Here is a 57,671-nt window from a genome sequence, read left to right on the forward strand (position 1 = left end):
CTTGTTGCCGTCGAGACGGACGACCAGCGGCTTGTTCGCCTCGGCGCCGAGGATCTCCAGCGCCTTGACGATGCCGTTGGCGACCGCGTCACAGGCGGTGATGCCACCGAAGACGTTCACGAACACGCTCTTGACCTGCGAGTCGCCCAGGATGACGTCGAGGCCGGCGGCCATCACCTCGGCCGAGGCGCCACCGCCGATGTCGAGGAAGTTGGCCGGCTTGACGCCGTTGTGGTTCTCGCCCGCGTAGGCGACCACGTCCAGGGTCGACATGACCAGACCGGCGCCGTTGCCGATGATGCCGACCTCACCGTCGAGCTTGACGTAGTTGAGGTCGTTCTCCTTGGCCTTGAGCTCCAGCGGATCGGTCGCGTCCTTGTCCGCGAAGGCCTCGTGATCCGGGTGCCGGAACTCGGCGTTCTCGTCCAGGGTGACCTTGCCGTCGAGGGCGAGGATCTCGTCCTGCGGGGTGCGCACCAGCGGGTTGACCTCCACCAGGGTGGCGTCCTCCTTGACGAACACCTCCCACAGCTTCTGGATGGTCACGGCCGCGGCGTCGAGCACGTCGGCGGGGAGGTGGCCCTGCTCGGCGATCGAGCGGGCGAACGCGAGATCGACACCCTTGACCGCGTCCACGGCGACCTTGGCCAGGCGCTCCGGCTTGGTCGCGGCGACCTCTTCGATCTCCATGCCGCCTTCGACCGAGCACATGGCCAGGTAGGTGCGGTTGGACCGGTCGAGCAGGAAGGAGATGTAGTACTCCTCCGCGATGTCCTTGGCTTCGGCGACAAGGATCTTCTTGGTGATGTGGCCCTTGATATCCAGGCCGAGGATGTTCTGCGCGTGCGTGAACGCGTCGTCCGGGGTGGCGGCGTACTTGACGCCACCGGCCTTGCCGCGGCCACCGGCCTTGACCTGAGCCTTGACCATCACCGGCTTGCCGATTTCCTCCGCGATGGCGCGGGCGTCCTCGGCCGTGTCCGTGACGCGGCCCTCGGACGAAGGCACTCCGTGCTTAACGAAGAGCTCCTTCGCCTGATATTCGAAGAGATCCATGTACTCACCGTCTCGTCTGCGTTGTGATGACAACGTCTTTGTTGGCGGCCCGACGTCGGAAGCGGGTCGGGTCGGACTCTAATCAGTCACATGGACGGCCAATCGGCCACGTTCATCCTAAGTGGCGCAGGTCACGGGCCGATACGCGCGGGGGCAAAACCGCTGGCCAACGCTACTCATCAGTAGGTTGTCGACGCCTCACCAGGTAGGGCCTCAGAACCCACGAACACGGCCAGATCTACTACGAGGCGTCGTGGATCCGCCCGCCTCGCTTGCCCAATGCACAGATAGATATTCCGTGGTGTTACCGTGATCAATCTCACATGTTCGGACAGATGGGCCGCAGCGCTTGCGGACCCTGCAATCGTTTCGTTACCGTCATTGCGGTCGATGTCACAGCACGGTCACGACTAGGAGGACGGCAAGCTTGACGCAGCACAGCACTCCGCAGATGGAGAGCCGTTCCGCAGACGACTCGTCGACGCCGCTGATCAGCTGGCCGTTCGGCTCCGCGAACACCTTCCGCTTCACGATGTGGCACCGCCGATGAACTATCGCTCCGCCCTTGTTCCCGAACATCGCGCTCAGTCCGGACATCGTTATCGCAACGATGACGACGCGTTCGGCGCGCAGGCTTCGCACGGCCGGTCGGCCGGTCCCTCGGTGGACCGGCAACGGAACTCGCTGTACAACGCCGCGCCCGCCCGGCCGCAGGACGACTACAGCGCCGCGCCGCACGCCGATTACGGCACCCCCGCGCCGCAGGACGACTACAACTTCCACGCCGGTTCCGGCTACGGCGACTCCTGGTCGGCGCAGGACTCGTGGGCCGCCCCGCAGGACTCCTGGTCCGACGGCGGCGCCTGGAACGCCGGTGAGGCCTGGAACGAGCCCGAATATCAGGCGCAGAACACCTATCAGGCGCAGGACACCGGCTGCTGGGCACCGGAAGAGTCCTGGGCGCCCGACATCGAGGCGGAACGCCCGGCCACCCCCACCGTCATTCCCGGCCGGCGCACCGCTAAACGCGGTGGCGCACACCGGCTTCCCGCCCCGCCGGCCGCCCTCAAGGGCCGCGCCGCGGTCGCCGCGGTCGCCGCCGGTGCGGTGGTCGCCGCCGGACAGGCCGCGTTCGCCTCGCCCGAGCAGCCGTCGCAGGCCGTCGACTACGAGGCCGCCGGGCAGATCCACGAGATCGCCGCGCAGTCCGTCAGCGTGGCCGATCCGAGCGCCTCGTCGGAATCGCCGCAGGTGCTCAACGTTTCGGGCGCGCTCAACCCCGGCGCCTTCAACGACATCCTGCAAAAAGGCCAGAAGTACGCCGAAGACTTGGCCGCTCAAGAAGCCGCGAAGCTGCGCCCGCTGTTCACCAAGTTCGCCGCGGGCACCTTCACCTCCGGCTACGGCGCCCGCTGGGGCGTGCAGCACCTCGGCGTCGACATCGCGGGCCCCATCGGCACCCCGATCGTCGCGGTCGCCGACGGCACCGTGATCGAGGCCGGCCCCGCCGCGGGCTTCGGTATGTGGGTCCGGCTGCTGCACGACGACGGCACCGTCACCATCTACGGCCACATCGACACCGCCACGGTGTCGCAGGGCCAGCGGGTCATGGCCGGCGACCAGATCGCCACGATCGGCAACCGCGGCTTCTCCACCGGGCCGCACTGCCACTTCGAGGTCTGGCTGAACGGCACAGACAAGATCGACCCCCTGCCCTGGCTCGCCACCCGTGGCATCAGCCTCGGCTCGCAGCGCGACTGAGTTCGTCTGCAGCCTTCCTGCGGGGAAGTTAGGCGGAATGACCTCCTGCGGCTTGTGCGCAGACGGGGTCGGGGCATCACACAAGGCAGTCGGGCTGCTGTCGGGCGTGCGGGCTTGGCTTCGCAGATCTGGTTGCTTCTTCACAGAGGAATCGGGTTGCTGCCGGGTGTGTGGCAGGTCAAGGGGCTGTGTGAACAAGCACGCCTGTAAGCGGGCACCTCGTGGCAATGTGAAGCGGCAGGCCTGATCGCAGCTCGCAGATCTGGTTGGCCTAGCGTCATCAGGGGGTGACGATGCGCACGTGTTACTCGGGGCTGGTCGGGGCTAGCGTTTGGGTTATGGCACGTACAACGATGTACACCCAGTTCATTGCGCTTCCAGCGGAACTCGTGTGGGGGGTGCTGGGGGATCCGACACGGTGGCCGGAATGGAATCCGGGCGTCACCTCGGTACAGCTGCACGGTCCGGTCGCGGTGGGCACAACGGGTGACTACCTGCCTAGGGGGCGGGTCTACGAGACAGCGCACGGACGCACGGCGCCGCCGTTCGTCATCAGCACGCTGATACCCGGGCGGGAACTGAGCATCGAACAACCGGAACCGGCCGGGCGGATGCGGCTGACCTGGACGTTGACACCGCGTGACGGCGGTACCGAGATCACCCAGACGCTCACCTTCAGCGGGCCGTCGGCAGCGATCGCCAGGATGGTGGTCGGGTCGCTACTGGAGCACGAGACACGCGTCTGCTTCGCCCGGCTGGCGAAGCTTGCCGGTATCGAACCGGCGAAGACCGCACTCACCGTCGTAATCGCCGGTGGGACAGGCGCATTGGGCAGGCACATTGCCGCCGATCTGACCTGCCGCGGTCATCGGGTGCGCATCCTCACCCGGCGGCGCGATCCCGGACTGCCATTCGACCAGGTCGAATGGGACGGCAGATCGGTAGGCAATTGGGTTGCCGCACTGCACAATCCGGGACCTACGGCGATCGTCAACCTGGCCGGGAAACTGGTCGACTGCCGCCCCAGCAAACGCAATGTCGACCAATTGCGCAGCAGCCGAGTCGATTCCACTCGCGCACTGGTCGACGCTGCCGCCGCTCTCGACCACCCCATCGACTACTGGGTGCAGGCCAGCACCACGGCGATCTGGTCGGATGCAGGCGAAACCCGCTGCACGGAAACAACTCCGCTACCGGTGGGCCTGCCCCAGATGACCGGCGTGGCCGAGCCGTGGGAGCGGGCGTTCGACGGCGCCAACGCCGCCCACTCGACCATACTGCGCACCTCGATCGTGCTGGATCCGCAGGCCCCCGCACTGAAACGCCTGAGCCAGTTGACCAAAGCGGGTCTCGGCGGCCGCGTCGGCCCCGGCGACCAATGGTTCAGCTGGATTCACGTCGAAGACTGGCTGGCCATCGTCCGCGCCGCCCTCGGCCTCGACCCACAGGTCACGCTACCGAACGGAATCCTGGTGGCCGCCACCGACTTCCCGGTCCGCAACCGGGAACTGATGGCCGCGCTGCGCAGGCACCTGCACCGCCCGGCAGCCCCGCCGACCCCGACGGCGATTCTGAAGATCGGCGCCGTCTTCCTCCGCACCGACCCGGCCCTCGGCCTCACCGGCCGCCACGCCACCTCGACGGTGTTGCGGGAGAGCAACTTCACCTTCCGCTACCCCACCCTGGACGAGGCCCTGACCAACCTCCTGCCCCGCTGAACACCAAATCTGCACCCTCTCAGCTCCGCGACGAGACCCATGCCCAGAGCAGTGCGAACCCCCGAGAGACAGTGCGGATCTCGAGCCAGACGGGCTGGCGAAGTCACTGACCAAACAGTTCCACCACCGTCCGCCCTGCGAAGTCTTGACGAAACCCGCCGCCCCGCAGACCAAGCGACAGATAGGGTCGACCTCGCCCACCTGCTTCACCCTTCACATACCCCTCAACCCAACAACAGGTATGCGAAGGACGAAGCAGATGTGTGAAGAACCTCGACAACCCCACCCCAGCAGATGGATACGTTGGAACCCGAGGTCGCGCACCTTTCGTTGCGGAGGTAAGCCGGGAACGGCAGACAACGCACCCAGCACTACCCAGGCAAAACCCTTGGAGGCCTTCAGCTTTCGATCACCAGGTCAGCCCTTCAAAGAATTTCGTGACGCAACCACAGCCAGATGACCACGCTGGAACCCGGGGCCGCGCATCCTGACATGCGCCTAAAGCCGGGTACGGCAGGCGACGTGCTCAGCACTACTCCGGTGAAAACCTGTGTAGGTCTTCAGCTTCACTGGAGAAGTGCACAGGGGACGAGCCGGGAGGTCCTCACGGTGTAGGTGCACACCCTTCGGGGTTTGGACGGTGTCCCCGTTTCGGTGCGTGCACTGAGAGACGTCCCGGGTAACCGGTCTGCGGGTTTGTGGCCTGGCTGATGGGATGCCCGGATAGTGCTGAGCACGTCAGGTGGAGTCCCCGACCTGCTCTCCCGCGGCTTGAGTCGGCGGAGGCGAGGGTTGTCGGCGTGGGGACTGGCTGTGGTGCTGTTCTCGAGACTTTCTTCATCGAGCCGAGTCAAAAGGTTGTTGGCCTGGTTGAGTCGAGTCAAAAGGTCGCTTTGGAAGATCATCTCGCGACCATTTGACTCGACTCGATGGGGAGTGCCCGGGCTACTTCGGGCGCTTACAGCTTCACCAATGTTCTGCTGTATTGCGGGATCAGGCGGATCTTGCCTGCGCTGCCGAAATCGATGGTGACCGTGGCCAGGGGGCCGAATCCCTCGGCGGCGACTACCTTGCCGAGGCCGTATTTGTCGTCGCTCACCCGATCGCCTACGGCGAGAACGAGATTGGCGTTGTTCCGGGCGGGGGCGCTACCGGGCGCCGGGCGACGCCCGCGCTCGCTGCGAATGCCCGGCCGCTGCTCGGACCACCCGTCACCGCGGGTCCAATCACGTTCCATCCGGTCGTCGTCACCGCGCCGGCGAATGCCGCGGGTCGCCGCGGAACCGGCCGGCTCCAGTCGCCGCCAGTCGATCAGGTGATCCGGAATCTCTTGCAGGAAGCGGGATTCCGGATTCGACACCGGCTGCCCCCAGCCGGATCGCACCACCGCGCGGGTCAGGTACAGCCGCTTCCTGGCCCGGGTGATGCCGACGTAGGCGAGCCGGCGTTCCTCGGCCAGCTCGGTCGGATCGCCGAGCGCGCGCATGTGCGGGAACTGTCCGTCCTCCCAGCCGGTGACGAACACGACCGGGAACTCCAGCCCCTTGGCGGTGTGCAGGGTCATCATGGTCACCACACCGGTGCCCTCGTCCGGGATCTGATCGGTGTCGGCCACCAGCGAGACCCGCTCCAGGAACGCGGCGAGCGAGCCGGGGTCCGGCTCGCCCTCGGCCGCCTCCGGCACCAGGCCCTCTTCCCTGGCCGCCTCCGCGTTGTTGTGCGCCTCGGAACTGAATTCCCTTGCGACGCTGACCAGTTCGTTCAGGTTGTCCAGGCGCGCGCCGTCCTGCGGGTCGTCGGACGCCTCCAGCTCGGCCCGGTATCCGGTGCGCTCCAGCACCGCGTCGACCACATTGCCGACGTCCGGGAAGTCCAGGTTCTCCTGCACGCCCGCCGCCCTGATCTCGTCCAGCAGGTCGAGGAAGCCGGCGATCTGCCGCTGCGCCCGGGTATTCAGCAGCGCGACCTTGCCGTCGGCCGCGTCCCGCAGCGCCGCGGCGAAACCGATCCCCCGCTGCTCGGCGTGCACCGCCACACACGCCTCGGCGCGGTCGCCGATGCCGCGGCGCGGCGTGTTCAGGATCCGGCGCACGCTGACCGCGTCCTCGGGGTTCTCCAGCACCCGCAGGTAGGCGACGATGTCGCGCACCTCCTTGCGCTCGTAGAACCGGACGCCGCCGACCACCTTGTACGGCAGCCCCATCCGGATGAAGATCTCTTCCAGCGCGCGCGAGTTGTTGTTGGTCCGGTAGAACACCGCGACGTCGCCGTAGTTGGCCTCGCCCTGATCGACCAGCTTGTCGATCTCGCGTGCCACGAACGCGGCCTCGTCGTGCTCGTTGTCGGCGACGTAGCCGGTGATCAGATCGCCCTCGCCGGAATCGGTCCACAGCTTCTTGTCCCGCCGGTTCTCGTTGCGCGAGATCACCGCGTTGGCGGCGGACAGGATGTGCTGGGTGGAGCGGTAGTTCTGTTCCAGCAGAATGGTTTCCGCGTCCGGGAAGTCGCGCTCGAACTCCTCGATATTGCGGATGGTCGCGCCACGGAAGGCGTAGATGGACTGATCCGCGTCACCGACCACGCACAGCTCGCTCGGCGGCGCCTGATCCTCGGTCTGCTCTTCCCGATGATGACCGACCAGCTCACGCACCAGCACGTACTGCGCGTGGTTGGTGTCCTGGTATTCGTCGACCAGCACGTGCCGGAACCGGCGCCGGTAGTACTCGGCGACCTGCGGATGATGTTGCAGCAGCGCCACCGTCTCGCCGATCAGATCGTCGAAGTCCAGCGCGTTCGCCGCGCGCAACCGCCGCTGATATTCGGTGTAGACGCGAGCCACCAGGCCCGGCAGTTCGGTGTCATCGGACTCGGCATCCGCGACCGCCTGTTGCGGCCCGATCAGCTCGTTCTTCAGATTCGAGATCGCGGTCGAGAGGAGCCGCGCGGTGTATTTCTTCGTGTCGATGTCCAGGTCGCGACTGATCATCGTGAGCAGTCGCCGCGAATCATCGGCATCGTAGATGGAGAAATTCGAATTCAGGCCCGGCAACAGCGCGGCTTGCATGCGCAGGATGCGCACACAACTGGAGTGGAACGTGGATACCCACATGTTGTTCGCCCGCGGACCGACCAGTCCGCTCACCCGCTCCCGCATCTCCGCAGCAGCCTTGTTGGTGAAGGTGATCGCGAGAATCTGGCCCGGGGTCACCCCGCGCGCGGCGAGCAGGTAGGCGATACGGCGGGTGAGCACCGCGGTCTTGCCGGAACCCGCGCCGGCCACGATGAGCAGCGGTGCGCCACTGTGCACAACGGCGGCGCGCTGCTGCGGGTTCAGGCCGTCGAGTAGTTGCTCGGCTTCCGCGGCACGCCGACGCTCCCGTTCGACACGCCGTTGCTCGAGCTCGGTGGCGGACGGTGGCGGCTCGGGGACAGCGGCCCGCCGGGGTTCCCGCACCGTACGCACCTCCTCCACAGGCTGACCCGCTGCATCGGCGTTACCACCGGTGACCTGCGGTTTTTGCGTCGAATCCGGCTGCAGGGCGCGACCGGCCTGCGTCTTGGGAGCCACCGTGATGTCCATCGCCCATCCACGCTACCGGCGCGCACCGACAGAGTTGAAGCCCCGGGTAGTCTGCATGACAGATCGGCACCGCTCCGGTGAACGCGGGGCGAACTCGCCCAAGTGGGCGCCGCGCGGAAACCGGGTCCGCCTTCTCAGCAGATTCACAAAACGAAATGTTTTGCATACCTACTGACCCGTGGCAGACTGGCGACATGATGAGTGCCCGCGCGATACATCCGTTTCGGTTAACGACCGGATATCGTGATCGCGGCCCCTCTATCTGAGCGCACCATCCTGGGGGACAATTCGATGGCCCTACCAGGTCTGTTTCACGGTGAAAGAACCGATCGGTAACGAGCCGGGCTCACCCGCCGATCCATGTTCTGACACGAGGAGATGAATGATGAGCACCCCCGCCACGACGACCGGGTCCGATTCGGCGTTGCCGCAGAGCGACGCGGAGATCGACAAGCTCCGTAAGGAGATCGACCGCCTCGATGCCGAGATCCTCGCCGCCATCAAGCGCCGCACGGAGATCTCCCGGATCATCGGTCGTACCCGAATGGCCTCTGGCGGGCCCCGCCTCGTGCACAACCGCGAGATGAAGGTGCTGGAGCGATTCAGCGAACTGGGTCAGGAAGGCCACACGCTCGCGATGCTCCTGCTGCGCCTCGGCCGCGGCCGCCTCGGTCACTGACCGCCCCCTCTCCTGCCGGCCGCTCGACGCGGCCCTAGACCCATGCGGCACAGAGAACGACAACCGCATCCCCAAGGCCGCCCCGGGTGTTCATCACCCCGGGGCGGTCGTTTCGTCTGCGCGCCCGCTCAGCTGAGCGCGATGTACTTGGTGGAGAGGTATTCCTCGATGCCCTCGGTGCCGCCCTCCCGGCCGAAGCCGGAGGCCTTGACGCCGCCGAAAGGCGCTGCGGGGTCGGAGATTACGCCGCGGTTGACGCCGACCATGCCGGATTCCAGTCCCTCGGCGACGCGCAGCGCGCGGTCCAGGTCACGGGTGTAGACATAGCTGACCAGACCGAATTCGGTGTCATTCGCCGCGGCGATGCCCTCCTCCTCGGTGGCGAAGCCGACGATCGGCGCGACCGGGCCGAAGACCTCCTCACGCAGGATCCTGGCCTGCGCGGGTACCTCGCTGAGGATGGTGGCGGGGTAGAACCAGCCGGGTCCACCGGGAGCCTTACCGCCGAGGCGGACCTTGGCGCCCACCGAGACGGCGTCCTCGACCAGCTCGCTGACGATAGTGAGCTGCTCCTCGCTGATCAGTGGGCCGAGTGTGGTGCCGGCATCGGTGCCGGGGCCGAGGACCACGCTGTTCGACATCGCCTCGACGAACTTGCCGGTGAACTCTTCCAGCACCCCGTTCTGCACGTGGAAGCGGTTGGCCGCGGTGCATGCCTCGCCGCCGTTGCGCAGTTTGGCCAGCATCGCGCCCTGCACGGCCGCGTCGATGTCCGCGTCGTCGAACACCACGAACGGCGCGTTCCCGCCGAGTTCCATCGATGTGCGCAGCAGCCCGTTGGCCGATTTCTCCACCAGTTTCTTGCCGACCTCGGTGGAGCCGGTGAAGGTCAGCTTGCGCAGCCGCGGATCGTCGAGCAGCGGCTGGGTCACCGCCCCGGAATGGCTCGAGGTGATCACCGAGAGCACCCCGTCGGGCAGTCCGGCCTCGCCGCACAGCTTGGCCAGCAGCAGCATGGTCAGCGGGGTCGCCGAGGCGGGCTTGACGATCATGGTGCAGCCGGCCGCCAGCGCGGGACCGATCTTGCGGGTGCCCATCGCCAGCGGGAAGTTCCAGGGGGTGATCGCCAGGCACGGCCCGACCGGCTGCTTGTGCACCATGATCCGGCCGGTGCCGGACGGGGCGTGCAGGTAGCGCCCGTGCACCCGGACCGCCTCCTCGCTGAACCACCGGAAGAACTCCGCGCCGTACTTCACCTCGTTGCGGCTCTCCGGCAGCGCCTTGCCCATTTCCAGGGTCATCAGCAGCGCGAATTCCTCGGCCCGCGCGGTGATCTGCTCGAAGACGGCGCGCAGGATCTCGCCGCGTTCACGCGACGGGCGCGCGGCCCAGTCGGCCTGCACCGCGACGGCCGCGTCCAGCGCGCGCACCGCGTCTTCGGGGGTCGCGTCGGCGACCTCGGTCAGCACCTCCCCGGTGGCCGGGTTGTGCACCGGGAAGGTGCCACCACCGGTGGCGGCCACCGGCCCACCGATCCATAGCTGCGTCGGGACGGATTCGAGAACTTCGCGTTCGGACACCATGAGTGCCAGCGTAGGCCGCGTCGCGCCGGTTCTCACCGAGTCCGCGGGGGTGTTTGCCGTGCGCGGCGCTCCAGCGGTGAGTAACCTCGGCGAGCGTGAGCAGCGACATCACCGCGACGGCGGCCTGGCGGAAACTGCACGAGCACTTCGACGCGATCGCGGGGCGGCACCTGCGCGAGTTGTTCGCCGACGATCCGTCGCGAGGCCGTGCGCTGACCCTCGACGTGGCGGATCTGCACATCGATTTCAGCAAGCACCGCGTCACCCGGGAAACCCTGGATCTGCTCGTCGAATTGGCGCGCGAGGCGAAGGTCGCCGAGCGCAGGGACGCGATGTACCGGGGCGAGCACATCAACACCTCGGAGGACCGCGCGGTCGCGCACATCGCGTTGCGGGCGCCGGCGGGCGAGCCGGTGCTGGTGGACGGCGTCGACGCGAGCGCGCAGGTGCACGAGGTGCTGGCGCGGATGGGTGAGTTCACCGACGCGCTGCGCTCCGGCGCATGGCGCGGGGCCACCGGCGAACGCATCAGCACCGTGGTCAACATCGGCATCGGCGGCTCCGATCTCGGGCCGGTGATGGTCTACCAGGCGCTGCGCCACTACGTCGACGCGGGCATCAGCGCCCGGTTCGTCTCCAATGTCGACCCGGCCGACCTGGTCGCCAAGCTCGACGGACTCGACCCTGCCACAACACTTTTCATCGTCGCCTCGAAGACCTTCTCCACCCTGGAAACCCTGACCAACGCGACCGCCGCCCGGCGCTGGCTGGTCGGCGCGCTCGGCGAGGACGCGGTGGCCAAGCACTTCGTCGCCGTCTCGACCAACGCCGAGAAGGTGGCCGAGTTCGGCATCGACACCGCCAACATGTTCGGTTTCTGGGACTGGGTCGGCGGTCGCTACTCGGTGGACTCCGCGATCGGCCTCTCGGTGATGGCCACCATCGGCCGGGAACGCTTCGCCGAGTTCCTGGCCGGAATGCACGCCGTGGACGAGCATTTCGCGAACGCGCCGCTCGAGGCGAACGCGCCGGTGCTGCTCGGCCTGCTCGGCGTCTGGTACTCGAACTTCTTCGGCGCGGAATCCCGTGCGGTACTGCCCTATTCGAACGACCTGGCGCGCTTCCCGGCCTACCTGCAGCAGTTGACGATGGAGTCGAACGGCAAGTCGGTGCGCGCCGACGGCAGCCCGGTCACCACCTCCACCGGCGAGATCTTCTGGGGCGAGCCGGGAACCAACGGCCAACACGCCTTCTACCAACTGCTGCACCAGGGCACCCGGCTCATCCCGGCGGACTTCATCGGCTTCGCCCGCCCCACCGACGATCTGCCCACCCGCGACGGCACCGGCAGCATGCACGACCTGCTGATGAGCAACCTGTTCGCGCAGACCAAGGTGCTCGCGTTCGGCAAGACCGCCGAGGAGATCGCCGCCGAGGGCACCGACCCGAAAGTGGTGCCGCACAAGGTGATGCCGGGCAATCGGCCCAGCACCACCATCCTCGCGCCGCTGCTCACGCCGTCGGTCGTCGGCCAGTTGATCGCGCTCTATGAGCACCAGGTGTTCGTCGAGGGCACCATCTGGGGCATCGACAGCTTCGATCAGTGGGGTGTGGAACTCGGCAAGCAGCAGGCGCTGGCCCTGGCCCCGCTGCTGACCTCCCCGGAAGAGCCTGAGCCACAAGGCGATTCGTCCACCGACGCGCTCATCCGCTGGTATCGCGCGAAGAAGTAGGCGCTCAGCGCCGCACCTCGTACCGCCGGCCGCGCTGACGCAGCACCAGATCGGCGCGCGCCTTGGTGGTGTCGATCAGGTCGGCGTTGCGCAGATCGCTCTCGTGCACCTTCGTCCGGGCGGCCGCCGGAGTGCGACCGCCGCGAATGTGACGGCGCAGCAAACGGTGCTCCAGGAGTTCCCGTGCCGCGTCGAGGTACCAGCATTCGTCCAATAGCTTGCGCACCGCCGACCATTCGCGATCACCGACATCGTCGAGCAGCAGGTAATTCCCCTCGGTGAGCACGATCGTCTGCCGCTCGAAGACCAGCCCCGCGGGGATCGGATCGTGCACGGCGCGGTCGAAGACCGGCCACGGCACCGGCTCGCCGATCGGGGTGTCCCGGAGCCTGCGCAGGTTGGCGAGGAAGGCCGCGGTGTCGAAGGTATCCGGTTCCCCTTTGCGCGCAAGGCTTCCCGCGGCGTCCAACTGCGCGTTGGTGAGGTGATAGCCGTCCATCGGCGCGATCTCGGCGATCGGCGACTGGACGTTGAGCGCGTTGCGCAACCGCACGGACAGGGTGGACTTGCCCGCCCCCGGCGGTCCGACGATGCCGAGCAGATAGCGGCCGTCGCGGCCGGCCGCGTGCTCGCGCACCCGCCGGGCCAGCGCGCTCAACGATGTTTCGGCGTACGCCCCGTCCACCGAAGTCACTGTACTGCCGGGCCGCGCGGCGGGGATCGGCACGCCGGAACCATGCGAATCGCGCACACCGCGTATGCCGGATCCTCGCTTGTCGCGCCGCTCGGTCGCTCATAGCGTCGACCGGGTGAGTGCGATCGAGAACAAGAAACTGCTGGAGCACATCTTCGAGCAGATGGCCGCGGGCAACACCGCCGCGTTGAGCGAGGCGATGGCGGACGAGTTCCGCTGGGTGTTTCCCGGCGACTGGTCGTGGAGTGGCGTCTGGGAGTCGAAAACCGTTGTGCGGAACGGGCTCCTGCGACCGCTGATGGCGCAGTTCGCCGAATACCGGGTCGCCGCGGACTTTGTCGTCGCGGCGGCGGATCGGGTTGTCGTCCAAGCCCGCGGGCACGGCGTGACCACGCGCGGCGAGCGTTACGACCAAACCTACTGCTTCATATTCACGGTAACCGACGGGCAATTGACCGAGGTGATCGAACATTGCGACACCGCGCTCGTCGAACGGGTGCTGGACCGAATCGCGGCTTGACCCCGAAATGGCGTCTCACCGGGCTCGTATACGAGCCCGGTGAGACGTCCGGTTTCTACCGATAGTGATGGTTAGTCGCGAGTAGCCAGTTGCGGCAGCTTGGTCGCCTTGGTGGCATTGGCCACCTGGACGCAGTCAGCGGCCGTGGTGCCCGCGGTGTTGTTCCGGACATTGGTGTTGCACGCGTTCTTCAGCGCGCTGGACAGTGCGCCGTAGTTGGAGTTGGACGTCAGCAGGGTCTGCGTGGTCCAGTACAGCGCGGCGGTCTTCGTGATGCCGAGCCCGGTGACGGTCACGCCGTTGAGGGTGCCACCGTCGGTGATGAGCGACGCGGTGCGGTTGCCCACTCCGCTGTTGGTGTGCACGCCGCCACTGTCGCCGCTACCGGAGTACCAGTAGGTGCCACGGTAGGTGTCGGGATCCTGGTATGCGTTCGGGTTCTTCATGTCCCGGATCACGCCGATCGAGCTGCACACGCCGAGCTTCCACCGGTTGGCGGGGGTGTTGCAGGTGTTGGCGGTGTCCACCAGGAAGGTGAGCTCGCCGAACACATCGGACATGGACTCGTTGATCGCGCCCGGCTCGTTGCGGTAGACCAGACCGTTGGTGTTCTGGGTCACGCCGTGGGTGAGCTCGTGTGCGGTGATGTCCTCGGTGGTCAGACCCGAACCGTAGGCCATGTAGCTGCCGGACCAGAAGGCGTTCTGGTACGGGCACTCGGTGGTGGTGCAGAGCCGGACGGTGGCGCGCAGCGCCTTACCCTTGCCGTCTCCGGTGTCGGAACCGATCAGGTTCGTCAGGTTCGCCACCTTGGTGTACTGGGCATAGAACTTCTCGGTGTTGCCCAGGTAGTCGTAGATCTTGTCGACATCCGCGATCCCGCTGGCCGGCTGCCCTTCCGACCTGGTGGAGCGGATGCTGCCGGTGCCGCAGCCGGCCCGGTTGGGGTCGATGCGCCGGTTCGCGTTGTCACACACGACCCGGTTGAGGTGCTTGGTCTCGCTCCAGCTGTCGAGCACCTTGCCGGTGTTGTTCGCGTCGACGAAGACGACCCAGGTGGCGGGCTCGCCCTTCTTGTCGGCGCTCAGACCGGTGATGTCGACCTTGAAGGACGGAACCGCGACGCTCTGCGCCTCGTCCTTGGCGGCCAGCTTCGAGTCGTACCAGTAGGCCTTCGTCTCGGTGACGGAGAGCTGATCCGGCGCGGCCTTGCTCTGCTCGGCGACCTTCTTCAGCGCGGTCGCCTGCACCGCGGCCGACGGGGCCGTGGTGGAGAACTTGCCCTGCGACTTCTTCGCCAGCGAACCGGTCACCGAGATGAGCGAGCCGTCCGCGGACAGCGACTGGGCCGCCGAGGCGCCGAACACCGGCACCTTGTCGATCTCCTGGCGCAACCGGACCGTGGATCCCTCACCGACCTGGAACACAGACTCCACGACCAGGTTGCCCGCGGTATCGCCATTGCCGCCGAGCGCCTTCTGCACACCGTTCGCGTGCGCCTGCGCCGCGGCCGGTGCTTCGGCGGCCGTTCCCGCCGGAGTCTTGATCGGCTCCTTCGGGACCACCTGCTGAACGGAACCCTGCTGATCCGTCGTGACTTCTTTCGGGACGGAGGAAAGGTCGGAACCCGAGGGTGCGGATGGACTGGTCGGCGGCGCTCCGCTGGCCCCTGGGCCGGACGCGAAGATCATTGCCCCGACAGCAATTATCGCAAAGGCGGTATTTCGACCCGCCCGTTTATGTGTGGGTTTCATGACCAAGTAGAACCACATACGAGCGGCCAACTCGACTGGAGACGAGACTGGGGAAAGGCTGTGAATAGCCCAGGAATCTCTTGGCTATCGGTGCAATGTGCTCTTATGATGTTATGCGCGAATATCTTTCGAATTCACCGATGAAAGGCAAATCCGGAAGTTACCCGGGCTTCCAATTGCATTGATCCGCCACGAAAGCGGCTATGCACACGCCTAACACCCTAAGAGAGAACACATTTCGACGCCGTATGATGCTCCCGCCCACAGCTTCATGATCGCTGACGAGGTCGGCAATATGGGCGGCTATTCCTCCAGAACTCCTGTAACCCAACCTATTCCGGGCGACAAAGCTCAGACCAATGCCCGCTCCAGGATGGCTCCGGTGTCCACCCCGGTCGGTAGGGTGCCGAACGCGATGCCCCAGTCATCGCCGAGCCTGGTCGCGCAGAACGCGTCCGCTACGGCCGAGTGGCCGTGCCGAACCAGTTGCGCCCCTTGCAATACCAGGGCCATGAGCTCGACGATCCGGCGCGCACGGAACTCGATGTCGCTGAGATCGGACAGTTCCTTGCCCACCCGGGCGATGGCGTCGTCCAGCCGCGGGTTCGCGCCCCGGGCCAGGGAGACCTCGTTGAAGTACGCCTCGACCGTCTCCGGCTGACGACCCATGGCGCGCAACGCATCCAGCGCCGCGACATTGCCGGAACCTTCCCAGATCGACATCAGCGGGGCCTCACGGTAGAGCCGCGGCATGCCCGACTCCTCGGCATAACCGTTGCCGCCGAAGCACTCCAGCGCCTCTGCCGCGTGCGACGGCGCCCGCTTGCACACCCAATACTTGGTGACCGCCAACGCGATTCGCCGCAGCGCCGCCTCGGCGGGATCCTGGCTCGCGCGGTCGGTGGCGCCGGCCAGGCGCATCATCACGGTGGTCGCGGCGTCGGACTCGATCACCAAGTCCGCCAGCACGTTACGCATAGCGGGTTGGTCGATCAGCTTGGCGCCGAACGCTTCTCGATGCCGCGCGTGGTGCGCGGCGAACACCACACCGGTGCGCATGCCGGTGGCCGAGCCGATCACGCAGTCCAGCCTGGTCATGTTCACCATCTCGATGATGGTCTTGACCCCGGAGCCCTCCGCGCCGACCAGCCAGCCGGTGGCGTTCTCGTACTCGATCTCCGAGGAGGCGTTGGACTTGTTGCCCAGCTTGTCCTTGAGCCGTTGGATGCGGATGGGATTGCGGGTGCCGTCCGGCAGCACCCTGGTCAGCAGGAAGCAGGACAGTCCGCCGGGCGCCTGGGCCAGCGTGAGGAACATGTCCGACATCGGCGCCGAGGTGAACCACTTGTGCCCGACGATGCGGTAGGAACCGTCGGGTTGCGGTGTCGCCATGGTGGTATTGGCGCGGACGTCGGAGCCGCCCTGCTTCTCGGTCATCGACATGCCCGCGATCAGCCCGGCCTTCGAGGAGGGCGCACGCAGGCCGAAGTCGTAGACCCGGGAGCCGAGCAACGGCTCGTACATCGCCGAGAGTTCCGCGTTGTGCCGCAACGCGGGCACCACGGCGTAGGTCATCGAGATCGGACACATGTGGCCGGCTTCGACGGCGCCCCAGGTGAAGAACTTCGCCGCGCGGGCGACGTGCGCGCCCGGCCGGTCGTCCAGCCAGGGGGAGCCGTGCAGGCCATGGGACACAGCGACATTCATCAAGTCGTGCCAGTGCGGGTGGAACTCGACCTCGTCGATGCGATGGCCGTAGCGGTCGTGTGTGCGCAGCACCGGCGGATACTCGTTGGCGATCCGCCCCCACTCCTGAGCCGCGGAACCGCCTGCGAGCACGCCGAGTTCGCGCACCTCGACCTCGGCCCAGCCCGCACCCTCCCGGTGCAGCCCCTCGATCAGCGCCGGATTGCGCGAGACATCGAACGGCGCGATGTCGGGGACCTGGTTGAAGACTTCATGCGTCTGCATCGGACACTCCTGATTCCGGACGAGCGGTCACGCTCGACTGCACGCGCACGCCGAGTGCGCGTAAGGCGAAGGTAATGAGTTCGGGGACAACGGATTCCCCGTGCGGTGCCGAGGCCAGCGGGCCGACCAGCACCTCCCCGATCGCGCCGACCAGCGCGGCCGCGCTCATGCGGGCGTCCTGCGCGGGCAGTTCGCCCCGCGAAACGCCCTCCGCGACCGCCGATTCGAACGCCTCGGCGAAGGCGCGGCGAAAGTGCAGCCGTTCCGCGTCGACCACGGTGTCCACCGGCTCGACGAGCAGCACGTAGGCGAGTTTCGGATTCTTCAGCGCACGTCCGGCGAAGGTCTCGACCGCGGCGGTCACCCGTTCGATCGCGGTCCCCTCCGCGCTCGCGGCGGCCACCGCGGCAACCTCCCAGGCAACCACCTTGCGGAACACCGCAGTGATCAGCTCCGTCTTGCCCGCGAAGTTCTTGTAGACGGTTCCGGTGGCCACGCCCGCCTCCGCGGCGACGGCCGCCATGGACAACCCGGCATAGCCGGCGCTGGACAGCACCGTGGTCGCGGCCTGCACGATCAGCCCCGCCTGCGCATCCAGGCGGGCCTGCACTGCGGGGGTTCTGCGGTAGGCCACCCAAGAAGTGAATCATGAATTCATTTCTTGCCACAAGGGGGGTTTTACGGCGTATGGTCGGGGTCGTGATCGAGCGAAGCTGTGAGGGGTTGTCATGAGTGTGCGAATCGAGCGCAGCGGACCGGTGACCACCGTCATCCTGCATCGTCCCGAGGCACGCAACGCGGTCGACGGACCGACCGCCGCGGCCCTGGCCGACGCCTTCCGCGAGTTCGACGCCGATCCCGACGCCGCGGTGGCGGTCCTCTGGGGCGACGGCGGCACCTTCTGCGCGGGCGCCGACCTCAAGGCACTGGGCACCGAGCGGTCCAATCAGGTCACCGAGGACGGCGACGGCCCGATGGGGCCGACCAGGATGCGGCTGTCCAAGCCGGTGATCGCCGCCGTCTCCGGGTACGCGGTCGCCGGCGGGCTCGAGTTGGCGCTGTGGTGCGATCTGCGGGTTGCCGAGCAGGACAGCGTCTTCGGCGTGTTCTGCCGCCGCTGGGGTGTGCCGCTGATCGACGGCGGCACGTTGCGCCTGCCGCGGCTCATCGGCACCAGCCGCGCCATGGACCTGGTGCTCACCGGCCGTCCCGTCGACGCCGCCGAGGCCTTGCAGATCGGCCTGGCGAACCGGGTCGTCCCGACCGGCGAATCCCGCAGTGCCGCAGAGCAACTCGCCGCCGAGCTGGCCGCGCTGCCGCAGGCCTGCCTGCGCTCGGATCGGATGTCGCTGCTGGAGCAGGACGGCATGGACGAGGAGACCGCGCTGCGCAACGAGCTGAAGCACGGCATCACCGCGCTCACCAACGGCGCCCTGGAGGGAGCGCAACGCTTCGCCGCGGGCGCGGGCAGGCATGGCGCGCGGGCATGAGCCGGCGTAGCGAAACAAGCACGGAGGCAAGGGAATCGAACGTGGTCGAGAGCGAGGTGTAGGCGTGCGCCCGATGGGCCGGTTGAGTGTGGTCGACGAGATCTTCCTGCGTACTCATCGCGGCCTCGGCACCCCCATCGCGCTGCAAGGCTTGTGGCGCACCGCCGACCGCATCGATCCGGCGCTGCTGCACGCGGTGCACGCGGCATTACGGACCGGGCCGTTGGGACGACGGGTGATTCGGCCGCAGGTGCCGGGCGCCCGGCGATCCTGGCAGCGGACTACCCGGGCCTATCCGCTCGCGCTCACCGATCGGCCGATCCACACCACCGCGCTCATGGAGTGGGCCGACGCACAGGGCGCCGGCCTCGACCCCGAATTCGGTCCCGGCTGGCGACTGTCCGCCGTGGCGCTGGACGATGGCGGTTCCCTTGTTTCCCTTACCTGTTCGCACGCGCTTGCCGACGGCCGAGGACTCGTGCTCGCGGTGGACGACGCGCTCGGTGGCACGTCCCTGACCGCAGGCGCGCCCACCGCGCCGGCAGCCCACTCCGCCGGCGCAACGCATCGCGACTCGCCGGGCCGGCCCGGCGGGGCGGGGACCGGCGCGCCGGCAACGGGCTCGGAGTGGGCCGATGCGCGAAGACAGTGGTCGATCGTCTTGCGCGGGACCGCCAACGCGCTGCGCCGCGGGATTCCCGACCGGCCTCCCCGAGCAACCAGCCGTGACCACACCGACGCCCCGGTGCGGACGCATAGCGCCGTACTCCGATGCCCCGTCGCCGATTGGGACAACGCCGCCATCGCCCAGGACGGCACCGCCAACAGCCTGTTCATCGCGTTGGTCGCGAACATGCTGTGGGCCAGCGGGTTCCGGCCCGACACGATCGACGCCAGCCTTCCGGTCGACACCCGCGACGAACCCCGGGTCGACAACGATCTGTCGATGACCGACATCGCCATCGACCGCGCCGACACCCCCTCGACTATCCGGGAGAAGGCCCGCGCCGCCTACGAGCGCCGCATGTCCAGCCCCGGCGGCCTGCCCGAGGAACTGCTACAGGTGATACCGGACCGCTGGGCCTACGCGTTGTCCAAGGGCGCAGGTGAGCGAGACATCTTGTGCTCCAACATCGGAACCCTGCCCGCCACCCTGCGCACACTGGGTCCGCACCGATGCCTCGGCGTCGCCGCGCGGGCGATTCATCCGGGCCTCACCACCACCCAGCTCCCGCGAACCCGGCTGTCCGGCTATCTCTGCCGCATCGGCGACGACTATCTCCTGTCGCTGGTCGGTCTCGACCCGGCAGGTATCGAATCCTCCGCAGCACTAACGGATTTGGCGCAGCAGACGCTGCTGGAATCCGGCCTTCCCGCGCATCCCTGGTGACCGGGCGTCACTCCATCTCGTCGATATCACTCGCGGTGAGCGCGGCGGCGAAGAGCTGAGCGTGATCCGGCCGGTTGGGGTCGTAACCGGTAACCGTCGCGATCCGGTTGAGCCGATAGTTGAGCGTGTTCCGGTGCACGACCAGCGCGGCCGCGGCCTGCTGCCGGTTGTAGTCGTTGTCGATGAGCGCGCGCAGCGCTTCCATCAGGTGCGGCTGGTCACGGAGCGGGTCGAGCAGGGTGAGCAGCCAGGTCCGCGCGGGCCCTGGTCGCGCGAGTTGATACTGCAACGCCAGGTCCGCCATCCGGTACACCGCGGTCGGCCGCCGGAGTTGGTAAGCGAGCCTGGCGATTTCACCGGCCTCCGCCGCGGCGGCGGGCACGTCGTCCACGCCGGCCGCGGTGGCGAAGCCGGCGACCGTGCGCGCTCCGGTCCCCTGTGCCACGCGGGTGACGAAAGCGTCCAGGGCCGTGGCGAGTTCGCCCTGCGCGCCCGGCACCAGCACCACCCCCCCGCCGCGCTCGACGGAACCGAGCACCCGGCTGGACACCGCGTCGATCTCGGTCTGCACGATGCGCAGCACCGGGCGGCCAGCCCCCGACGATTCCGGCTCGGCCACCCGGAACACCAGCACATCGAACCCGCCGTCCAGGGCGATGCCGAACCGCTCGGCCAGCAGGTCGACGGGATTGCCGCGCACCAGCGCCTGCGCCACCGCGCGTTTGGCCTCCCGCTGCTCCCAGTGCAAATCCTGCCGCTCGCGCAGGTACGCGCCCGCGACCCCCGGCGTCACCGCGCCGAGGTATCCGAGCATGTAAGGCACTGCGGCCAACAGCTGTTCGCGCTGCTCCGGCGTGGTGGCCAAGGCGGCCACCGAGTTCCACGCGGCCACCGCGCCCAGGTGATACACCGAGAGCACGGTGTCGAGCGGGATCCCGGCCCTGGCCCGCCGCACCGCGATGTCGATCAGCTCGGTCAGCTCGTCCGGGCGCGGCGTACGCCCCTCGCCCAGCGACCGCAGGAACAGCCGCAGGTTGGCCTCGGCGGCGAGCGGCAGGTCGCGGCCGCTCTGGTCGGCGGGCAGCTCTCGATACGACGGCACCTCGCCGAGCACCGCCGTGAGCAGATCACGAGCAACATCGGGCAACGCCGCCCGCACAAAGTCGGAGAACTCGGCCAGCGCGGCAGGATCAGAGGGTGCAGTCACCCGCACATTGTTTACATACACAAACCACTCTCGACAATAGGCACTTTCTGCCAGCGTCAAGTAGTGCACGCAACCAACCTGCGGTTCCCGTCCGATGCACAAACACCGGGCCGATTCTTTGTCGCACGAACGGTGACCCACGACACATTGTCCTGCCCAGGTACGTCGCGCCGACGTGGTGTCATCACCACCGCACCCGCGCTCGGCCCAGTGCTGTCGCTATCCACTCCCCTCCTTGCGCCGGCCGAGCCAGCGCACGAACAGCTCGACGAGGCCCATCCGATGGGCACCGCGGTCCGCAGGCCGCCTGAGCAGGCACCGGAGGGTGGACGCGAACTGCCGTCGTACCGGGCCGGCCGAACGGCGTTCCCGCACAACGGGTTAGCGCGATCAGCAACCCGCGCACTCGCGTGACCGCAGTGTCGGTGTCACCGCGCCGGAACGAGACCGGGCTCCGCGCGCTCGAGCACGTCACTCGGCACCGCCAGCCCCGGCTGGAGGTCGGCCGAATCGATCGGCTCGCCCCAGACCTGGCGTACCGGCAGCACACCCGCCCACACCCCACCGTTGTCGATATCCGCCGGGTCGTCGCTGGGGCCACCGCTGCGGACTTTCACCGAGGCCTCGGTGAGATCGAGCGCCAGCACCATGGTCGCGGCCAGTTCCTTCTTGTTCGGCAACCGCACCCGCGACCAGGCGCCCGGCGCGGCGTGTTCGGTGATCACCTCGAGCGCGCGCATCCGCGCCCCGGCGTCGGTGACCTCGGTCGCGCGGCCGTGCACCACCGCCGAGCGGAAGTTCATCGAGAAGTGGAACGCCGAGCGGGCGTAGACGACGCCGTCGACCAGCGTGACCGCGACCGAGACATCCCCGGCCAAGGCCGCGCGCAAATTGCCCGCGCCGGTCGAACCGTGCAGGTAGAGGGTGTCGCCGTCGCGCCCGTAAATGGTGGGCAGCACCACCGGCGCACCACCGAGCAGCACGCCGAGGTGGCAGACCAGGCCCGCGTCGAGGACGGCGTCGAGGTCCGCGCGCTCGCTGCGCGCGCGTTCCTTGGATCGGGTCAGCGTGCTGCGCGGGGTCGGCGACAGCGGGGTCCGGGGATCGGCCGATTGCGTCATGAGACCAGCATCCAGTCCGGAGTGGCACTATGAAAGTGCCAATTCAAGCGAATTCTTACAGTCCATTTGTGAGGTGACCGGTGCTCGACGATCTCCCCCTCGACCTCGACCGCGCGCTGCCGGAGCCGCTGTCGGTGCAGGTCGCCGACGGCCTGCGCGCCGCGGCGAGTAATGGGCTGCTGCGCGGCGGCGACCGGTTGCCGTCGTCGCGCTCGCTGGCCGAGCGGCTCGGCGTCAGCCGCACCGTCGTGGCCGCCGCCTTCGATCAACTGCACGCCGAGGGCTGGATCAGCGGCAAGCGCGGTTCCGGCACCTACCTGACCACCGCACCGCCCGCCGCACCGCTGCGCGCACTCACGCCGGACGGTGTGGACGACGGTCCGGCACTGCTCGACCTGCAGCCCGGCGCACCGTGCGCCGATGCCATCGATCGACCCGCGTGGCGGCGGGCTTGGCGAGCCGCGGCCGACCTGTCGCCATTGGTGCGCAAGGACCGGGCGGGTGAGCCGGATTTCCGCGCGGCGATCGTCGACCATCTGCTGCGCCATCGCGGACTCGGTGCGGGCAGCGAAACGGTGGTGCTGGCGACGGCCGGAACCAGTTCCGCCGTAGGCGAACTCGCGGCGGCACTGCTGTCCCCCGGCGACGCCATCGCCATGGAGGACCCCGGATATCAGCGCGCCGCAGGGGCTTTCGCGGCGGCGGGGATCCAGGTCCGCCCGGTTCCGATCGATACCAATGGCCTCCGCGTCGATCTGCTGCCACCGGACATCAAAGCCGTGTATTGCACACCCGCCCACCAATTCCCGCTCGGCGCCCGGCTGCCCGCCGCGCGCCGGGTCGAACTCGTCGAGCACGCCCGCAGGCAGGGACTGCTCATCATCGAGGACGACTACGACGGCGAATTGCGCTACGACTCCGCGCCGCTGCCCCTGCTGGCCGCGATGGCGCCGGATGTGGTCGTGCATCTCGGCACCACCAGCAAGATCCTCTCGCCGAGCCTCGGCGTCGGCTGGCTGGTCGCCGGGCCGGCGATCGCCGATGCCGTTGTAGCGCATCGGAATAGGACCGGGACCAGTCCGAGCCCGGCGGGCCAGCAGGTGTTCGTCGCGCTCGCCGCGCACGGCGACCTGGCCAGGCACCTGCGCCGGCTGCGCCGCGAGTTGCCACCCCGGCGCGCCCTCATGGTGAGCGAGCTGCGCCGTCAGGGGCTCGAGGTCCTCGGCGACGACGCGGGCACGCACGTGGTGGTACCGCTCGCCTCGGCCGAGGCGGAGGAACGCGGCGTCGCCGCGGCCGCCGCCGAGGGCGTCGCGCTCGACCCGCTCGCCCGCTACCACCACAGCGCACGGCGGCACCACTTCGGCGTCACGCTCGGTTACACCGCGCTCTCCTGGCCCGACCTGGCCAGGGCGGTGCCGATCGCCGCCGCGTGCCTGGCGCGGCCGTAGCATAGTCCGCATGACCGAACAGGACGTTTTGGCCCGGATCAAGGCACTCGTCGACCAGGAGCACGAGCTCCGCGCCCAGGCCGCCAAGGGCGACCTGGACCCCAAGGACGAACGCAGGCAACTCGCCGAGCTCGAGGTGCTGCTGGACCAGGCGTGGGATCTGCTGCGGCACCGCCGGGCCCGGATCGACCAGGGCGAATCGCCGGACGACGCCGAACCGAGCTCTGCCGCTCAGGTCGAGGGCTACCTGCAATAACCGCCATGTCCAGTACACCTACCGAGTACGACGTCATCGTGATCGGTGGCGGTCCGGCAGGCGAGAACGCCGCCGATTACGCCATCGCCGGAAGCGACCGGACCGCCGCGATCGTGGAACGCGAACTCGTCGGCGGCGAATGCTCCTACTGGGCCTGCATTCCGAGCAAGGCCCTGCTGCGGCCCGGCCACGTGCTGGGCGCCGCCCGGGCGATGGACGGGATCTCAGCCACCGGCCTCGACGTGGAGGCGGTGCTGCGGCGGCGCGATTCCTTCGTCAGCGACCACGACGACACCTCGCAGGTGAAGTGGGCCGGTGACCATCGCATCGAGGTCGTCCGCGGCACCGGCAAGCTCGTCGGGGAGCGACTGGTCGAGGTAGACGGACGGGTGCTGCGCGCCCGGCACGCGGTGGTGCTGGCCACCGGCACCACCGCGAGCGTCCCGGACGTGCCGGGCCTGCGCGACGCGCTGCCGTGGATCTCGCGCGACGCCACCAACCTGCACGAGGTCCCAGGGCGCGTGGTGATCATCGGCGGCGGCGTCGTGGCGTGCGAGGCGGCGACCTGGCTGAACGCGCTCGGCGCGCAGGTCAGCATGGTCGTGCGCGGCGGTGCGGTGCTCGCGTCCGCCGAACCGTTCGCGGGTGAGCGCGTGGTCGCGGCGCTGACAGAGCGGGGTGTGCGGGTGCTGCTCGATACCTCTCCGACGAGCGTGCACCGGCCCGACGCCAAGGACACCGGCGAAGGCCGGATCCACGGCGGGCCGGTCACCGTGCGGGTACACGGCGCCCAGGGCGATACCGAACTCGAGGCCGACGAGATCATCGTGGCCGCCGGACGCGCGCCCGCCACCGGCGGTCTCGGCCTGGACTCAGTCGGGCTGAAGGAAGGCTATGTCCCGGTCGACGATCGGCTGACCGTGCGCGATGTAGACGGCGACTGGCTGTACTGCGTCGGCGATCTGAACCATCGTGCCGCGCTGACCCATATGGGTAAGTACCAGGCCAGGGTGTGCGGCGACGTGATCGCGGCCCGCGCGGAGGGCAGGCCGCTCGACGATCCCCGGTTCACCGCGAGCGCCGACCACGGGCAGGTTCCCCAGGTCGTGTACACGGCACCCGAGGTCGCCTCCGTCGGCCTGACCGAGGCCGCGGCCAGGGACGCGGGCCATGCGGTCGAGACCGTGGAACTCGACATCTCGGTGGCCGGTTCCGCGTTGGCGCGCAACGACTTCGCCGGCCACGCCAAGCTGGTCATCGATACCGCCACCGACACGCTGCTAGGCGCGACCTTCGTCGGCCCGGAGGCGGGCGAGCAGCTGCACGCGGCCACGATCGCGGTGGTCGGCAAGGTGCCGTTGGCAACCTTGTGGCACGCGGTGCCCGCGTTTCCCGCGGTGAGCGAGTTCTGGTTACGCCTGTTGGAGACACGGCGCGCGTAAGTACCATTGGCGAATGGTGGCATCGACAGATATCCAGACCGCCGACGGAGTCGTCCGGGGTCGTCGCGGCCGCCGCGTGTTGCGCTGGCGGTCCCTGCCCTACGCGGCCGCGCCGGTGGGCGACTTGCGTTTTCGGGCTCCGCGTCCGGTCACGCCGTGGACCGGGGTGCGGGAGAGCACCGAGTACGGGTTCGCCGCGATGCAGCATCGGGCCGGCGCGCGAATCGGGCCGCGCCGGTACCAGCCGACCAACGAGGACTCGCTGACACTCAATGTCACCGTGCCGGTGACACCGTCGGACCGGCCGCGGCCGGTGCTGGTGTTCATCCACGGCGGCGGCTATCTCACCGGCACGTCGGCGCTCGCGCTGTACTCCGGCGGGCGGCTCGCGGTGCGCGGGGATGCCGTGCTGGTATCGCTGAACTATCGGCTGGGCGCGTTCGGCTATGTCGATTTCGGTGAGTTCTCCACGCCGGGACACACTTTCGAGTCGAACCTCGGCCTGCGCGATCAGGTGGCCGCGCTGGAGTGGGTACGCACCAATATCGCCGCGTTCGGCGGCGATCCCGGCAACGTCACCATCTTCGGCGAATCCGCAGGCGCCCACGCGGTACTCAGCCTGCTCGCCACACCGTCCGCGAAAGGCCTGTTCCACCAGGCTATTTCGCAGAGCCCACCGGCCGACTGGGCCATGACCGCCGACGACGCACGCGTATTCGCCCGGCGCTGTGTCGAAACGCTCGGCGCGACCCCGGATCAGGCGGCCACCGCATTGCTCACCGCGAACGCCAACGACATCCGGCGCGCGGTCGACCGCACCAGCAATCGAGTCCTGCGCGAACGCCGCGGCCTGTTCCCGATTTCCCCGGTGGTCGACGGTGCCCTGCTACCGCAGGCGCCGATCGACGCGATCGTCGACGGCAATGCGCATCGGGTCCCGCTCATCATCGGCACGAACCGCGACGAAGGCACCCTGTTCGCCAAGTTCGCGGACTCACTGCCCACCACCCCCGAACGGCTGCGCGCCGCCATCGCCGACGAAGCCGCCGAATCCCGAATCGCCGCGGCCTATCCCGGCTATCCGGCGGCCAAGGCGGCCGTGCGCGCCGGTGGCGACTTCGTCTTCTGGCGCCCGTCGGTCACCGTCATGGCCGGCCACAGCAGGCACGCCCCCACCTACGCCTACCGCTACGACTTCGCCCCGCGCTCGATGCACCTCGCGGGTCTCGGCGCCACCCACGCCTCGGACCTGATTCCCGTCTTCGGCGGCGGCGACGCGGCATTCGGCCGCGCCCTCACTGCCGCCGGCGGCCGGCGCGGCCTGCACTCCGTCACCGCCCAATTCCAGGACAATTGGCTCGCGTTCGCGCGCACCGGCGCCCCGCTGCCCTCCTGGCCCGCCTACACCGAATCCCGCCGCACCACCCTGATCATCGATACCCCCACCCGTCTGGAACACGACCCGGACAAGGCCAAACGCCTTGCCTGGCAAGGCATCCGGGTGCCCACCCTGACCTGATCGCTACTTGAGCAGCCGGGACATCCGCCGGTCGGCGAGGATCTTGCCGCCGGTCTGACAGGTCGGGCAGTACTGGAAGGAACGCTCGGCGTAGGACACCTCGCGCACGGTGTCGCCGCACACCGGGCACGGCTGGCCGGTGCGAGCGTGAACCTGCATGCCGGAACGCTTTTCGCCCTTGAGACGGGCGGCGGCCTGGCCTGACGAACGCCGCACGGCATCGGTGAGCACCGCGCGCATGGCCGCGTACAGCTCGGGCCCATGGTTCGCCGCAAGGGTTTTCGTGTTGGCGAACGGGGAGACCTTGGCGGCGTGCAGGATCTCGTCGGAGTAGGCGTTGCCGATGCCGGCCAGCAGGGTCTGGTCGACTATCGCCGTCTTGATCCGCTGCGAGGTGCCGCGCAGGATCTCGATGAACTCGTCCTCGCTCACCTCGAGCGCGTCCGGGCCGAGCCGGGCGATGCCGGGCACCAGCTTCGGATCGTCGACGATGTAGACCGCGAGCCGCTTCTTGGTGCCGGCCTCGGTGAGATCGAAGGCGGGCGTCGCACCCTCCGGGGTGAAGAAGTGCACGCGCAGCGCCAGCGGACTCTTGCCGCCCGGCTTCGGCGGCGTCTGGCTCGGCTCGTCGATCCAGCGCAGCCAGCCACCCCGGGACAGGTGCGTGATCAGCCACAATCCGCCGCAGTCCAGGCCGAGAAACTTTCCCCAGCGTCCGGCCCCGGTCACATCCCGGCCGGACAGCGCGGTCACCGGCGGCTCGAACGTCTTCACCGCGCTGAGCGCCGCCACATCCACGCGCCCGACCACCGCGCCGACCGCGTGTTCCCGCAGGAACTGCGCCAGCGCCTCCACCTCAGGTAGTTCGGGCACAAGGTCAGGTTACCGGCGATCACCGACAAGAACAGGACAGTCAGCCCCGACTGAGCAGATAGATGTCCATGATCCAGCCCTTTTCGGCGCGCAGCCGGGCGCGGCGCTCGACGATCTCTTGTTCCACCTCGCGCAGCGGGCCTTCGATCAGCGTCTCATCCGGCATGCCGAGGTAGGCGCCCCACCAGATGTGCACGTCCGCGCCCGGCACCTCGGTGAACGAGCAGTCACCGTCCAGCATCACCACCGCGGAGCCCGCCAGCCCCTCCTCGCGCAGCCGCCTGCCGGTGGTGATGTGCACCGGCTCGCCGATCCGGTGCAGCACCATGCGATGGCGCGCGGCCAGCGCCTGCACGCTGGTGACGCCCGGAATCACCGCGTACTCGAAGTGCGTGGTGCCGCGCGCGAGCACCCGTTCGATCATCCGCAACGTGCTGTCGTACAGCGCCGGATCACCCCACACCAGAATCCCGCCGACCCCATCCACCTGCGCGAACGCGTCTTCCAGCAGTGCGGAGCGCCGCTCGTGCCAGTCCTCGACAACGCCCTGATAATCCGCGGGCGTCCGATCGCGCGGCGGGTCGGCGATCTCCACGATCCGATACGGCCGATCCACGTGCTCGGCCAGGATCGCGGTCCGCACCTCGATCAGCTCGCGCTTCTCGGCGCCCTTGCCGATGACGAAGAACACCTCGACCTGCCGCATCGCCTTGATCGCCTGCACCGTCACCTGGTCGGGGTCACCCGCGCCGATGCCGATCACATAGAGCTTGCGCATGCGCCGAGTTTGGCAGGCGCCGCGCCGACTAGAGTTGGCAGGCGTGACCGATACCCAGTACGAGGATCTGCTCCGGCTGGTGCTGGAGTCCGGCACGACGAAGGCGGACCGCACCGGCACCGGCACCCGCAGCATCTTCGGACATCAGCTGCGCTACGACCTTTCGGCGGGCTTCCCGCTGATCACCACCAAAAAGGTGCATCTGAAATCGATCGTCTACGAGTTGCTCTGGTTCCTGCGCGGCGACTCCAACGCGAAGTGGCTGCAGGAGCACGGCGTCTCGATCTGGGACGAATGGGCCGACGCGGACGGCGAGCTCGGCCCGGTCTACGGCGTGCAGTGGCGGTCCTGGCCGACGCCGGACGGCCTGCACATCGACCAGATCTCCGAGGTGCTGCACACCCTGCGCACCAACCCGGACTCGCGGCGCATGCTCGTGTCCGCCTGGAACGTCGCCGAGCTGGACAAGATGGCGCTCGCGCCGTGCCACGCGTTCTTCCAGTTCTATGTGGCCGACGGCAAGCTGTCCTGCCAGCTGTACCAGCGCAGCGCCGACCTGTTCCTCGGCGTGCCGTTCAATATCGCCAGCTACGCGCTGCTCACCCAGATGGTCGCGCAGCAGACCGAACTGGGGCTCGGCGAATTCATCTGGACCGGCGGCGACTGCCACATCTACGACAACCACGTCGAGCAGGTCACCGAACAGCTCACCCGCGACCCGTTCCCGTTCCCGACGCTGAAGCTGCGCCCGGCGACGTCATTGTTCGACTACGTCTACGAGGACGTGGAAGTCGTTGACTACCAACATCATCCGGCGATAAAGGCCCCGGTGGCGGTGTGAGCGAGCGCACCGGGCCGCGCGGAAGGGCGCAGCCGTGACGCGCACGATCGGACTGATCTGGGCGCAGACACCCGACGGCGTGATCGGCGCCGGCAACACGATCCCGTGGCGGGTGCCCGAGGACATGGCGAACTTCAAGTCGGCCACCATGGGACATCCGGTGGTAATGGGCCGACGCACATGGGATTCGCTGCCGCCGAGGTTTCGTCCGCTGGCCGGACGCCGCAACATCGTGGTGACCAGACAGCCGGACTGGGCGGCCGAGGGCGCCGAACGCGCCGGGTCGCTGACCGAGGCACTGGCACTGAGCGACCCGGAGACCGTGTGGATCGCCGGTGGCGGTGAAATCTACCGCGCCGCGCTGGATTTCGCCACCGACCTGCTCGTCACCGAGGTCGACACCGACGTCGCGGGCGACGCGTACGCTCCCCTCATCGGACCCGAGTGGGCAGCCGACGAGAGCGCGCGATGGCAGGAATCGACCACCGGTCTGCGGTATCGGATCCGGCGCTACACCCGCCGCTAATCCGACTAGTCGGCAAACTCCCCGCATCGATCATCGCGGCGGCACAACACCGTTCGATCACAGAACGCCACGGCCACGCAAACCCGACTCGAGACCGAGCACGGTCGGGCATACTCCTGGATAAGTGGGGCCGGGCCTGCGTCCGTCCGGACTCCCGAGCCGGTGCGACCAGCCCTCGTACCGGCTGTTGTCATTTGCGAAAGGCGGTCCATGGACAAGAAATCGCTGACTGCGGTTGCTCGACAACAGCTCAAGATCGCGAGCACCGCCACCAGCGGGCGGAGCTCGCAAACCATCTACGGTGGGCACGCGAATTCACTGCGGCAGACCGTGGTCGGGCTCAGCGCGGGCCAGAGCCTGGCCGAGCACGACAACGCGGGCGAGGCCACGCTGCTGGTGCTCAGCGGCACGCTCACCCTGATCAGCGGCAGTAACGAATGGAAGGGTTCGACGGGCGATCTGCTCGTGGTGCCCAAGGCGCGGCACAGCGTGATGGCCGTGGACGATGTGGCCTTCCTGCTGACGGTCGCCAAGTAGTAGCCGCGGTGCCCGTGCCGCCTGGCCGGGGTGTCGGTGCCGGGCACTAGGCTGAAGATCATGAGTGAGCCGCAGCCGATTCTCGATCCGCTCACCCCGGCCGCGATCTTCCTTGTCGCCACCATCGACGAGGGCGGCGAGGCGGTTGTCCGGGACACCCTCGCCGACGTGCAGGGCCTGCGCCGCTCGGTCGGCTTCCGGATTCCCGGCGCCGGCCTCAACTGCGTCACCTCGATCGGCTCCGCGGCCTGGGACCGGCTCTTCGCCGGACCACGGCCGGCCGAACTGCACGACTTCCCCGGCTTCGTCGGCAAACACCACCGGGCCCCGGCGACGCCGGGCGATCTGCTGTTCCACATCCGGGCGGAAAACCAGGACGCGTGCTTCGAGCTGGCCATGACCCTCGGCGACCGGCTGGCCGGCGCGGCCACGATCATCGACGAGACTGTCGGGTTCCGCTACTTCGAACAGCGCGACCTGCTCGGCTTCGTCGACGGCACGGAGAATCCGGAGGGTCAGGGCGCCTACGCCGCCGCACTCGTCGGCGACGAGGACCCGGACTTCCGCGGCGGCAGCTACGTCATCGTGCAGAAGTACCTGCATCCGATGGCGGAGTGGCGCGCGCTCTCGGTCGAGGAGCAGGAGAAGGTGATCGGACGCACCAAGCTCGACGATTTCGAGCTGTCCGACGCCGACAAGCCTGCCGACTCGCATGTCGCGGTGAACACCATCGTCGACGCCGACGGCACCGAACGCGAGATCCTGCGCGCCAATATGCCGTTCGGCAGCGTCAAGGACGGCGAATTCGGCACGTACTACGTCGCTTACGCGGCGACCCCGAGCGTCACCGAACTGATGCTCACCCGCATGTTCGTCGGCACCGAAGAGGCCGCCTACGACCGCATCCTGGACTTCTCCATCGCGGTCACCGGCACCTCGTTCTTCGCGCCGTCGCTCGACTTCTTCGATGAACTTCCCCCGCCGCCGGACGAGGCCATAGCGGCAGCAGACGTGCAGCCCAACGACATCGGGTCGGGCTCACTCGGTATCGGCACGTTGAAAAGGAGCACGCAGGCATGAACAACCTCTATCGCGAACTCGCGCCGATCACCGCCGAGGCATGGTCGGCCATCGAGGAAGAGGCGACGCGCACCTTCAAGCGGCACATCGCCGGGCGCCGCGTCGTCGACCTGTCCGGCCCGCACGGCCTGGACTACTCCGCGGTCGGCACCGGGCACACCACCCCGATCGCCGCGCCCGACGAGGGCGTGCAGGCCCGGCAGCGGGTGGTCGCGCCGCTGGTCGAGCTGCGGGTGCCGTTCCGGCTCTCGCGCGAGGAGCTGGACAACGTCGAACGCGGCGCGATGGACCCCGACCTGGACGCGGTGAAGGACGCCGCGAAGAAGATCGCGTTCGCCGAGGACCGGGCCATCTTCGAGGGCTACCCGGCCGCGAACATCACCGGCATCCGGGCGAGTTCGACCAATCAGGCGATCGCGTTGCCGAGCGATCCGCGGCTGGTGCCGGAGTCGGTCACCCAGGCGCTCACCGCGCTGCGCCTGGCCGGCGTCGACGGGCCGTACTCGGTGCTGCTCAGCGCGGAGCTGTTCACGGCGGTCAGCGAGACCTCCGATCACGGGCACCCGATCCGCACGCACATCGAACGGCTCATCCCGGACGGCGAGATCATCTGGGCGCCCGCCATCGACGGCGCGTTCGTGCTGACCTGCCGTGGCGGCGACTACGACCTGCGGATCGGTCAGGACCTGTCGATCGGCTACCTGTCGCACGACGCCGAGTCGGTCGAGCTGTATTTCCAGCAGAGCCTGACGTTCCTGGTCTACACCGCCGAGGCCGCGGTAGCCCTGGAGGCCTGATCTGCGGGGCGGGCGGACGGTAGTGTGTGCCGCACAGTGAGTAGGTGAGATGACGATGGTGCGGGCGGGTGTGGTACCGACTCGGCGGGCGGCGCTGTACAGCTCCCTCGGGATCCTGGTGACCGTGGCGCTGTGCGCGGGAGTCGTCGCGTTGTTCGGCGTGAACCGGGTGTTCACCGGTTTGTTGGCCGGCGCGGTCGCCGGCGTCGCCGTCGTCGCGGCACTGTTCGCCAGGGATGCCGTCGTGCTCACCGAGCGGACTATCTACCGGCGCACGCCGTGGACCGAATCCAGCGTGGACTGGGACCGGGTGGTCGCCGGCCGATTCACCCTGGACGAACGATCCCGCTGGTCGCTGGCGCTGGATCTATCCGGCGGGGACGAGGAACACGGTGAGTTGGTGCTGCTGTCCATCCCGCCCGTGCTCCGCCCGGTCTCCGGCGCCTACGACCTGCGTAAACGGGAACAGGTCACCGAGATCCGGGCGCTGTTGCGGCGCAAGCGGATTCCGGTCACCGTGCTTCCCGAGATCGCCGGCGCCTTGCAGCAGCACTGGGAGATCGCGCCGCCTACCCGCTGACCAGGTACCCAATCGGCGGGTTTGGCGATACGTTGGCAAGTGTGTCGATGACGAAGGGCGCCAACATCGCGGTGCCGCAGTCCGCCGTCCGGATCGAGCTGGGCTGGCAGAGCGGGCCCGGGGTGCCCGACGCCGACGCCTCGGCGCTGCTCTTGGTGGCGGGCAAGGTGCGCGGCGACAACGACTTCGTCTTCTACAACCAGCCCGTGCATCCGTCCGGCGCGGTCCGCCACGAGGGTAAGCAGCAGGGCCCGACCGTGCTCGACGTGCTGTCGGCGAACCTGAGCCAGGTCGAACCGCAGATCGAGACCATCGTGATCGCGGCCTCCGCGGACGGCGGCACCTTCGGTCAATTCCATGGGCTCTACGTGCGTCTGGTGGATCCCGGCACCGGCGCCGAGGTGGCCCGGTTCGACAGCGCCGGCGCGACCACCGAGACCGCGTTCGTGCTCGGCGAACTCTATCGCCGCCAGGGCGGGTGGAAGTTCCGCGCGATCGGGCAGGGCTACGCCTCCGGATTGGCCGGTCTGGCCACCGATTACGGCATCTCGGTCGACGACGCACCGGCACCGGCCGCGCCGCCGCACCAGTTCACCCCGCCACCGCCGCCCGTCGCGCCGCCGCATCAGTTCACCGCGCCGCCGCCACCGGTCGCGCCGATGCCCGAATACGCCCCGCCGCAACCACAATTCCCACCGCCGCGGCAGCCGCCTGCCGGATACCCGCCGCCGCCCGGCACTTACGGTGCACCGCCGCCGAACATGGCTCCCCCGCAGCAGTTTTCACCGCCGCCGGGGGCACCGGTCAACCTGGCCAAGATCTCACTGACCAAAGCGGCCCCCTCCATCTCGCTGACCAAGCAGGGTGCGACCGGCGGCATCATGCGGATCAACCTGAACTGGACCGGCACCGCCGCGCCCGCCCCACGCAAGTTCGGCAAGCGCAAGGGCGCGGGCGGTCTCGATCTGGACCTGTGCTGCTTCTGGGAGATGACCGACGGGACGAAGGGCTCGATCGGCCCGCTCGACAGCTTCGGCTCGCTGCGCAAGGCGCCGTTCATCCAGCTCGATCAGGACGACCGGACCGGCGCCGTCGCCGCGGGTGAGAACCTCGACATCAACCTCGATCACACCGCGAAGTTCCGCCGCATCCTGGTGTTCGCCTCGCTGTACGCGGGCGCGGACGACTTTCGCGGCGTGCACGCGACGGCCACGCTGTATCCGATCGGCTCGCCGCCGATCGAGATGCTGGTCGACGGATGCACCGACAACTCGCGCGAGATGGTGCTCGCGTTGATCGAGAACATCAACGGGGAGTTCGTCGTTCATCGTCAAGGCATCTTCATCCGGCCGCCGGCCGGTCGGCCGCTGTGGGGCAAGAAGGAAGTCGACCAGGCGTACGGGTGGGGCCTCAAGTGGGGACGCAGCGCCGGAAAGTAAGGCTTACGCCGGGTCGAGTTGATCGAGCACGCGCTGCGCGTCGTCGCGCAGCGCGTTCAGGTCTCCCGGCCAGCCGAGCACACGCAGCGCGGCCTCGGGGATCGTCCGCTCCGCGTCCGCGGGCGCGTTGCCCTCGTCCGAGCGCATGCTGATCACCATCTCCACCAGCCGGAACGGCAACGCCTCGGCCCCGACGATGCCCGCGCCGCCGGCCTCGGAAAGCACCGCCGCGGCCGAACTCTCGTAGTGTTCGCGCAATTGGTCACGCCGCAGCCGGAACGTGGCGAACCGCTCGGTGCGCAGCTCCGGAAGCAGGTACAGCGCGCCGAGATTCCAGCGCGCGGCACAGAGTTGCCGGACGTCGAACAGCGCCAGTGCGTAAAGACGGGTTGGCGCAGGCACCGGCACGTTCCCCAGTCGCTCGGCGAGTTCCAGTGGGGCAGCTATGGTTTCGGCAAGCAGCGCATCGAGGATGTCATCCTTGGCGGCGAAGTGGTGATAGAGCGATGCCTGACGGATGCCGACCGCGTCGGCTACCACACGGGTGGAGGTGTTCGCGTAGCCATTGGTGGTGAACAGCTCCCCCGCGGCGTCCAAGATCTCGGCGCGCGGCGTCTGGCCGCGACGGCGTCGCTGCTCCACACGAGGACGGCCGGGGCCGAGGTTTGCCACAGGTTCATTCTGGCAGGTCTGCACCGGACCGACCCGAGACGCCCGGTCGCCCGGTAGCTGGTGAGAGGTTTCTGTCACCCGATAGAAATCTCGGCAACGCAGAAGTTACCGGAGTTACCGCAAGCGATACACACGGGTCACCGAAAGCGCGATCGCCGACGCAAAACTGTCATCTGATAGGTATTGGCCGCTCGCCGAAGGACCCTCATGGCCACAACATTCGCCCCCGCCCCTCCGCCCGACACCAGCCGCGACGGCGCCGACCTGGCCCGATTCGGCTACGAACCGGTGCTGCATCGCAAACTCGGCCGCTACGCCTCGTTCGCCGCCGGCTTCTCGTTCGTCTCCATCCTCACCACGATCTTCCAGTTCTTCGGCTTCGGCTATTCGTTCGGCGGCGCCGCGTTCTTCTGGACCTGGCCGATCGTGTTCGCCGGGCAGTTCCTCGTCGCATTGAATTTCGCCGAACTGGCGGCGCGCTACCCGATCTCGGGCTGCATCTACCAGTGGTCGCGCCGGCTCGGCGGCGAGCTCATCGGCTGGTTCGCGGGGTGGATGATGGTCATCGCGCAGATCGTCACCGCCGCGGCGGCTGCGATCGCGTTGCAGGTGGTGCTGCCGTCGATCTGGAGCGGCTTCCAGATCGTCGGCGACGACACCGCGCTCACCTCGTCCTCCGGCGCGACCAACGCGGTGCTGCTGGGCAGCATCCTGCTGGCGGTCACCACGGTGATCAACGTGATCGGCATCGACCTGATGTCGCGGATCAACTCGATCGGCGTCACCGTGGAGATCGTCGGCGTGCTCGCGATCATCGGCCTGTTCTTCACCCACACCGAGCGCGGGCCCGGCGTGGTGGTGCAGACCGATCAGGCCGTGCCCGGTTCGTATTGGGCCGCGTTCCTGGTGTCGGGCTTGATGGCCGCCTATGTCATGGTCGGATTCGATTCCGCCGGTGAGCTTTCCGAGGAGACGAAGAATCCGCGCCGGGTCGCCCCGCGCACCATCCTGACCGCACTCGCGGTGTCCGCGCTCGGCGGCGGGCTGCTGCTGATCGGCGCGCTGATGGCCGCGCCGAGCCTGTCCGACGGCTCGCTGGCCACCGAGGGCCTGGCCTACGTGCTCACCTCGAAGCTGGACAGCCCGGCGGGCACCGTGCTGCTCAGCTGTGTCGCCATCGCGATCACGGTGTGCACCTTGGCCATCCAGACGGCCGGCTCGCGGCTCATGTTCTCCATGGCGCGCGACGGCAAGTTGCCGTTCGCCCGGCGGCTCGCCGCCGTGCACCCGCGCTTCGGCACCCCGGTGCTGCCCGCGGTCATCATCGGCGTGCTCGGTATCGGCCTGCTCGTGCTGAATCTCGGCAATGCCGCGATCTTCGCGACCCTGGCCAGCGTCTGCATCGTGACGCTGTACCTGGCGTATCTGCTGGTCACCGTCCCGCTGCTGGTGCGGCGGATCAAAGGCATGCCCGCGGACGAAGGCGCCGAGACCGGGCTGTTCAGCCTGGGGCGCTTGGGCATTCCGGTGAACACGCTAGCCGTGCTGTGGGGCATCGCGATGGCGGTGAACCTGGCCTGGCCGCGCGCCGAGGTCTACACGCCGAACGGCGGCGGCTGGTGGATGCTCTGGGCCGCACCGCTGTTCGTGCTGCTCGTCGTCGGTGTGGGGGTCGTGGTGCACCGGCTCGTCCAGCACTCGCCGAAAACAGAGTCCGCCTGACCGGTGGCGCGGTGGTGGTGCCGGTCACCACCGCGCCCGGTTCGAATCCGGCCGGCCGCTCGGCGAACGCCGGTCCCCGGCCGCACCAAGTGCAAGGAGGCAACAATGACCAGCAGCACCGCATCCACCGAGAGCGCGCGAGCACACGCGCGATCCCAGGCCGCCACGGCGACCATCGAGGGACCCGAACTGCCTCAGGGCGTCGAGCCGGCGAGAATCACTTTCGCCCAGCGCGTTCCGCCGAACGGATACGCGAATGTCGTGCTCGGCCGCGGAACTCGGATCCGGTTGTCCGACCCGGCCGGCGCCGCCTGTGCACATCTGCTGCTGGTGCGCCCCGAGGCACCGTGGGAACGCCTGAATGTCGCTGACACGGTCAAGGTTCCGTGGCAGGCCTATCTCGGCGACGGCCATCCGCTGCTGTCCGATCAGGGCCGCGTTCTCGCCACCGTCCTCGCCGACACCTCGGGCAGCCACGACACCCTGTGCGGCCCGACCGCCGAGGCACGGCAGCTGCTGTGCCTGGCGGGTGCCAAACATGGTCTGCAGCCGCGGGATATCGGACCGACGGTGTCGTTCTTCCGCGGTGTCCGCGTGGAATCCGACGGCGCACTGACCGCCACCGGCAGCGCCGCGCCCGGGTCGTCGGTCGACCTGCTGGTGCACCTCCCGGTCGTGCTGCTCGTCGCCGACGCCGCGCACCCGCTCGACGACCGCGCCGCAACGGATCTCGACGTCGTCGCCTGGGCCGCGCCGGAGGATCTCGCCGTCGAACACAGCACCGACCCGGAATACCAACGGGCCGTAGAGAACACCGAACGGGCCTGGACGGCCGCACTGACCCTGGAGGTAAGGCCGTGAACACCACCGCACGCACCATCGTGCTCGACGAGACCGTCCCCGCCCGCGCCCCGTGGTCCGCGGTCGTCAAGGCGGGCGAGCAGTTGGAGATCATCGACCTGCACGGCAACCAGGCCGTGGACTGCCTGCTCTATTCGGCGGCCGACCACACCGACCGCTACAGCGCGCAGGCCACCGTCGCCGCGCAGCGCAACATCTTCCTCACCACCGGCAGCGTGCTGCTGACCGACGCGGGCACCGCGCTGATGACCGTCGTCGCTGACGAGGTCGGCAATCACGACACCATCGCGGGCGCCTGCTCCCAGGAGTCGAACACGCTGCGCTACGGACACCACACCCGGCACCAGCACGCCTGCGTGGAGAACTTCCTCACCGCGGCACTGCGCTGGGGTCTCGGCAAGCGCGACCTGGTCTCGAACATCAACTGGTTCATGAACGTGCCGGTGGAGGCCGACGGCACGCTCGGCATCGTCGACGGATTGTCCTCGCCGGGAAAGAAAGTCACCCTCCGCGCCGAAATCGACACCCTTGTCCTGGTTTCCAACTGCCCGCAGATCAACAACCCCTGCAACGGCTTCGACCCCACCCCGGTGCGCATGGTGGTGTCCAAATGACCAGCACCGAACTATCCGGCGATCTTTCCCGCGGAACTGCCACCGGAACATGCCGGAGGACCAGCGAAGTCGTTGCCGCACAGGCCACCTCCGGCGGCACTCCGCCCGGACGCACCAATTCGGCTCGAGTCGAGCACCAATCGACAGAATTCGGGCCTACTGCGGTCTCCGTCGAAGTGGTCCGGGCCGGCATGCTCACGACAGTGCAAGATTGGCCGGGCCGAACAGGATACTGGCACGTGGGTGTACCGCCCTCGGGTCCTATGGACGATCTGTCGTTCCGGCTCGGCAATCGCGTGCTCGGCAATGCGGAAGGTGCGGCCGGGTTGGAGTGCACGCTCGGCGGCCCTGCGCTGAGGTTTTCGGCGTCTACCTGGGTGTGCGTCACCGGCGCACCGACCGGCGTCTCGGTGAACGGTGTTCCGGCGGAGCTGTGGCGGACCATTCAGGTGCCCGCGGGCGGCGTGCTCGACATCGGTGCGGTACGCGGACCGGGCATGCGCTGCTACGTGCTACTCGCGGGCGGCATCCAGTTACCTGAATACCTCGGCAGCACAGCAACATTCACATTGGGCCGATTCGGTGGCAGCGAAGGCAACGCCTTGCGGGCCGGCGAGACATTGACGCTCGGACGACACCGCGGCCCCGTCGCGGCCGCCGTACCGATGGATGACCAGCCGGTGCTGACCACGCGCTGGGAACTGGCGGTGACCGAAGGTCCGCACGGCGCACCGGAATTCTTCACCCGCGCCGACTTCGACACCCTGCTCGGCACCGACTACGCGGTGCATTTCAACTCCGACCGCACCGGCGTCCGGCTGATCGGGCCGAAACCCGACTGGGCCCGCACCGACGGCGGCGAGGCCGGACTGCACCCGTCCAATATCCACGACACCCCGTATTCGGTTGGTGCGCTGGACTTCACCGGCGACACCCCGATCCTGCTCGGCCCGGACGGGCCCAGCCTCGGCGGCTTCGTCTGCCCGGTCACCGTGGTCGCCGCCGACCGCTGGAAGCTCGGACAGCTATCCCCCGGCGACGCAGTACGTTTCGTGCCGATCCGCAGCGAACGCGCCGCCTCGCTCCGCGACCTCGGCACCGCGCGCCGCGCCAACTGGCCCATTGTGCTGTCCGCCGGCGGTGACGGTGACGACGGCATCCTGCGGCGCGCCGAGGTCGACGACGAAACCGGCGTCACCTATCGGCGCGCGGGCGACGACGCCGTCCTCGTCGAATACGGCACCATGACACTGGATCTCGCGCTGCGCGCCCGCGTGCACGCCTTGCACCAGCATCTGCTGGCCGCGGGTGTGCGTGGCGTGACCGAACTGACCCCCGGCATCCGCTCGTTGCAGATCCGGGTCGACCCGCACATCCTGCCCGTGCCCCTCCTGCTCGACCTGCTGGCCGAGGCCGAGCAGCACCTGCCCGCCGCCGACCGGCTCGTCGTCCCGAGCCGCACCGTGCACCTTCCGCTGTCCTGGGACGACCCGTCCACCCGCGAGGCCATCACCCGCTACATGCATGGCATCCGCGCCGACGCCCCGTGGTGCCCGTGGAACATCGAATTCATCCGCCGGATGAACGGATTGGCCACGGTGGCAGACGTTTACGACACCGTCTTCGGCGCCGAGTATCTCGTCCTCGGCCTGGGCGACGTGTACCTCGGCGCACCCGTCGCCACCCCGACCGACCCGCGCCACCGTCTGGTCACCACCAAGTACAACCCCGCCCGCACCTGGACTCCGCAGAACGCGGTCGGCATCGGCGGCGCCTACCTGTGCATCTACGGTATGGAAGGCCCCGGCGGCTACCAGTTCGTCGGCCGCACCACCCAGGTGTGGAACCACCACGCCGGCCCCCTGCCCGGCCGGCCGGGCGCGGACCGGCATCCATCCGGCGACGAAACCCCTTGGCTGCTGCGCTATTTCGATCGGATCCGCTGGTATCCGGTCGAGGCGGACGAATTGCTCGACCTGCGCGCCGATTTCGCCGCGGGCAATGTCCAGGTGCGGGCGGAGGACGGCGAATTCCGGCTGGCCGACTATCGCAGGTTCCTCGCCGACAACGACGCCTCGATCACGGACTTCCGCAGCACCCAGGCGGCCGCCTTCGCCGCCGAACGTGACTCGTGGCGGCTGGCCGGTGAACTGTCGACCGGTTGAGCGGCGCTGCGGTCATCGTCGCCGGCACGGCGGGGCCGCTCCACCCGCACGGCAGCGGGCACACATCGGGCCACAGCCGGCCCCGATTTCACCAGCCGAAGAGTTCCGCCAGATCGATCGCGTCGTCGTCCCACTGGCGTTCGATCGCCGCGCGCTCGGCCTCCGGAAGTTCGGGCGACCACCCGCAGCGGCGCCAGAACGCTTCCCGGTGTTCCTGGGTGAAGGGTCTGGGTTTGTCCATGGGCTGCACCTCGCCGACGGTCCGCTCCCCTGATTGTGGGCCTGTTCCGGCGGCGACATGCCGGAACAGGCCCACTGGCTTCGGTTTTCAGCGCAGGTCGCGGAAGAACTCGCGGACGTCGGTGGTCAGCAGTTCCGGCGCCTCCAACGCGGCGAAGTGGCCGCCGTGGTCGGCCTCGGTCCACCGGGTGATCGTGTTCGCAGGTTCCGAGTAGCGCCGGATGCCGACATCATGGGCGAGAATCAGTGCCGCGGTGGGCACTCCGGAGTTCGCCTTCGGCGCACCCCACGCACCGGAATGCGCGTATCCGACATAGGCCGCCGAGCCCGCCGTTCCGGTGAGCCAGTAGAGCATTACGTTGGTCAGCAGCCGATCCCGGTCAATGATCTTGTCCGGGTCCATGTTTCGCGGATGCGTCCACTCCCGGAACTTGTCCATGATCCAGGCGAGCTGTCCCACCGGCGAATCCACCAGTCCATAGGCCAGCGTCTGCGGCCGGGTGGACTGGATCGCGATATAGCCGAACTCCTCCTGCATGAACGCCTCGATCCGCCGCACCCGGTCGCGCTCGACCTCGTTCAGGCTCGCCAGCTCCGCCTCGGACAGCGGCAGCGGCGGCATCGGCCCCGGTCCGCCGTTGACATGCACGCCCACAACACTTCCCGGCGCGATCCGGCCGACCTCCGGACTCACCCCGGCGCCGATGTCGCCACCCTGCACGCCGTAGCGCTCGTACCCGAGCCTGCCCATGAGTTCGACCCAGGCCTGCGCCGTGCGCTCGATGCGCCAGCCCGATTCCGTGACCGGCCCGGAGAAACCGAACCCGGGCAGCGACGGGATCACCAGGTGGAACGCGTCTTTCGGATCGCCGCCGTGCGCCCGCGGATCGGTCAGCGGCCCGATGACATCGAGGAATTCGACCACCGAACCGGGCCAGCCGTGGGTCAGCAGCAGCGGCAGCGCGTCCGCTTCGGGCGAGCGCACGTGCAGGAAGTGGATGTTCTGCCCGTCGATCTCGGTCGTGTACTGCGGGTAGGCGTTGAGCTGCGCCTCGGCCGCGCGCCAGTCGTATTCGGTGCGCCAGTAGTCGACCAGTTCGCGCAGCCAGGCGGTGGGCACGCCGGTGTCCCAGCCGTCGCCGGGCAGCGGTGCGGGCCAGCGCGCGCCATCTAGGCGAGTGCGCAGGTCATCGAGCTGCCGCTGCGGGATGTCGATGCGGAATTCGGTGATCTCGTTGGTCATGAGAACAACGGTATAACCCACCTAGGACAGCTTCCGCCCTAGGTTTACGGCAGACTGAAATCCATGTTGGAAACCTCCGGACGACTCCTGCGACTGCTCTCGCTGTTGCAGACTCCCCGCGACTGGACCGGCACCGAGCTGGCCGACCGCCTCGAGGTCGACGTGCGCACGGTGCGCCGCGACATCGACAAGCTGCGCAACCTCGGTTATCCGGTGGATGCCACACCCGGCGTCGCGGGCTATCGGCTCGGGGCGGGCGCGAAGCTGCCGCCGTTGCTGCTGGACGACGACGAGGCGGTGGCGGTCGCGATCGGCCTGCGCACCGCGGCGGGCGGCACCATCACCGGGATCGAGGACAGCTCGCTGCGTGCGCTCACCAAACTCGAACAGGTGCTGCCGTCCCGGTTGCGCCATCGGGTCAGCCTGCTGCAATCGGTAACGGTCACGGTGCGGGCCGGTGGAGCGACCGTCGACCCCGATACGCTCACCGCGATCGCAGGCGCCATCCGGGACAGCCACCGCCTGCGCTTCGACTACCGAAGTCACGACGGCACAACCTCTTTGCGGACCACCGAGCCGCATCGCCTGGCGCACATCGGCCGTCGCTGGTACCTCATCGGCTGGGACGTCGACCGGGCCGACTGGCGTACCTATCGCTGCGACCGCCTGCGACCCCGCATCCCGACCGGGCCCCGCTTCACTCCGCGCGAGGGACCCGACGTGGATCTCTCCGGATACGTCTCGCGCGGAGTGGCCAGTTCGCCGTACCGGTATTCCGCCCGCATCACCCTCGGTGTCTCCGCCGAGGCGGCCGCCGACCGGATCGCGCCCACCATCGGCGCCATCGAGGCCGTGGACGACGAAAGCTGTGTGCTGCGAACCGGTTCGGACTCGCTCGACGAATTGGCCGTCTATCTCGCCACTTTCGGCTTCCCGTTCCGGGTACACGAGCCACCGGAACTGATCGCGCACATCCGCGAGCTGACCGCGCGGCTCACCGCATCGGTCGATCAACTCAGCTGATCAGCACCGTCTTGCCCTGGGCATGCCCGTCGATGACGTGCTGCACCGCGGTTGCGGCCTCGGCCAGCGGATACCGCCGCTCGATCACCGGCCGGAACTTGCCCTGTGCGGCGAGTCCGGCCAAGAACTCCAGATCGGCGCGTTGCGGACGCATCAGCAGCAGGCCGATCTTCTGGCTGACGAACAGGTTGGCCAGCAAGACCTTTCCCATCCAGATCACCGGTCCCGCCCAGTTGCCGCCGGGCGCACCGGCCGAGGAGACGAAAGTCCCTTTCGGCGCGAGGATTCGCCGGGAGTCCCGCAGCGATCGGTTGCCGACCAAGTCGAGCAGCACGTCGTAGCGTCGCCCGCTCGCGGTGAAATCGTCGGTGGTGTAGTCGATCACCTGATCCGCGCCGAGCGCTCGCACCAGCTCGATATGGCGGGTGCTGCACACCGCGGTGACCTCCGCGCCGAGCGCCTTGGCGAGCTGGACCGCGGCGGTGCCGACCCCACCCGATGCCCCATTGACGAGCACACTCTGCCCGGCCCGCAATCGGCCGACATCACGCAACCCTTGCAGCGCGGTCATTCCCGAATCAGGCAGCGCCGCAGCCTCTTCGATGGACAGTCCGGCCGGCGCGAGCGCGAGCCGCTGTTCCGCGACGCAGACGTACTCCGCGAAGGCGCCCGAGTTCACCGAGCCGAAAACCACGTCACCGCGGCGGAATCCGGTCACTTCGCGCCCGACGGCGACCACCTCGCCGGCCAGGTCGTGCCCGATGATCGGGTCCTTGGGGCGCCGCAGGCCGAAGCCGAGGCGCAGCAGGTAGGGCGTTCCGGTGAGCAGATGGGCGTCGCCCTGGCAGATCGCGGCGGCGCGCACCCGGACCAGCACCTCGCCGGGTCGCGGATCGGGCCGGTCCACCGGCTCGGTCCGAAGCACCGAGCCGGTGCCGTACCGCGGCGCGATCACCGCCGTCATCGTGCTGACATCGACCGTCGATTGCGAGCGCTTGACCTCGGACATGGGATTTCCTCGCCTGAAAACGTGTACTTACAGCGTAAGTCTCTCAATTCGGACGGTACGCTTACACCGTAAGTACGTCAAGAGAGGGGTCCATGGCTCAAACATCCGCCGGCACCCAGCGCGCGCCGCTCAACCGGGAGAAGGTGCTGCGCACGGCCATTCAGTTCGCCGACGAGCAGGGGCTCGCGGCGTTGTCCATGCGCAAACTGGCGCAGACGCTCGGCGTCGAGGCGATGTCGCTGTACAACCACGTGCGGAACAAGGACGACCTGCTCGACGGCATCGCGGACCTGGTCGCCGCCGAGATGGGCGTGCCGGAGATCGGCGGGGATTGGAAGGCGGCCATGCGCGCACGGGCGCACGGCGCGCACGCGGCACTGCTGCGCCATCCGTGGGCGACGGGCCTGATCGGTTCGCGGCTCAATATCGGACCGGCCATGCTGCGCTATGTCGACGCCACCGTCGGCTGTCTGCGCGCTGCGGGCTTCTCCTATCAGCTGGCCGACCGCGCGTGGAACGCGATGGACAGCCACATCTATGGATTCACCTTGCAGCAGGTGAACTTTCCGCTCCAGCCGGACGAATACGCCTCCGCGGCAGCACAGTTCCTGCCACTGATCCCGGCGGACCGGTTCCCCTACATGAACGCCTTGTCACAGTTGGTAATCGACGGAAAACACACAGGCATAGCCGATTTCGACTTCGGTCTGAATTTGATCCTGGATGGACTGGAACGACTCCTCGGTTCCGACTGACGGTCAGGCCCTGGCCGATCGGTCGATACCGACCGTCGCCTGCGGATTGGTGACGTCTCGAATAGTCCGCAGCGCGGCGATGAAGTTGTCGAGTTGCGCAGGCGCCAGCAACCCGGTGAACCAGCGCTCGACCGCGGCCAGATAGTCGGGCAGCACCTCCCCCAGCCGCACCGCCCCGAGATCGGTCAGCACCGCGTACGCACTGCGCCGATCACCGGGATCGAGTTCGCGCTCGACCAGCCCTGCCCGCGCCAGCCGATCGACCAGCCGGGTGACGCCACTCGTCGACAGCGTCGTCTGCGCGGCCAGGTCCGTCATGCGCAACCGCCGGTTCGGCGAACGACTCAGGCGCATCAGCGCATTCAGGTCCAAGCCGGACAGGCCGTGCGACTTCCATACCGGCTCCAGCTTGGTGACCACCCCTTCGTACGCCTCGAACAGCAGACCCATCGTGGTGAGCCGGGGGTCGTCGAACAGTTCGGTCGCATCCATGGCTCCTAACCTACCCGAAGTATTTGCCATGAGGATAGTTGACACGAGGAATACTCCGTTGTAGAAATATGCCAACGCATTATTCCGCACGACAACTACTGGAGCTTTCGATGTCTGACACCACCGCCTGGGTCGCCGGTTTCCGTTCCGCGGTCATCAGCCCGTACGAGCAGGTCAAGCTCACCGAGTCGCAGGCGTTCGCCGATCAGACCGTGCGGCAGGCGCTGCGTCTGGCCGGTGGCGGCGAGCAGGTCCGGATCCACTTGACCAACCGCTATGGACGCACTCCACTGGTCGTCGGCGCCGCCCGCGTCGCGCTGCGCAAGTCCGGCAGCGAGATCATCACGGAGACCGATCTCGCGCTGCGGTTCGACGGCGCGGAGCAGATCACCATTCCGGTCGGCGGCGCGGTGGTCAGTGATCCGGTCGAGCTGGCGGTGACCGCGGGCACCGATCTGATGCTGAGCCTCTATCTGCCCGAGCCGACCGGTCTCGCGACGCTCTCGCACCAGCCCAGCGAAATCGCCTATGTCGCGGCCGGAAACGTCGCCTCGTCGGCGGATCTCGGAGCAGCCGAAGAGGTTCCGGTCCGGTTCTATGTCACCGGTGTGGACGTGTTCGCACCCGCAGGTGCCGATATCGCCGTCGCCCTCGGCGACTCGTGGTTCGAAGGCGTCGGCTCCACCCTGAGCGCGAACCTCCGTTCCGTGGACATCATCAACAGCAGGCTCGATCGCGGCTGGGTGGTGAACCAGGGCATCGGCGGAAATCGTCTGCTCACCAACGAAATCGGCGTGCCCGGCCTGGAACGATTCGACCGGGACGTGCTCAGCGTCCCCGGCGTCCGCGCGGTCCTGATCAACTTCGGCATCAACGATCTGATCCTCGGCGGCATGTCCGGCGAACCGCATGCCACGACCGACCAGCTGATCGCCGGCTTCACCGAGATCGCCCGCCGCGCCCACGAGGCGAATCTGACCATCCACGCCGCCACCATCGGCCCCTACGCCGGGTGCATCTATCCCGGCATGCCCCTCGCCGAAACCCAGCAGACCCGTAACGAAGTGAACGAATGGCTGCGCACCACCGACGTTTTCGACTCCGTCTTCGACGTGGCCGGCGCCGTCGAGGACCCCGCGCGCCCCGGTTTCATCCTTCCCGCCTTCGACAGCGGCGACGGCATGCACCTGAACGACGCCGGCCACCGCGCCATGGGCGAGACCGTCGACATCACGGCACTGTTCAACTGAGACGCAGAACCGAGAGCCGTTGCGCCGCTTGGTGCAGCGGCTCGTCTCGTCGCCGTCCGGCTAGGATTCCAACCCGCGCAACACGATTGCGAGACCGCCGCGGAACTCGTCGTCGACCGACATCGTCCGAGCCTGCGCCGCGGTCTGGGTCAGGTACGGATACTCCCCGGAGGACAGTCGCGCGATGGCCGCGGTCGCGGGGGCGTTGATCGACGCGTAGTGCTGGTTCTCCAAGGACCCGAGCAGGAACGCGACCAGCGTGCGTTGGGCGATCACTCGACCGGGCCCGGTGAAGCCGCCGTCGTCGAGCACCGACAGCATCGCCTCCATCCAGCGCAGGGTGCCGCTCGCCGACTTCCGATGCCGAGGGACCAGCGGCACCGTCGCGGGATGGGCCGAGACGGCCGCCCGCATCCGCTCGAGCAGCGTGGCAAGGCGGTCTCGCCAGTGCGACTCGGCCGGGGTCGATACGTCCAGCCCCGCCAGCACCTCGTCGACGACCAGGACCTCCAGTTCCTCCCGGTCGGCGACGTAACGGTAGAGCGCCATCGTGGCCATGTGCAGCTCTTTCGCCACGGCCCGCATGGTGAGCGCGGACAGGCCGTCGCGGTCGATCACCGCGAGCGCGGCGGCGCCGAGATCGGATTTCGTCAGCGAACGAGGACGGGGCATGGGTTGACAGCGTACAAGCTACGCGCATACTGAACGTAGGCGTACGAGGTACGCCTACGAAAGGAATCGCTCATGCCGTTGCCCACGTCCGTCTCCGCCCGGGTCCTGACCACCATCGCCGACGCCCCGGTCCCCATACCCGACCCGACCCGTCTGGTCCATCTGCAATTCCGCCGCTTCGCCGGCTGCCCCGTCTGCAACCTGCACCTGCGCTCGATCGTCGCCCGCCGGTCCGAGATCGCGGCCGCCGGCATCCGCGAGGTCGTCGTATTCCACTCCAGCGCAACGGGACTGCGCACCTACACCGAAGACATCCCGCTCGACCTGATCGCCGACCCCACCCGAAAGCTCTACCGGGAATTCGGCGTCGAAACTTCCCCCAGGGCCCTCCTCGACCCCCGCGGCTGGCCCGCCATCCTCCGCGGCGTAACCCACGCCGCCACCGCCGCCCTCCGCAAGCACCAACCCGCTCCCCCGGCAAAACCCGAAGGCGGCAGCCTAGGCCTGCCCGCCGACTTCCTCATCGCCCCCGACGGCCGCGTCCTCGCCGCCAAACACGGCGTCCACCTCTACGACCAATGGTCGGTCGACGAACTCCTCACCCTGGCAACGGTTTCGGTGCAACGCCCGTGACGGCCTTCGAAAAGCCCTCCCTCGCAAGGGCATCCGCCCTCTGCTTCGGCGGTCTGCTGGCCGGTGCATTCGGCTACGGCGCGGTCAACGTCTTGTACGCATTCCGTAAGGTCCCCCTCGAGGTCCGATTCACCTTCCACACCGCGCTGATGTCGGTGAACGGACCGGTCATGCAGTCCCTCATGGGCCTGACCATCGTCAGCTGCCTGGTCCTCGCATTCCGCACAACCGCCCGCGACCGCTGGTTCGCCGGAACCGCCGCAGGACTCGCGATCGCCGCGTTCCTCATCACCCGCTTCGGCAACGTCCCGATCAACCAGCAGATCAAACAGTGGGCCCTGACCTCCCCACCATCGGACTACGCCGAGATCCTCAGCCGTTGGGAGACATTCCACTTCGCCCGCACAGCCTGCGCCATCCTGGCCTTCCTCCTGATCGTCACCCTCACCCCCGAGAAAAGAGCCACCAAGTCATGAATCCATTCGCAGTGATGACGTCTCCGTCAGGGCAGCAGCAGTCCGGGATCTATGGTGAATTCGAATGGGCTGCGCAAAGTGACGGCGTCTCCGGCCGCCACTCGGTGAGTTAGTTCGTAGGTCTTGTCGTCGCCGAGCTCGTGGGCGAACAGGACGGGCAGGGATTCACCTGGCAGTTGACCTTTGAACGGGTTGATCTCAAATCGCCAGTAGTTAGGGATGCTGGCCTCCGCGTAGACGACGGGTTTGACCATCCGGTCTTGCAGGGTTGTCGAACTGGACACCACTTCGACAACCAGCTTCACCTGTTCGGCTGGAATTCCGCGACTATCCCCATCGACCGGACCGGCGGCCGCAACCAGGTCGGGGATCGGTTCGTCCTCGCCGATCACGACGCCGACCCCGGGGAGTACGAGGTACCCGGGAGACGCAACTGCATCGAGGGCATTACCCAAACTCTGTATCAGCAACTGGTGTCGAATATTTGGTGGTGCGCTCACAACCAATTGGCCGTTCAACACCTCGTAGCGCATTCCGTTTTCCGGCAGGTGGTCGAGATCTGTGGCCCGCCACCGGCCACCGTGCGGGACCGGCATCACCATTGAGACGACCTCCTGCACGAAGGACGCGGACCGGAGCCCGCCGACCTGTATGAATCTAGTTCACAGCACCCAGACGAAGCCGCCGGTGAAGCGCACGTACTTGTGCGCTTCACCGGCGGGTGGCCGGTACCGGTCCTACTCCGCGATCACGATCTTGACCTCGGCGTCCGCTGCGTCCGTCGCCTCGTTCGGGGTGACGAACCAGTGGGTGACCTCGCCGTCGGCGAGGTCGGTGGCGACCTCGCCGGCCGGGATGACCGAGAGGGCGCCCGCGGTGGCGGAGGCCAGGAACTCGAGCATGGCGGCGCGGCCGGAGGCGGCGGTGGTGTACGTGGTCGACTCGTAGTCGATGCCGTACTCCTCGCGGACATGCTCGGCCCGGGCGAGCGCCTCGGTCTGAGTGATCGCGAGGACACCGTCGCCGGTCGGGACGACGAAGGCCGGGTGGTCTTCGCCGAGCGGACGAACCCGGTCCGCGTAGGAGACCGGGTGCGACGGCGCCGCGACCAGGTCGGCCTGCATGTCCGCCGGGACCAGCCAGCGAATCGGGCTGTCCGGCACCGACTTCGACCCGATGCCGAAGGTGGCTCCGGCACCGGCCAGGTCGTCGGCGGCGAGATCACCGGCGAACAGCAGTGCCGCACCGGCCTTCTGCACCGCCCAGGCCGCGACGACCGCGTCCAGCGACCGCGGCAGCGCCAGCGCGACGATGTCGCCCGGCCCCGCACCCCGATCGATGAGCACCCGCGCCAGCTGCGAGGAGCGTCGATCCAGGACGTGGTACGCGATTTCGTCGCCGTCGGCGAGCAGCGCGGGCGCCTCCGGATCCTCCTCGACCACCTCGGCGAGCACCTTCGCGACCGTGTGCGCGCCGACGCGACCGGCCGGCTCCGGCGCGGAAGTGCCTGCGGTGATCCCGGATTCGACGAGCAGGCGGGCCCGCTCACCGGCATCGAGGATGTCGATGTCGCCGACGAGTCCGTCCGGATCACCGAGCAGCGCCTCCAGCACCCGGACCAACCGCGCGGACATGATCTCCACCTCGTCGGCGGAGAACCGGCTGCCCAAGTACTTGAGCGTCAGCTCGATGGTCGCCTCGGCGGTCACCAGCAGCGTCAGCGGGTAGTGCGTGGCGTCGTTGACGCCGACACCGGTCACCGACATGCCGTCGATGGAGCTGGCGGCCGAAATAGCCTCCTTGTCCATCGGATACGACTCGAACACCAGCAGCGTGTCGAACAGCGATCCGGTGCCCGTCACCCGCTGGATGTCGGTGAGCCCCACGTAGTGGTGCTCGAGCAGATCGGCCTGATCGTGCTGCAACCGCTCCAGCAGCTTGCCGATGGTCTGGCGGTCATCGATCCGCAACCGCACCGGCAGCGTGTTGATGAACAGGCCGACCATCGACTCCACGCCCGGCAGTTCGGCCGGCCGCCCGGAGACGGTGGCGCCGAACACCACATCGCCACGCCCGGTGAGCCGTCCGAGCAGAATGCCCCAGGCCGCCTGCACCAGCGTGTTCACCGTGACGCCCAATTCGGCGGCGTGCTTGGTGAGTTGGCGCGTGCGGTCGCTGTCTAGCTCGGTGACCAGCTTGCCGATCTCGTACTGCTCGGCCGAACGCGGTTGCGGCGCAAGCTGAGTCGGCTCGCTCACCCCGTCGAGCGCGGTCGCCCAGGCGCGCAGCGAGGCCTCGCGGTCCCGACCGGCCAGCCAGCCGAGGAAGTTGCGATACGAGGCCACCCGCGGCAGCGCGGCCTGATCGCCGCGAACCGCGTACAGCACCAGCAGATCCCGCATGAGCAGCGGCATCGACCAGCCGTCCAACAGGATGTGATGGGTGGTGATGGCCAGGTGCCACTGGCTCTCGCCGGTGCGGAACAGGGTGAACCGCAGCAACGGCGGCGTCGCCATGTCGAAGTGCGTCGCCTGGTCGGCCGCGACCTGCCTGCGCAGCTCCGCGGTCCGCTCATCCGCGGCCAGCGCGGTGAGATCCACCTCGCGCCACGGCGCCTCGATCCGGTCGAGCACGACCTGCACGGCCTGCCCGTCGGAGTCGGTGACGAACGCGGTCCGCAGGTTCGGGTAGCGGTCGATGATGCCCTGTGCGGCCGCGTGCAACCGCTCGACGTCCAGCGTGCCGCCGAGATCGACCACGGCCTGCATGGTGTACACGTCGACCGTGGCCTGGGTCATCATCGCGTGGAACAGCAGACCCGACTGCAACGGCGAGAGCGGCCACACCTCGGACAGCTCCGGGTAGCTCCGTTCCCACAGCTCGATGTCGGTCTGCCGAACCCGCACCAGCGCCATGTCGGACGGGGTGAGGCCACCCGCGTCCGGCCGCTTCGCGTGCGTGGCCAGCGCGGTGAGCGCGGCCACCCAGTGGTCGGCGAACTCCTGCACCTGCTCCTTGCTCAGCAGCCCGGCCGGGAACGCGAACGCCGCGCCCAGCTCGGGACCGTCCGCGCCGTCGGTGACGATCGCGTTGATGTCGATCGTCGCGTTGGCGGGCATGTCCAGATCCATGTCGCCGTCGAGCTGGCCGAGATCCGACACCGGCACCCAGCCGATCTCGGCGAGCTGCTCGGGGATCTCCCCGGCCGACATACGACCCAGGTAGTTGAAGCTGATCTGCCCCGCCGCACCCAGCCGCTGGCCGGTCGCCGGGTTCAGGTGCCGCAGCAGGCCGTAACCGAGCCCCTTGTCCGGCACCGCGAGCAGTTGCTCCTTGATCGACTTCACGATCTCGCCGAGCGCGGCGCCACCGGCGAACGCGTCGGACAGATCGGCGCCGCCCAGATCGAGCCGTACCGGGTAGGCCGTGGTGAACCAGCCGACCGTGCGCGAAAGATCCGCGCCCGGAACGACTTCCTCTTCACGGCCGTGTCCCTCGAGCTTCACGAGCGCGGCGGAACCGGTGCCGCGCCAGCGCGCGACCGCCATGGCCAGCGCGGACAGCAGCCCGTCGTTCACCCCGCCGCGGTAGAGGCCGGGGATCGCGGTGAGCACCGCGTCGGTGACCTCGGCGGGCAGCGTGACCTCGACCCGTTCGACCGTGGCGAAGGTATCCACCGCCGGATCGAACGGACGCGACCCGAGCAACGGATCCGGCGTCGTCGAAACCTGCTGCCAGAACGGCAGTTCCGCGACCCGCCGCGGCGAGGTCGCCGCCTCGGCCAAGCTGTGCGCCCAGCGCCGCATCGAGGTTCCGTTGGCGGGCAACGCGACCTGCTGACCGGCGGCCAGCTGCGACCACGCCACCGCGAAGTCCGGAATCAGGATGCGCCACGACACACCGTCGACCACGAAGTGGTGCGCGACGATGAGCAGCACATCCCGCCGCTCGCTGCGCCCAATGGCGGCGTCCGCGGGTCCCTCCGTGGTTACGCGCGCTGCCTCCTCCGGGCCTTCCGCTCCCGCCGCGTCGAACGCAAACCAGATGAACTGCGCCATCACGGCATTCGCCGGATCCAGGCGGCCGAGCGCGGCGTCGAACGCCGCGCTGCCAACCCGCTTCAGCTCCGCGTCGTCCACGTCGGCGGCCAGCTCGACCCGATGCACCAGCGCATCCACGTCGACCGCACCGGTCGCCAGCGCCTCGAACGCCCACTGATCGTCGGTGCGGCGCAACCGAGTCCGCAGCACGTCGTGGTGATCGAACACCGCCGCGATGGTCCCGACGAGCGTCGCCCGGTCGATGCCGTCCGGCAGGCGCAGCGCCATCGTCTGCGAGAAACGGTCGTAGGACGAGCCACTCGCGAGGATCTGCGTCATGATCGGCGTCAGCGGTATCTCGCCGACCCCGCCACCCGGCAGCTCCTCCAGTGTGACCTGTTCGGTGCCCGCGCCGAGCGTGGCGACCTCGGCCAGCGAGGCCACACTGCGCCGCTCGAACACGTCGCGCGGGGAGAACACCACGCCGCGCGCCTTGGCCCGCGACACCAGCTGGATAGAGAGGATGCTGTCGCCGCCGAGCGCGAAGAACGAGTCGTCCAGGCCGATCTGCTCGACCCCGAGCACCTCGGCGAACACCTCGGCGATGACCGCCTCGACCTCGCTGGCCGGCGCCCGGAACTCGCGCGGCGCGAGCACCGGCTCGGGCAGCGCCTTGCGGTCGAGCTTGCCGACCGGGGTCAGCGGGATCTCGTCGAGCACCATGATCGCCGACGGCACCATGTGCGGCGGCAGGCTGCGCGAAGCGTGCTCGCTCAGACGGGCCGTGTCGATCTCGTGGCCGGGCACCGCGAGCACATAGGACACCAGAATCGTGGCGCCCGCCGCGGTTTCCTTGCCGAGCGTGATCGCGAACTCGACGTCCGGATGGGCCGCGAGCACGGTGTCGATCTCGCCGAGCTCGATGCGGAAGCCGCGGATCTTCACCTGGAAGTCCGAGCGCCCGACGTAGTCCAGTTCCCAGCGCACCTCGGGCACCGCGGCATTACCCGCGCGCTCGCCCGGCTCGGCGAACCAGCGCACCACGTCACCGGTGCGGTACATCCGCGCGCCCTCGTTGCTCCACGGGTTGGCGACGAACCGCTCAGAGGTGAGGTCGGGGCGGTTGTGGTAGCCCCGCGCCACCGCGCCACCGGCGAGGTAGAGCTCGCCCGCGACGCCCGGCGGCACCGGGTTGAGCCGGTTGTCCAGCACCAGCGCCGACATGCCGCGCACCGGCAGACCGATGGTGACGTGCCGGCCCGGGGTCAGGCTCGCGTAGGACGAGATGATCGTCGTCTCGGTCGGACCGTAGGCGTTGAAGTACTTGCGGCCCGGGTACCACTTGGCCAGCAGCTCCGGCGTGGTGACATCGCCACCGACGGAGGCGACTTCGAGCGCCTCCATGCCGGCCGGATCCACCGTGCCGAGCACGGCGGGCGTGATGATCGTGTGCGTCACCCGCTCCGTGCGCAGCAGCTCGGCCAGATCCGGGCCGCCGATGATGGTCGACGGCACGATCACCAGCGTCGCGCCGGTGTACGCGGCACACAGCCATTCGAGCACCGACGGGTCGAAGCTCGGCGAGCAGATGTGCAGGAACCGGTGGTGCGCCTCGAGCTGGTACAGGTCGGTAGCGACACCGACCAGGCCACCCATGCCCGCGTGGGTCACGGTGACGCCCTTGGGCATACCCGTCGAACCCGACGTGTAGATGACATACACCGGGTGCCGCATGGCCAGCGAGGAGATCCGGTCCGCGTCGGTCACCGAGTCCGGCGACTTGGCCTCGATCAGCTCGCCGAGCGCCGGATCGTCCAGGCGCAGCCATTCGACGTCGCGCGGCAGCCGATCCACGTGCTCGGTCGCGGTGATACCGATGACCGCGCCGGAGTCGTTGATCATGTGCCGCATGCGGTCTTCGGGGTAGGTCGGGTCGACCGGCACGTGCGCGCCGCCCGCCTTCGCCACCGCCCAGAACGCCGCGACCATCTCGTAGGAACGCGGGAACGACAGCGCCACAATGCGTTCCGGACCGACGCCGCGTTCGATCAGCACCCGCGCCAGCCGCGAGGAGTACTCGTCGAGCTCGCGGTAGGTGATCGACCGGCCCTGGTAGCGGACCGCGATCTGCTCCGGGTTCAGCTTGGCGCCGCGCTGCAACAGATCCGGCAGCAGCCCGGTGGCCATCACGTCTTCGCCGTGCACGTGCGTGAGCAGTTCGTACTCGTCCGCGTCGAGCAGCGGCAGGTCACCGATCGGCAGGTCGCGTTCGGTCGCGATGGCCTCGAGCAGGCGGGTGAACCGCTGCGCGAACACCTCGACCGTGGCGTCGTCGAACAGGTCACGGGCGAAGGAGAACTCGGCGTACATGCCCGCGTCGTCGGCGGTGGCGGCTTCCCGAATCGTCAGGGACAGATCGAACTTCGCCGTGTCGACGTCGAAATCGACCGCGCTGACGTGCAATCCGGGCAGCTCGAAGCTCGTCTCCGGCAGATTCTCGAACGAGAGCGCCACCTGGAACAGCGGGTGCCGCGCGGTCGAGCGCTCCGGGTTGAGCAGTTCCACCAGCCGCTCGAACGGCAGGTCGGCATGCGCGAACGCCTGCAGATCCGCGTCCTTGGTCCGGGCCAGCAGCTCGCCGAAGGTGAGGTCGCCCTCGACGTGCGAGCGCAGCACCAGCGTGTTGACGAACATGCCGATCACGTCGTCGAGTTCGGCCTCGCCACGACCCGCGATCGGCGTGCCGATGGCGATGTCGTCGGTGCCGGACATCCGCGCCAGGAACAGCGCGAGCGCGGCGTGCACCAGCATGAACATGGTCGCGTTCTGTTCCCGCGCGATCTCGGTGAGCCTGCGGTGCAGCTCGCCGTCGATCGGGAACACCACGCGGCCACCGGCGAACGACTGGGTGGTCGGCCTGGTCCGGTCGGCGGGCAGGTTGAGCTCGTCCGGCAGGCCGGCCAGCGCGGCCCGCCAGTACTCGGCCTGCTGGGAGATCAGGCTGGCCGGATCGGCCTCGGAGCCGAGCACGTCGCGCTGCCAGAGGCTGAAGTCCGCGTACTGCACCGGCAGCGGCGCCCAGCCCGGCGGCACCCCGTTGGAGCGGGCCGCGTAGGCGAGCATCACGTCGCGGGTCAGCGGGCCCATCGACCAGCCGTCCGCGCTGATGTGATGCACAACGAAGACCAGCACGTATTCGCCGTCGCTGATCCGGAACAGCTTGGCCCGCAACGGGATTTCCGCGGTCACATCGAACCCGGCGGCGATCACGTCCACGATCCGCTGCTGAATGTCTTCGACGGCAACGTTTTCCGGCGTCAGGTCCGGCACCGACTGCTCGGCGGTCAGGATCACCTGGCTCGCCGCACGCCCCTGCTCCGGGTACACCGTGCGCAGCGTCTCGTGCCTGGCGATGACGTCGGCGACCGCGTCTTGCAGCGCGGTGACATCGAGGTCGCCGGTCAGCCGCACGGCGACCGGGATGTTGTTGACCGCCGAGGCGACGTCGAACTGGTTCAGGAACCACATCCGCTGCTGCGCCAGCGACAGCGGAATCTGTTCCGGGCGCGGGCCCGCCACCAGAGCGCGGCGGCCACCGGCACCGGCGTGCTGTTCGACCTTCACGGCCAGGCCGGACACGGTGGACGCCTCGAACAGGGTGCGCACCGGCACCCGCGCGTCGAGCGCGGCGCCGATCCGGGCGGCGACCTGGGTGGCCAGCAGCGAGTTACCGCCCAGACCGAAGAAGTCGTCATCGGCACCGACCTGATCGACACCGAGCACCTCGGCGAACACCGAAGCCACGATCTCCTCGATCGGCGTCGACGGCGCACGGAAAGCCTGCGCCTCGAACTCCGGCTCCGGCAACGCCTTCCGATCCAGCTTGCCGTTCACGTTCAGCGGCAACGCATCCAGCACCACGAACGCCGCGGGCACCATGTATGACGGCAGGCCGTCGATGAGCGCCGACTTCACCTGTGCGACATCGACATCGCCGTTCGACGCCGCCAGGTACGCGACCAGGCGATCGCCGGTCTTCGGGTCGGACTTGGCGACCACCGCCGTCTGCGCGATCTCCGGCAGCGCCAGCAGCGCGGCCTCGATCTCACCCAGCTCGATCCGGAAACCACGGATCTTCACCTGGAAATCGGTGCGGCCCCGGTACTCCAGCTCACCGGAGGCCTTCCACGCCACCAGGTCACCAGTGCGATACATCCGCGCACCGGTCTGGAACGGGTTGGCCACGAACCGATCCGCGGTCAGATCCGCACGACCGAAGTACCCACGCGCCAGCTGCGCACCGGCCAGGTACAGCTCACCGGCGACACCGGCAGGGACCGGCCGCAGTCGCGAATCCAGCACGAAGACCTGGCTGTTCCACTCCGGCAGGCCGATGGGCACCGAGGTCTCGTCCGCCCTGGTCACCCGATGGCTGGTGATCGAGACGGCGGCCTCGGTCGGGCCGTAGAGGTTGAACAGCTCGGTCCGCGAGTGTTCACGGACGAACCGCTGCGCCAGCGCACCCGGCAGCGCCTCACCGATCGCCAGCACCCGCCACAGCGAGGTGGGGAAGTCACCGGCGGTGAGTGCGTCGAGCATCGACGGCACCACATGCAGCGTGGTCACCCATTCACGAGCCATCAACTCGTTGAGGTACGCGGGATCCTGATGCCCATCCGGCGCGGCGATAACCAAACGGCCACCACACACCGCCGCCGACCAGAACTCCCACACCGAAAGATCGAACGTCGCAGCAGTCTTCAGCAAAATCGCATCAGCCGCATCCAGACCGAACTCGGTCACCTTCCACTGCAACTGATTCGCAATCGCCGCATGCGAAACCGCAACACCCTTGGGGCGACCCGTCGAACCCGACGTGAAAATCACATACGCCGTGTTCTCCGGACGCAACGGCGAAACGCGATCGGCGTCGGTGACCGGCGAGGCGTCCAGTCCGTCGAGATCGAGTTCATCGATCCGCACCACAGGCGCGACATCGGCGCTGAACGCGGCATCGGCATTGGTCAGCACACACACCGGTGCCGCCGTCTCGAGAATGTAGCTCGTCCGCTCGGCCGCCTGCGCCGGATCCACCGGCACATACGCACCACCGGACTTCGCCACCGCATACATCGCCACGATCAGATCCACCGAACGACGGAAAGCCAAAGCAACCCGCGACTCCGGCCCGACCCCCACCGAGATCAGATGCCGCGCAAGACGATTCACCCGCGCATCGAGATCGCCGTAGGTGATCGACGCGCCGTCCTCGGTGACCAGCGCGACTTCCTTCGGCCCGGCCGCCACCGACGCGTCGAGCAGCGATACCAGCGTTGCCGCCGAGTCGACAGCGTTGTCGGTCGCGTTGCGACCCGTCACCAGCTGCGTCCGCTCCGCGTCCGCGAGCAGTTCGATGTCGCCGACCGCG

Annotated in this window: 46 protein-coding genes and 2 pseudogenes (2 of these 48 only partly in view); 28 read left to right on the top strand and 20 right to left on the bottom strand. The window is 68.3% G+C overall.

Going from position 1 to position 57,671, the window contains the following annotated elements; all coding sequences use genetic code 11:
• Positions 1–1,056 carry the 5' portion of an ADP-forming succinate--CoA ligase subunit beta gene (gene sucC / locus ACFYO1_RS19785; RefSeq protein WP_150402017.1) on the bottom strand. 111 nt of this gene lie to the left of the window's left edge, so the window shows 1,056 of its 1,167 coding nt (coding positions 1–1,056); it begins with the start codon at positions 1,054–1,056; its stop codon lies beyond the left edge, outside the window.
• 393 nt (positions 1,057–1,449) lie between these two features.
• The gene (locus ACFYO1_RS19790; RefSeq protein WP_387232778.1) at positions 1,450–1,587 is read right to left on the bottom strand and encodes a hypothetical protein; all 138 of its coding nucleotides are present in this window, start codon (positions 1,585–1,587) and stop codon (positions 1,450–1,452) included.
• A gap of 15 nt (positions 1,588–1,602) precedes the next feature.
• Here ACFYO1_RS19790 and ACFYO1_RS19795 point away from each other — a divergent pair, with 15 nt between their 5' ends.
• Both ACFYO1_RS19795 and ACFYO1_RS19800 read left to right on the top strand, forming a co-directional pair.
• Positions 1,603–2,817, top strand: a complete 1,215-nt coding sequence (locus tag ACFYO1_RS19795) for a M23 family metallopeptidase (protein WP_387232781.1) — start codon at positions 1,603–1,605, stop codon at positions 2,815–2,817.
• 338 nt (positions 2,818–3,155) lie between these two features.
• The gene (locus ACFYO1_RS19800) at positions 3,156–4,535 is read left to right on the top strand and encodes a DUF1731 domain-containing protein (protein WP_387232784.1); all 1,380 of its coding nucleotides are present in this window, start codon (positions 3,156–3,158) and stop codon (positions 4,533–4,535) included.
• 958 nt (positions 4,536–5,493) lie between these two features.
• Here the strand turns inward: ACFYO1_RS19800 and pcrA are convergent.
• Positions 5,494–8,115 carry a DNA helicase PcrA gene (pcrA, locus tag ACFYO1_RS19805; RefSeq protein WP_387232787.1) on the bottom strand — a complete coding sequence of 874 codons (2,622 nt, stop codon included), beginning with the start codon at positions 8,113–8,115 and terminating at the stop codon, positions 5,494–5,496.
• Positions 8,116–8,500: 385 nt separating this feature from the next.
• On the opposite strand from pcrA, the gene ACFYO1_RS19810 reads away from it, so the two are divergent.
• A complete protein-coding gene (locus tag ACFYO1_RS19810; RefSeq protein WP_014988338.1) occupies positions 8,501–8,794 on the top strand; it encodes a chorismate mutase in 294 nt (97 codons plus the stop codon).
• Positions 8,795–8,922: 128 nt separating this feature from the next.
• Here ACFYO1_RS19810 and ACFYO1_RS19815 read toward each other — a convergent pair whose 3' ends face one another.
• On the bottom strand, positions 8,923–10,377 hold the full coding sequence (locus tag ACFYO1_RS19815; protein ID WP_387232790.1) for an NAD-dependent succinate-semialdehyde dehydrogenase: 1,455 nt from the start codon (positions 10,375–10,377) through the stop codon (positions 8,923–8,925).
• Between the two features lie 95 nt (positions 10,378–10,472).
• Between ACFYO1_RS19815 and pgi the strand changes: the two genes are divergently transcribed.
• A complete protein-coding gene (gene pgi, locus ACFYO1_RS19820) occupies positions 10,473–12,110 on the top strand; it encodes a glucose-6-phosphate isomerase (protein WP_387232793.1) in 1,638 nt (545 codons plus the stop codon).
• 4 nt (positions 12,111–12,114) lie between these two features.
• Here the strand turns inward: pgi and ACFYO1_RS19825 are convergent, their stop codons facing one another.
• A complete protein-coding gene (locus ACFYO1_RS19825) occupies positions 12,115–12,795 on the bottom strand; it encodes a nucleoside/nucleotide kinase family protein (RefSeq protein ID WP_387232796.1) in 681 nt (226 codons plus the stop codon).
• 124 nt (positions 12,796–12,919) lie between these two features.
• Here ACFYO1_RS19825 and ACFYO1_RS19830 point away from each other — a divergent pair, with 124 nt between their 5' ends.
• On the top strand, positions 12,920–13,324 hold the full coding sequence (locus tag ACFYO1_RS19830) for a nuclear transport factor 2 family protein (protein ID WP_387232799.1): 405 nt from the start codon (positions 12,920–12,922) through the stop codon (positions 13,322–13,324).
• Between the two features lie 71 nt (positions 13,325–13,395).
• On the opposite strand, the gene ACFYO1_RS19835 is transcribed toward ACFYO1_RS19830, so the two are convergent.
• The 3 genes from ACFYO1_RS19835 to ACFYO1_RS19845 all read right to left on the bottom strand — a co-directional run bounded on the left by ACFYO1_RS19835 (position 13,396) and on the right by ACFYO1_RS19845 (position 17,683).
• Complete coding sequence (locus ACFYO1_RS19835) at positions 13,396–14,889, bottom strand: M4 family metallopeptidase (RefSeq protein ID WP_387232802.1); 1,494 nt, start codon at positions 14,887–14,889, stop codon at positions 13,396–13,398.
• Positions 14,890–15,429: 540 nt separating this feature from the next.
• A complete protein-coding gene (locus tag ACFYO1_RS19840; RefSeq protein WP_387232805.1) occupies positions 15,430–17,049 on the bottom strand; it encodes an acyl-CoA dehydrogenase family protein in 1,620 nt (539 codons plus the stop codon).
• Entirely contained in the window at positions 17,036–17,683 is a 648-nt protein-coding gene (locus ACFYO1_RS19845) for a TetR/AcrR family transcriptional regulator (protein WP_387232808.1), read from the bottom strand. Before ACFYO1_RS19845 ends, ACFYO1_RS19840 begins: the two co-directional genes overlap by 14 nt.
• Positions 17,684–17,777: 94 nt before the next feature.
• On the opposite strand from ACFYO1_RS19845, the gene ACFYO1_RS19850 reads away from it, so the two are divergent.
• Both ACFYO1_RS19850 and ACFYO1_RS19855 read left to right on the top strand, forming a co-directional pair.
• A complete protein-coding gene (locus ACFYO1_RS19850; RefSeq protein ID WP_387232811.1) occupies positions 17,778–18,539 on the top strand; it encodes a crotonase/enoyl-CoA hydratase family protein in 762 nt (253 codons plus the stop codon).
• 73 nt (positions 18,540–18,612) lie between these two features.
• Positions 18,613–19,929 (top strand): hypothetical protein, encoded by a 1,317-nt coding sequence (locus ACFYO1_RS19855; protein WP_387235234.1) that lies wholly within the window; start codon positions 18,613–18,615, stop codon positions 19,927–19,929.
• 7 nt (positions 19,930–19,936) lie between these two features.
• Here the strand turns inward: ACFYO1_RS19855 and ACFYO1_RS19860 are convergent, their stop codons facing one another.
• Positions 19,937–21,136, bottom strand: coding sequence for a PucR family transcriptional regulator (locus tag ACFYO1_RS19860; RefSeq protein WP_387232814.1), 1,200 nt, complete (start codon positions 21,134–21,136; stop codon positions 19,937–19,939).
• Positions 21,137–21,564: 428 nt separating this feature from the next.
• Entirely contained in the window at positions 21,565–22,257 is a 693-nt protein-coding gene (locus ACFYO1_RS19865; protein WP_387232817.1) for a pyridoxamine 5'-phosphate oxidase family protein, read from the bottom strand.
• 80 nt (positions 22,258–22,337) lie between these two features.
• On the opposite strand from ACFYO1_RS19865, the gene ACFYO1_RS19870 reads away from it, so the two are divergent.
• The 4 genes from ACFYO1_RS19870 to ACFYO1_RS19885 are packed head-to-tail and all read left to right on the top strand — an operon-like array spanning position 22,338 to position 26,925.
• Complete coding sequence (locus ACFYO1_RS19870) at positions 22,338–23,708, top strand: PLP-dependent aminotransferase family protein (protein WP_387232820.1); 1,371 nt, start codon at positions 22,338–22,340, stop codon at positions 23,706–23,708.
• A 10-nt stretch (positions 23,709–23,718) separates the two neighbouring features.
• Positions 23,719–23,964 carry a DUF2630 family protein gene (locus ACFYO1_RS19875; protein WP_387232824.1) on the top strand — a complete coding sequence of 82 codons (246 nt, stop codon included), beginning with the start codon at positions 23,719–23,721 and terminating at the stop codon, positions 23,962–23,964.
• Positions 23,961–25,406, top strand: a complete 1,446-nt coding sequence (locus tag ACFYO1_RS19880) for a dihydrolipoyl dehydrogenase family protein (RefSeq protein ID WP_387235237.1) — start codon at positions 23,961–23,963, stop codon at positions 25,404–25,406. The genes ACFYO1_RS19875 and ACFYO1_RS19880 overlap by 4 nt, the downstream gene beginning before the upstream one ends.
• 13 nt (positions 25,407–25,419) lie before the next feature.
• Entirely contained in the window at positions 25,420–26,925 is a 1,506-nt protein-coding gene (locus ACFYO1_RS19885; RefSeq protein ID WP_387232827.1) for a carboxylesterase/lipase family protein, read from the top strand.
• A gap of 3 nt (positions 26,926–26,928) precedes the next feature.
• Here the strand turns inward: ACFYO1_RS19885 and ACFYO1_RS19890 are convergent, their stop codons facing one another.
• Together ACFYO1_RS19890 and cobF are read right to left on the bottom strand one after the other, a co-directional pair.
• The gene (locus ACFYO1_RS19890) at positions 26,929–27,798 is read right to left on the bottom strand and encodes an Fpg/Nei family DNA glycosylase (protein WP_387232830.1); all 870 of its coding nucleotides are present in this window, start codon (positions 27,796–27,798) and stop codon (positions 26,929–26,931) included.
• Positions 27,799–27,838: 40 nt separating this feature from the next.
• On the bottom strand, positions 27,839–28,576 hold the full coding sequence (cobF, locus tag ACFYO1_RS19895) for a precorrin-6A synthase (deacetylating) (protein ID WP_387232833.1): 738 nt from the start codon (positions 28,574–28,576) through the stop codon (positions 27,839–27,841).
• Positions 28,577–28,619: 43 nt separating this feature from the next.
• Between cobF and ACFYO1_RS19900 the strand changes: the two genes are divergently transcribed.
• The 7 genes from ACFYO1_RS19900 to ACFYO1_RS19930 all read left to right on the top strand — a co-directional run bounded on the left by ACFYO1_RS19900 (position 28,620) and on the right by ACFYO1_RS19930 (position 34,376).
• Positions 28,620–29,417, top strand: coding sequence for a thymidylate synthase (locus ACFYO1_RS19900; protein ID WP_387232836.1), 798 nt, complete (start codon positions 28,620–28,622; stop codon positions 29,415–29,417).
• A gap of 34 nt (positions 29,418–29,451) precedes the next feature.
• Positions 29,452–29,943, top strand: coding sequence for a dihydrofolate reductase (locus ACFYO1_RS19905; RefSeq protein WP_387232839.1), 492 nt, complete (start codon positions 29,452–29,454; stop codon positions 29,941–29,943).
• A gap of 210 nt (positions 29,944–30,153) precedes the next feature.
• Positions 30,154–30,480, top strand: a complete 327-nt coding sequence (locus ACFYO1_RS19910) for a cupin domain-containing protein (protein ID WP_150401995.1) — start codon at positions 30,154–30,156, stop codon at positions 30,478–30,480.
• Between the two features lie 60 nt (positions 30,481–30,540).
• Complete coding sequence (locus ACFYO1_RS19915) at positions 30,541–31,560, top strand: Dyp-type peroxidase (RefSeq protein ID WP_387232842.1); 1,020 nt, start codon at positions 30,541–30,543, stop codon at positions 31,558–31,560.
• Entirely contained in the window at positions 31,557–32,357 is an 801-nt protein-coding gene (locus tag ACFYO1_RS19920) for a family 1 encapsulin nanocompartment shell protein (protein ID WP_387232845.1), read from the top strand. Before ACFYO1_RS19915 ends, ACFYO1_RS19920 begins: the two co-directional genes overlap by 4 nt.
• A gap of 49 nt (positions 32,358–32,406) precedes the next feature.
• A complete protein-coding gene (locus tag ACFYO1_RS19925) occupies positions 32,407–32,937 on the top strand; it encodes a hypothetical protein (RefSeq protein WP_387232847.1) in 531 nt (176 codons plus the stop codon).
• Positions 32,938–32,984: 47 nt separating this feature from the next.
• On the top strand, positions 32,985–34,376 hold the full coding sequence (locus ACFYO1_RS19930) for a TerD family protein (RefSeq protein WP_387235240.1): 1,392 nt from the start codon (positions 32,985–32,987) through the stop codon (positions 34,374–34,376).
• A 3-nt stretch (positions 34,377–34,379) separates the two neighbouring features.
• Here ACFYO1_RS19930 and ACFYO1_RS19935 read toward each other — a convergent pair whose 3' ends face one another.
• The gene (locus tag ACFYO1_RS19935) at positions 34,380–35,048 is read right to left on the bottom strand and encodes a TetR/AcrR family transcriptional regulator (RefSeq protein WP_387232850.1); all 669 of its coding nucleotides are present in this window, start codon (positions 35,046–35,048) and stop codon (positions 34,380–34,382) included.
• A gap of 207 nt (positions 35,049–35,255) precedes the next feature.
• On the opposite strand from ACFYO1_RS19935, the pseudogene ACFYO1_RS19940 reads away from it, so the two are divergent.
• The 5 genes and pseudogenes from ACFYO1_RS19940 to ACFYO1_RS19960 form a co-directional block, all read left to right on the top strand.
• A pseudogene (locus tag ACFYO1_RS19940) lies at positions 35,256–36,668 on the top strand (amino acid permease); the annotation flags it as partial.
• Positions 36,669–36,716: 48 nt separating this feature from the next.
• Positions 36,717–36,830 (top strand): annotated as a pseudogene (locus tag ACFYO1_RS19945).
• Positions 36,831–36,875: 45 nt separating this feature from the next.
• Positions 36,876–37,631 carry a DUF1989 domain-containing protein gene (locus ACFYO1_RS19950; protein ID WP_387232853.1) on the top strand — a complete coding sequence of 252 codons (756 nt, stop codon included), beginning with the start codon at positions 36,876–36,878 and terminating at the stop codon, positions 37,629–37,631.
• Complete coding sequence (locus ACFYO1_RS19955; RefSeq protein WP_387232856.1) at positions 37,628–38,245, top strand: urea amidolyase associated protein UAAP2; 618 nt, start codon at positions 37,628–37,630, stop codon at positions 38,243–38,245. Before ACFYO1_RS19950 ends, ACFYO1_RS19955 begins: the two co-directional genes overlap by 4 nt.
• 191 nt (positions 38,246–38,436) lie before the next feature.
• Entirely contained in the window at positions 38,437–40,410 is a 1,974-nt protein-coding gene (locus ACFYO1_RS19960) for a 5-oxoprolinase/urea amidolyase family protein (protein ID WP_387232858.1), read from the top strand.
• Positions 40,411–40,498: 88 nt separating this feature from the next.
• On the opposite strand, the gene ACFYO1_RS19965 is transcribed toward ACFYO1_RS19960, so the two are convergent.
• Entirely contained in the window at positions 40,499–40,651 is a 153-nt protein-coding gene (locus ACFYO1_RS19965) for a hypothetical protein (protein ID WP_378725829.1), read from the bottom strand.
• Between the two features lie 87 nt (positions 40,652–40,738).
• Positions 40,739–41,893: an epoxide hydrolase family protein gene (locus tag ACFYO1_RS19970; protein ID WP_387232861.1), complete on the bottom strand. Its 1,155-nt coding sequence runs from the start codon at positions 41,891–41,893 to the stop codon at positions 40,739–40,741.
• 63 nt (positions 41,894–41,956) lie between these two features.
• Between ACFYO1_RS19970 and ACFYO1_RS19975 the strand changes: the two genes are divergently transcribed.
• Entirely contained in the window at positions 41,957–42,916 is a 960-nt protein-coding gene (locus ACFYO1_RS19975) for a helix-turn-helix transcriptional regulator (protein WP_387232864.1), read from the top strand.
• Here the strand turns inward: ACFYO1_RS19975 and ACFYO1_RS19980 are convergent.
• Positions 42,909–43,925 carry an NAD(P)-dependent alcohol dehydrogenase gene (locus ACFYO1_RS19980; protein WP_387232867.1) on the bottom strand — a complete coding sequence of 339 codons (1,017 nt, stop codon included), beginning with the start codon at positions 43,923–43,925 and terminating at the stop codon, positions 42,909–42,911. The genes ACFYO1_RS19975 and ACFYO1_RS19980 overlap by 8 nt on opposite strands.
• A gap of 92 nt (positions 43,926–44,017) precedes the next feature.
• Between ACFYO1_RS19980 and ACFYO1_RS19985 the strand changes: the two genes are divergently transcribed.
• Positions 44,018–44,680 carry a TetR/AcrR family transcriptional regulator C-terminal domain-containing protein gene (locus ACFYO1_RS19985; protein ID WP_387232870.1) on the top strand — a complete coding sequence of 221 codons (663 nt, stop codon included), beginning with the start codon at positions 44,018–44,020 and terminating at the stop codon, positions 44,678–44,680.
• 3 nt (positions 44,681–44,683) lie between these two features.
• Here ACFYO1_RS19985 and ACFYO1_RS19990 read toward each other — a convergent pair whose 3' ends face one another.
• Positions 44,684–45,172 carry a MarR family winged helix-turn-helix transcriptional regulator gene (locus ACFYO1_RS19990; RefSeq protein ID WP_387232873.1) on the bottom strand — a complete coding sequence of 163 codons (489 nt, stop codon included), beginning with the start codon at positions 45,170–45,172 and terminating at the stop codon, positions 44,684–44,686.
• Between the two features lie 110 nt (positions 45,173–45,282).
• Between ACFYO1_RS19990 and ACFYO1_RS19995 the strand changes: the two genes are divergently transcribed.
• Positions 45,283–46,422: a GDSL-type esterase/lipase family protein gene (locus tag ACFYO1_RS19995; protein ID WP_387232876.1), complete on the top strand. Its 1,140-nt coding sequence runs from the start codon at positions 45,283–45,285 to the stop codon at positions 46,420–46,422.
• A 60-nt stretch (positions 46,423–46,482) separates the two neighbouring features.
• Here the strand turns inward: ACFYO1_RS19995 and ACFYO1_RS20000 are convergent, their stop codons facing one another.
• Positions 46,483–47,094 (bottom strand): TetR/AcrR family transcriptional regulator, encoded by a 612-nt coding sequence (locus ACFYO1_RS20000; protein ID WP_387232879.1) that lies wholly within the window; start codon positions 47,092–47,094, stop codon positions 46,483–46,485.
• Positions 47,095–47,166: 72 nt separating this feature from the next.
• Between ACFYO1_RS20000 and ACFYO1_RS20005 the strand changes: the two genes are divergently transcribed.
• Both ACFYO1_RS20005 and ACFYO1_RS20010 read left to right on the top strand, forming a co-directional pair.
• Positions 47,167–47,727: a peroxiredoxin-like family protein gene (locus ACFYO1_RS20005; RefSeq protein WP_387232882.1), complete on the top strand. Its 561-nt coding sequence runs from the start codon at positions 47,167–47,169 to the stop codon at positions 47,725–47,727.
• On the top strand, positions 47,724–48,203 hold the full coding sequence (locus ACFYO1_RS20010) for an anthrone oxygenase family protein (RefSeq protein WP_387232885.1): 480 nt from the start codon (positions 47,724–47,726) through the stop codon (positions 48,201–48,203). Before ACFYO1_RS20005 ends, ACFYO1_RS20010 begins: the two co-directional genes overlap by 4 nt.
• 26 nt (positions 48,204–48,229) lie before the next feature.
• Here ACFYO1_RS20010 and ACFYO1_RS20015 read toward each other — a convergent pair whose 3' ends face one another.
• Positions 48,230–48,805 carry a Uma2 family endonuclease gene (locus tag ACFYO1_RS20015; protein WP_387232888.1) on the bottom strand — a complete coding sequence of 192 codons (576 nt, stop codon included), beginning with the start codon at positions 48,803–48,805 and terminating at the stop codon, positions 48,230–48,232.
• A 135-nt stretch (positions 48,806–48,940) separates the two neighbouring features.
• On the bottom strand, positions 48,941–57,671 hold the 3' end of the coding sequence (locus ACFYO1_RS20020) for a non-ribosomal peptide synthase/polyketide synthase (protein WP_387232891.1). 34,949 nt of this gene lie beyond the right edge of the window; only the last 8,731 of its 43,680 coding nucleotides appear in the window; the start codon falls outside the window, past its right edge; its stop codon occupies positions 48,941–48,943.

This window comes from Nocardia sp. NPDC006044, assembly GCF_042871115.1.
GTDB lineage: Bacteria > Actinomycetota > Actinomycetes > Mycobacteriales > Mycobacteriaceae > Nocardia.

Bases quoted from the DNA above. Each gene is read 5' to 3' on its own strand.
- ACFYO1_RS19925 (WP_387232847.1), top strand. From the start codon at position 32,407: ATGACGATGGTGCGGGCGGGTGTGGTACCGACTCGGCGGGCGGCGCTG.
- ACFYO1_RS19950 (WP_387232853.1), top strand. From the start codon at position 36,876: ATGACCAGCAGCACCGCATCCACCGAGAGCGCGCGAGCACACGCGCGA.
- pcrA (WP_387232787.1), bottom strand. From the start codon at position 8,115: ATGGACATCACGGTGGCTCCCAAGACGCAGGCCGGTCGCGCCCTGCAG.
- ACFYO1_RS20005 (WP_387232882.1), top strand. From the start codon at position 47,167: ATGCCGTTGCCCACGTCCGTCTCCGCCCGGGTCCTGACCACCATCGCC.
- ACFYO1_RS19970 (WP_387232861.1), bottom strand. From the start codon at position 41,893: ATGACCAACGAGATCACCGAATTCCGCATCGACATCCCGCAGCGGCAG.
- ACFYO1_RS19885 (WP_387232827.1), top strand. From the start codon at position 25,420: ATGGTGGCATCGACAGATATCCAGACCGCCGACGGAGTCGTCCGGGGT.
- cobF (WP_387232833.1), bottom strand. From the start codon at position 28,576: ATGCGCAAGCTCTATGTGATCGGCATCGGCGCGGGTGACCCCGACCAG.
- ACFYO1_RS19985 (WP_387232870.1), top strand. From the start codon at position 44,018: ATGGCTCAAACATCCGCCGGCACCCAGCGCGCGCCGCTCAACCGGGAG.
- ACFYO1_RS19975 (WP_387232864.1), top strand. From the start codon at position 41,957: ATGTTGGAAACCTCCGGACGACTCCTGCGACTGCTCTCGCTGTTGCAG.
- ACFYO1_RS19815 (WP_387232790.1), bottom strand. From the start codon at position 10,377: ATGGTGTCCGAACGCGAAGTTCTCGAATCCGTCCCGACGCAGCTATGG.
- ACFYO1_RS19800 (WP_387232784.1), top strand. From the start codon at position 3,156: ATGGCACGTACAACGATGTACACCCAGTTCATTGCGCTTCCAGCGGAA.
- ACFYO1_RS19910 (WP_150401995.1), top strand. From the start codon at position 30,154: ATGGACAAGAAATCGCTGACTGCGGTTGCTCGACAACAGCTCAAGATC.
- ACFYO1_RS19930 (WP_387235240.1), top strand. From the start codon at position 32,985: ATGACGAAGGGCGCCAACATCGCGGTGCCGCAGTCCGCCGTCCGGATC.
- ACFYO1_RS19840 (WP_387232805.1), bottom strand. From the start codon at position 17,049: ATGCAGACGCATGAAGTCTTCAACCAGGTCCCCGACATCGCGCCGTTC.
- ACFYO1_RS19980 (WP_387232867.1), bottom strand. From the start codon at position 43,925: ATGTCCGAGGTCAAGCGCTCGCAATCGACGGTCGATGTCAGCACGATG.
- ACFYO1_RS19795 (WP_387232781.1), top strand. From the start codon at position 1,603: ATGAACTATCGCTCCGCCCTTGTTCCCGAACATCGCGCTCAGTCCGGA.
- ACFYO1_RS20015 (WP_387232888.1), bottom strand. From the start codon at position 48,805: ATGGTGATGCCGGTCCCGCACGGTGGCCGGTGGCGGGCCACAGATCTC.
- ACFYO1_RS19915 (WP_387232842.1), top strand. From the start codon at position 30,541: ATGAGTGAGCCGCAGCCGATTCTCGATCCGCTCACCCCGGCCGCGATC.
- ACFYO1_RS19995 (WP_387232876.1), top strand. From the start codon at position 45,283: ATGTCTGACACCACCGCCTGGGTCGCCGGTTTCCGTTCCGCGGTCATC.
- ACFYO1_RS19920 (WP_387232845.1), top strand. From the start codon at position 31,557: ATGAACAACCTCTATCGCGAACTCGCGCCGATCACCGCCGAGGCATGG.
- ACFYO1_RS19960 (WP_387232858.1), top strand. From the start codon at position 38,437: ATGCTCACGACAGTGCAAGATTGGCCGGGCCGAACAGGATACTGGCAC.
- ACFYO1_RS19850 (WP_387232811.1), top strand. From the start codon at position 17,778: ATGAGTGTGCGAATCGAGCGCAGCGGACCGGTGACCACCGTCATCCTG.
- ACFYO1_RS19865 (WP_387232817.1), bottom strand. From the start codon at position 22,257: ATGACGCAATCGGCCGATCCCCGGACCCCGCTGTCGCCGACCCCGCGC.
- ACFYO1_RS20000 (WP_387232879.1), bottom strand. From the start codon at position 47,094: ATGCCCCGTCCTCGTTCGCTGACGAAATCCGATCTCGGCGCCGCCGCG.
- ACFYO1_RS19965 (WP_378725829.1), bottom strand. From the start codon at position 40,651: ATGGACAAACCCAGACCCTTCACCCAGGAACACCGGGAAGCGTTCTGG.
- ACFYO1_RS19855 (WP_387235234.1), top strand. From the start codon at position 18,613: ATGGGCCGGTTGAGTGTGGTCGACGAGATCTTCCTGCGTACTCATCGC.
- ACFYO1_RS19810 (WP_014988338.1), top strand. From the start codon at position 8,501: ATGAGCACCCCCGCCACGACGACCGGGTCCGATTCGGCGTTGCCGCAG.
- ACFYO1_RS19990 (WP_387232873.1), bottom strand. From the start codon at position 45,172: ATGGATGCGACCGAACTGTTCGACGACCCCCGGCTCACCACGATGGGT.
- ACFYO1_RS19875 (WP_387232824.1), top strand. From the start codon at position 23,719: ATGACCGAACAGGACGTTTTGGCCCGGATCAAGGCACTCGTCGACCAG.